At 64.7% G+C, this 56,177-nt stretch carries 54 protein-coding genes, 1 other RNA gene and 1 riboswitch (2 of these 56 only partly in view); of the genes, 19 read left to right on the top strand and 36 right to left on the bottom strand.

Annotated elements, in window-relative coordinates; genetic code table 11:
* The 4 genes from BVH73_RS13750 to ppx form a co-directional block, all read right to left on the bottom strand.
* Positions 1 to 402 carry the start of a class I SAM-dependent methyltransferase gene (locus BVH73_RS13750; RefSeq protein ID WP_079419561.1) on the bottom strand. It extends 945 nt beyond the left edge of the window, so the window shows 402 of its 1,347 coding nt (coding positions 1–402); it begins with the start codon at positions 400 to 402; its stop codon lies off the left edge, out of view.
* Positions 403 to 626: 224 nt separating this feature from the next.
* Positions 627 to 701, bottom strand: a riboswitch (Fluoride riboswitch).
* 88 nt (positions 702 to 789) lie between these two features.
* On the bottom strand, positions 790 to 1,170 hold the full coding sequence (locus tag BVH73_RS13745; RefSeq protein ID WP_079419559.1) for an HIT family protein: 381 nt from the start codon (positions 1,168 to 1,170) through the stop codon (positions 790 to 792).
* Positions 1,167 to 1,784: a histidine phosphatase family protein gene (locus BVH73_RS13740; RefSeq protein ID WP_079419557.1), complete on the bottom strand. Its 618-nt coding sequence runs from the start codon at positions 1,782 to 1,784 to the stop codon at positions 1,167 to 1,169. Before BVH73_RS13740 ends, BVH73_RS13745 begins: the two co-directional genes overlap by 4 nt.
* A gap of 73 nt (positions 1,785 to 1,857) precedes the next feature.
* The gene (ppx, locus tag BVH73_RS13735) at positions 1,858 to 3,393 is read right to left on the bottom strand and encodes an exopolyphosphatase (RefSeq protein ID WP_079419555.1); all 1,536 of its coding nucleotides are present in this window, start codon (positions 3,391 to 3,393) and stop codon (positions 1,858 to 1,860) included.
* A 131-nt stretch (positions 3,394 to 3,524) separates the two neighbouring features.
* Here ppx and ppk1 point away from each other — a divergent pair, with 131 nt between their 5' ends.
* Positions 3,525 to 5,615 carry a polyphosphate kinase 1 gene (ppk1, locus tag BVH73_RS13730; RefSeq protein ID WP_079419553.1) on the top strand — a complete coding sequence of 697 codons (2,091 nt, stop codon included), beginning with the start codon at positions 3,525 to 3,527 and terminating at the stop codon, positions 5,613 to 5,615.
* A 41-nt stretch (positions 5,616 to 5,656) separates the two neighbouring features.
* Here ppk1 and phoR read toward each other — a convergent pair whose 3' ends face one another.
* From phoR to BVH73_RS13660, 14 genes are all read right to left on the bottom strand, one after another.
* Positions 5,657 to 7,018: a phosphate regulon sensor histidine kinase PhoR gene (gene phoR / locus BVH73_RS13725; RefSeq protein ID WP_079419551.1), complete on the bottom strand. Its 1,362-nt coding sequence runs from the start codon at positions 7,016 to 7,018 to the stop codon at positions 5,657 to 5,659.
* Positions 7,019 to 7,173: 155 nt separating this feature from the next.
* The gene (phoB, locus tag BVH73_RS13720; RefSeq protein WP_079419549.1) at positions 7,174 to 7,908 is read right to left on the bottom strand and encodes a phosphate regulon transcriptional regulator PhoB; all 735 of its coding nucleotides are present in this window, start codon (positions 7,906 to 7,908) and stop codon (positions 7,174 to 7,176) included.
* A gap of 33 nt (positions 7,909 to 7,941) precedes the next feature.
* A complete protein-coding gene (gene phoU / locus BVH73_RS13715; protein WP_079419547.1) occupies positions 7,942 to 8,646 on the bottom strand; it encodes a phosphate signaling complex protein PhoU in 705 nt (234 codons plus the stop codon).
* Between the two features lie 12 nt (positions 8,647 to 8,658).
* A complete protein-coding gene (pstB, locus tag BVH73_RS13710) occupies positions 8,659 to 9,441 on the bottom strand; it encodes a phosphate ABC transporter ATP-binding protein PstB (protein ID WP_079419545.1) in 783 nt (260 codons plus the stop codon).
* Positions 9,442 to 9,450: 9 nt separating this feature from the next.
* Positions 9,451 to 10,329, bottom strand: a complete 879-nt coding sequence (pstA, locus tag BVH73_RS13705; protein WP_079419543.1) for a phosphate ABC transporter permease PstA — start codon at positions 10,327 to 10,329, stop codon at positions 9,451 to 9,453.
* Positions 10,326 to 11,243, bottom strand: coding sequence for a phosphate ABC transporter permease subunit PstC (gene pstC, locus BVH73_RS13700; RefSeq protein WP_245800500.1), 918 nt, complete (start codon positions 11,241 to 11,243; stop codon positions 10,326 to 10,328). The genes pstA (BVH73_RS13705) and pstC (BVH73_RS13700) overlap by 4 nt, the downstream gene beginning before the upstream one ends.
* 215 nt (positions 11,244 to 11,458) lie before the next feature.
* Entirely contained in the window at positions 11,459 to 12,490 is a 1,032-nt protein-coding gene (gene pstS, locus BVH73_RS13695) for a phosphate ABC transporter substrate-binding protein PstS (protein WP_079419539.1), read from the bottom strand.
* Positions 12,491 to 12,623: 133 nt separating this feature from the next.
* Complete coding sequence (pstA, locus tag BVH73_RS13690) at positions 12,624 to 13,439, bottom strand: phosphate ABC transporter permease PstA (RefSeq protein WP_218919032.1); 816 nt, start codon at positions 13,437 to 13,439, stop codon at positions 12,624 to 12,626.
* Positions 13,440 to 13,470: 31 nt separating this feature from the next.
* The gene (gene pstC, locus BVH73_RS13685; RefSeq protein ID WP_079419535.1) at positions 13,471 to 14,427 is read right to left on the bottom strand and encodes a phosphate ABC transporter permease subunit PstC; all 957 of its coding nucleotides are present in this window, start codon (positions 14,425 to 14,427) and stop codon (positions 13,471 to 13,473) included.
* 77 nt (positions 14,428 to 14,504) lie between these two features.
* On the bottom strand, positions 14,505 to 15,581 hold the full coding sequence (gene pstS, locus BVH73_RS13680; RefSeq protein WP_218919031.1) for a phosphate ABC transporter substrate-binding protein PstS: 1,077 nt from the start codon (positions 15,579 to 15,581) through the stop codon (positions 14,505 to 14,507).
* A 168-nt stretch (positions 15,582 to 15,749) separates the two neighbouring features.
* A complete protein-coding gene (glmM, locus tag BVH73_RS13675; protein WP_079419531.1) occupies positions 15,750 to 17,069 on the bottom strand; it encodes a phosphoglucosamine mutase in 1,320 nt (439 codons plus the stop codon).
* A 44-nt stretch (positions 17,070 to 17,113) separates the two neighbouring features.
* Complete coding sequence (gene folP / locus BVH73_RS13670; protein WP_079419529.1) at positions 17,114 to 17,941, bottom strand: dihydropteroate synthase; 828 nt, start codon at positions 17,939 to 17,941, stop codon at positions 17,114 to 17,116.
* A gap of 87 nt (positions 17,942 to 18,028) precedes the next feature.
* Positions 18,029 to 19,936 (bottom strand): ATP-dependent zinc metalloprotease FtsH, encoded by a 1,908-nt coding sequence (gene ftsH, locus BVH73_RS13665; RefSeq protein ID WP_079419527.1) that lies wholly within the window; start codon positions 19,934 to 19,936, stop codon positions 18,029 to 18,031.
* A gap of 183 nt (positions 19,937 to 20,119) precedes the next feature.
* Positions 20,120 to 20,770, bottom strand: coding sequence for an RlmE family RNA methyltransferase (locus BVH73_RS13660; RefSeq protein ID WP_079419525.1), 651 nt, complete (start codon positions 20,768 to 20,770; stop codon positions 20,120 to 20,122).
* 72 nt (positions 20,771 to 20,842) lie between these two features.
* Here BVH73_RS13660 and BVH73_RS13655 point away from each other — a divergent pair, with 72 nt between their 5' ends.
* Positions 20,843 to 21,334: a YhbY family RNA-binding protein gene (locus tag BVH73_RS13655; RefSeq protein ID WP_079420661.1), complete on the top strand. Its 492-nt coding sequence runs from the start codon at positions 20,843 to 20,845 to the stop codon at positions 21,332 to 21,334.
* Between the two features lie 7 nt (positions 21,335 to 21,341).
* Here the strand turns inward: BVH73_RS13655 and BVH73_RS13650 are convergent, their stop codons facing one another.
* From BVH73_RS13650 to carA, 5 genes are all read right to left on the bottom strand, one after another.
* The gene (locus BVH73_RS13650) at positions 21,342 to 21,767 is read right to left on the bottom strand and encodes a DUF4149 domain-containing protein (RefSeq protein WP_079420659.1); all 426 of its coding nucleotides are present in this window, start codon (positions 21,765 to 21,767) and stop codon (positions 21,342 to 21,344) included.
* A gap of 79 nt (positions 21,768 to 21,846) precedes the next feature.
* Positions 21,847 to 22,320: a transcription elongation factor GreA gene (gene greA, locus BVH73_RS13645; protein ID WP_079419523.1), complete on the bottom strand. Its 474-nt coding sequence runs from the start codon at positions 22,318 to 22,320 to the stop codon at positions 21,847 to 21,849.
* 91 nt (positions 22,321 to 22,411) lie between these two features.
* Entirely contained in the window at positions 22,412 to 25,636 is a 3,225-nt protein-coding gene (gene carB / locus BVH73_RS13640; protein WP_079419521.1) for a carbamoyl-phosphate synthase large subunit, read from the bottom strand.
* Between the two features lie 49 nt (positions 25,637 to 25,685).
* The gene (gene leuE / locus BVH73_RS13635; protein WP_079419519.1) at positions 25,686 to 26,369 is read right to left on the bottom strand and encodes a leucine efflux protein LeuE; all 684 of its coding nucleotides are present in this window, start codon (positions 26,367 to 26,369) and stop codon (positions 25,686 to 25,688) included.
* A 15-nt stretch (positions 26,370 to 26,384) separates the two neighbouring features.
* Complete coding sequence (gene carA / locus BVH73_RS13630) at positions 26,385 to 27,536, bottom strand: glutamine-hydrolyzing carbamoyl-phosphate synthase small subunit (protein WP_079419517.1); 1,152 nt, start codon at positions 27,534 to 27,536, stop codon at positions 26,385 to 26,387.
* A gap of 190 nt (positions 27,537 to 27,726) precedes the next feature.
* Here carA and BVH73_RS13625 point away from each other — a divergent pair, with 190 nt between their 5' ends.
* Entirely contained in the window at positions 27,727 to 28,524 is a 798-nt protein-coding gene (locus BVH73_RS13625; RefSeq protein WP_079419515.1) for an energy transducer TonB, read from the top strand.
* On the opposite strand, the gene BVH73_RS13620 is transcribed toward BVH73_RS13625, so the two are convergent.
* A complete protein-coding gene (locus tag BVH73_RS13620; RefSeq protein WP_079419513.1) occupies positions 28,517 to 30,148 on the bottom strand; it encodes an isovaleryl-CoA dehydrogenase in 1,632 nt (543 codons plus the stop codon). The genes BVH73_RS13625 and BVH73_RS13620 overlap by 8 nt on opposite strands.
* Positions 30,149 to 30,306: 158 nt before the next feature.
* Here BVH73_RS13620 and BVH73_RS13615 point away from each other — a divergent pair, with 158 nt between their 5' ends.
* The 13 genes from BVH73_RS13615 (at position 30,307) to BVH73_RS13555 (ending at position 43,219) form a co-directional block, all read left to right on the top strand.
* Positions 30,307 to 32,118 (top strand): glycosyltransferase family 39 protein, encoded by a 1,812-nt coding sequence (locus BVH73_RS13615; protein WP_079419511.1) that lies wholly within the window; start codon positions 30,307 to 30,309, stop codon positions 32,116 to 32,118.
* Entirely contained in the window at positions 32,115 to 32,486 is a 372-nt protein-coding gene (locus tag BVH73_RS13610; protein ID WP_079419509.1) for an SMR family transporter, read from the top strand. Before BVH73_RS13615 ends, BVH73_RS13610 begins: the two co-directional genes overlap by 4 nt.
* 10 nt (positions 32,487 to 32,496) lie before the next feature.
* Positions 32,497 to 33,633, top strand: a complete 1,137-nt coding sequence (locus tag BVH73_RS13605) for a DegT/DnrJ/EryC1/StrS family aminotransferase (protein WP_079419507.1) — start codon at positions 32,497 to 32,499, stop codon at positions 33,631 to 33,633.
* On the top strand, positions 33,630 to 34,652 hold the full coding sequence (locus BVH73_RS13600) for a glycosyltransferase (RefSeq protein WP_079419505.1): 1,023 nt from the start codon (positions 33,630 to 33,632) through the stop codon (positions 34,650 to 34,652). The genes BVH73_RS13605 and BVH73_RS13600 overlap by 4 nt, the downstream gene beginning before the upstream one ends.
* The gene (locus BVH73_RS13595; RefSeq protein WP_079419503.1) at positions 34,649 to 35,578 is read left to right on the top strand and encodes a formyltransferase; all 930 of its coding nucleotides are present in this window, start codon (positions 34,649 to 34,651) and stop codon (positions 35,576 to 35,578) included. Before BVH73_RS13600 ends, BVH73_RS13595 begins: the two co-directional genes overlap by 4 nt.
* Positions 35,575 to 36,630 (top strand): bifunctional UDP-4-keto-pentose/UDP-xylose synthase, encoded by a 1,056-nt coding sequence (locus BVH73_RS13590; protein ID WP_079419501.1) that lies wholly within the window; start codon positions 35,575 to 35,577, stop codon positions 36,628 to 36,630. Before BVH73_RS13595 ends, BVH73_RS13590 begins: the two co-directional genes overlap by 4 nt.
* 27 nt (positions 36,631 to 36,657) lie before the next feature.
* A complete protein-coding gene (locus tag BVH73_RS13585; protein ID WP_079419499.1) occupies positions 36,658 to 37,578 on the top strand; it encodes a DMT family transporter in 921 nt (306 codons plus the stop codon).
* Positions 37,579 to 37,645: 67 nt separating this feature from the next.
* Positions 37,646 to 37,744: signal recognition particle sRNA small type (ffs, locus tag BVH73_RS13580), an RNA gene on the top strand.
* A 162-nt stretch (positions 37,745 to 37,906) separates the two neighbouring features.
* The gene (gene trxA / locus BVH73_RS13575; protein WP_079419497.1) at positions 37,907 to 38,236 is read left to right on the top strand and encodes a thioredoxin TrxA; all 330 of its coding nucleotides are present in this window, start codon (positions 37,907 to 37,909) and stop codon (positions 38,234 to 38,236) included.
* A 199-nt stretch (positions 38,237 to 38,435) separates the two neighbouring features.
* Entirely contained in the window at positions 38,436 to 39,698 is a 1,263-nt protein-coding gene (rho, locus tag BVH73_RS13570) for a transcription termination factor Rho (protein WP_079419495.1), read from the top strand.
* Between the two features lie 97 nt (positions 39,699 to 39,795).
* Positions 39,796 to 40,056, top strand: coding sequence for a type B 50S ribosomal protein L31 (locus BVH73_RS13565; protein WP_079419493.1), 261 nt, complete (start codon positions 39,796 to 39,798; stop codon positions 40,054 to 40,056).
* A 104-nt stretch (positions 40,057 to 40,160) separates the two neighbouring features.
* On the top strand, positions 40,161 to 41,852 hold the full coding sequence (locus BVH73_RS13560; RefSeq protein ID WP_079419491.1) for a hypothetical protein: 1,692 nt from the start codon (positions 40,161 to 40,163) through the stop codon (positions 41,850 to 41,852).
* 17 nt (positions 41,853 to 41,869) lie between these two features.
* A complete protein-coding gene (locus tag BVH73_RS13555) occupies positions 41,870 to 43,219 on the top strand; it encodes an MATE family efflux transporter (protein ID WP_079419489.1) in 1,350 nt (449 codons plus the stop codon).
* Between the two features lie 60 nt (positions 43,220 to 43,279).
* Here the strand turns inward: BVH73_RS13555 and BVH73_RS13550 are convergent, their stop codons facing one another.
* The 7 genes from BVH73_RS13550 to dapC all read right to left on the bottom strand — a co-directional run bounded on the left by BVH73_RS13550 (position 43,280) and on the right by dapC (position 51,102).
* A complete protein-coding gene (locus BVH73_RS13550; RefSeq protein ID WP_079419487.1) occupies positions 43,280 to 43,672 on the bottom strand; it encodes a DUF6858 family protein in 393 nt (130 codons plus the stop codon).
* 151 nt (positions 43,673 to 43,823) lie between these two features.
* Positions 43,824 to 45,770, bottom strand: coding sequence for an ABC-F family ATP-binding cassette domain-containing protein (locus tag BVH73_RS13545; protein WP_079419485.1), 1,947 nt, complete (start codon positions 45,768 to 45,770; stop codon positions 43,824 to 43,826).
* Positions 45,767 to 46,669, bottom strand: a complete 903-nt coding sequence (prmB, locus tag BVH73_RS13540) for a 50S ribosomal protein L3 N(5)-glutamine methyltransferase (RefSeq protein WP_245800349.1) — start codon at positions 46,667 to 46,669, stop codon at positions 45,767 to 45,769. The genes BVH73_RS13545 and prmB overlap by 4 nt, the downstream gene beginning before the upstream one ends.
* A 26-nt stretch (positions 46,670 to 46,695) precedes the next feature.
* Positions 46,696 to 47,844 (bottom strand): succinyl-diaminopimelate desuccinylase, encoded by a 1,149-nt coding sequence (dapE, locus tag BVH73_RS13535; RefSeq protein WP_079419481.1) that lies wholly within the window; start codon positions 47,842 to 47,844, stop codon positions 46,696 to 46,698.
* A 30-nt stretch (positions 47,845 to 47,874) separates the two neighbouring features.
* Positions 47,875 to 49,026 (bottom strand): PilT/PilU family type 4a pilus ATPase, encoded by a 1,152-nt coding sequence (locus BVH73_RS13530; protein ID WP_079419479.1) that lies wholly within the window; start codon positions 49,024 to 49,026, stop codon positions 47,875 to 47,877.
* A gap of 46 nt (positions 49,027 to 49,072) precedes the next feature.
* Positions 49,073 to 49,894 carry a 2,3,4,5-tetrahydropyridine-2,6-dicarboxylate N-succinyltransferase gene (dapD, locus tag BVH73_RS13525; protein WP_079419477.1) on the bottom strand — a complete coding sequence of 274 codons (822 nt, stop codon included), beginning with the start codon at positions 49,892 to 49,894 and terminating at the stop codon, positions 49,073 to 49,075.
* A complete protein-coding gene (gene dapC / locus BVH73_RS13520) occupies positions 49,891 to 51,102 on the bottom strand; it encodes a succinyldiaminopimelate transaminase (RefSeq protein ID WP_079419475.1) in 1,212 nt (403 codons plus the stop codon). Before dapC ends, dapD begins: the two co-directional genes overlap by 4 nt.
* Before the next feature lie 192 nt (positions 51,103 to 51,294).
* On the opposite strand from dapC, the gene BVH73_RS13515 reads away from it, so the two are divergent.
* The 3 genes from BVH73_RS13515 (at position 51,295) to BVH73_RS15935 (ending at position 52,601) form a co-directional block, all read left to right on the top strand.
* Positions 51,295 to 51,888 carry an RNA polymerase sigma factor gene (locus BVH73_RS13515; RefSeq protein WP_079419473.1) on the top strand — a complete coding sequence of 198 codons (594 nt, stop codon included), beginning with the start codon at positions 51,295 to 51,297 and terminating at the stop codon, positions 51,886 to 51,888.
* 22 nt (positions 51,889 to 51,910) lie between these two features.
* Complete coding sequence (locus BVH73_RS13510; RefSeq protein WP_079419471.1) at positions 51,911 to 52,351, top strand: anti-sigma factor family protein; 441 nt, start codon at positions 51,911 to 51,913, stop codon at positions 52,349 to 52,351.
* Between the two features lie 76 nt (positions 52,352 to 52,427).
* Complete coding sequence (locus BVH73_RS15935) at positions 52,428 to 52,601, top strand: DUF3106 domain-containing protein (RefSeq protein ID WP_169836776.1); 174 nt, start codon at positions 52,428 to 52,430, stop codon at positions 52,599 to 52,601.
* A gap of 41 nt (positions 52,602 to 52,642) precedes the next feature.
* On the opposite strand, the gene BVH73_RS13505 is transcribed toward BVH73_RS15935, so the two are convergent.
* The 5 genes in view from BVH73_RS13505 to guaB are tightly spaced (at most 42 nt apart) and all read right to left on the bottom strand, a layout consistent with a single transcriptional unit that may run on beyond the window.
* Complete coding sequence (locus BVH73_RS13505; protein WP_079419469.1) at positions 52,643 to 53,593, bottom strand: LD-carboxypeptidase; 951 nt, start codon at positions 53,591 to 53,593, stop codon at positions 52,643 to 52,645.
* 32 nt (positions 53,594 to 53,625) lie between these two features.
* Positions 53,626 to 54,204 (bottom strand): tRNA adenosine(34) deaminase TadA, encoded by a 579-nt coding sequence (gene tadA / locus BVH73_RS13500; RefSeq protein WP_079419467.1) that lies wholly within the window; start codon positions 54,202 to 54,204, stop codon positions 53,626 to 53,628.
* Complete coding sequence (locus BVH73_RS13495; RefSeq protein ID WP_079419465.1) at positions 54,201 to 54,419, bottom strand: hypothetical protein; 219 nt, start codon at positions 54,417 to 54,419, stop codon at positions 54,201 to 54,203. Before BVH73_RS13495 ends, tadA begins: the two co-directional genes overlap by 4 nt.
* A 6-nt stretch (positions 54,420 to 54,425) precedes the next feature.
* Positions 54,426 to 56,024 carry a glutamine-hydrolyzing GMP synthase gene (gene guaA, locus BVH73_RS13490; RefSeq protein WP_079419463.1) on the bottom strand — a complete coding sequence of 533 codons (1,599 nt, stop codon included), beginning with the start codon at positions 56,022 to 56,024 and terminating at the stop codon, positions 54,426 to 54,428.
* A 42-nt stretch (positions 56,025 to 56,066) separates the two neighbouring features.
* Positions 56,067 to 56,177, bottom strand: the end of a protein-coding gene (guaB, locus tag BVH73_RS13485; RefSeq protein ID WP_079419461.1) for an IMP dehydrogenase. It continues 1,365 nt past the right edge of the window; 111 of the gene's 1,476 nt are visible here — the last part of the coding sequence; its start codon lies off the right edge, out of view; the stop codon is at positions 56,067 to 56,069.

Genomic DNA, 56,177 nt, shown 5'->3' with positions numbered 1-56,177 from the left:
GTCATCGGACACGTCGTAATGGCTCTGGATCTGCGCGGCATCTCTTTCGCGGGAGTGGTGGCTGTGCTCCCACAGGGTGCGGCGCAACTGGTGCCAGATGCGCGCGGTGGCGGCCGACGGCTCCTTGCGCGGATCGTCGTCGAGCAGCACAGGCGCGATGCGCATGAGATCGCGCAGGCTGCCGAAGATGTCCACCAGACCCTCCACGTAGTCTTCGGCGAGCTTGCCGATCTGCCCCGTGGTGATGTGCCACAGCGCCCGCTTGTCGCGCAGCCGCATTTCAATCTGCGCATTGCTCGGTCCGACACGCTGGCCGCCCGGCAGTACCACACTGCACGGCAGAGGAAGGTGCGAGAGCCGCGCGTCAACCTGGCCAAGAAGAGAGGAAGGGATCGAGGGCATTCTGAACTCCTTTCAAAGTTGGGCGGGCATGAGCGCTTCCCCCTGCGCAGAGCGCAGGCGCTTCGAACAAGCGTGTGGGTGCAGAGGGGGGTGAATGAGCGCCACCCGCGAGGCGGGCGCTGCGTCTTGCGGGCACGGCAAGACACGACGAATCGATGGGTCTGATGACATCCGGGTTCCTCCCTGTGGACGCTGCCCGCTTGCAAAGGCAAGGGCCAGCACGAAGACGGGTAGGAGTCATCAGCCTGGGGCAAGGCCCTATGGGCATTTGAACGGCGAACTCCATCGCCGCTTGATGCATTCCAATTTAGGCCACGAAAGCCGCAGGGTCAATGAAAGACAGCGGTCCAGTTGCATCGAAATGCAAGCGGCCGGGTTCAGCCAGGATCAATATTTCTGCCGTGCCGGAATGACGCCGCGCACCCCGCCCAGCGGGTCGGCCATATCGCCGTCGTAGCGCGGAATCAGGTGCAGATGCACATGAAAGATGCTTTGCCCGGCGGCGCGTCCGCAGTTCACGCCAAGGTTGAAGCCGTCCGGCCGTCGCTCGCGCTGCAGAAGGCCGCGTCCGGCTGCGGCCAGCGCGAGCAGTGCCTGCTGCTCCAGCGCGGTGCAGTCGAACCAATCGGCCACATGACGAAAGGGAATCAGCAGCAGATGCCCGGGATTGACCGGGGTGCGGTCATACACCGCAAAGGCCAGATCGTTGTGCAGCACCCGGGGCATGTCCTGGCAGAACGGGCATGACGGATCGGCGCGAGTGCTCATGAAAATTCGCGCAGATGCGCCGTGTCATTGACACGCAGCAGTGTCACCTTGCCATGCCTATCGACCTCGAACACGTTGAGGCAGCAAGGCTGCTGCGTGATGCGCCAGTAGGCCGACAGCGGCAGATCGAGCACCTGCAAGAGCATGGCGCGGTTGACGCTGTCATGCCCGACCAGCACCACGGTGTGCTCCGCATGGCGCTGCATCAGGGCACGCAGCCCATCGGCGGTGCGCAACGCCAGATCCTGCAGCGATTCGCCCCCCGGAAAGCGAACCCATTGCGGCGCCGCCTTCCACAGGGCATAGGCCTGCGGGTGTGCCGACTTCACCTCGTCGTGGGTCTTCCACTGCCATTGGCCGTAGTCGAGATCGTTCACGCCGTCGAGCACCTGTGCGCTCAGGCCGCAGGCCGAAGCGATCTCGGCCCCGGTATCGCGGCAGCGCCCCATCGGGCTGGTGTAGACGGCTTGCGGCGCGAACTCGGCCGCAATGCGATGCGCCACGGCCTTGGCCTGCTGGCGTCCGAGCGCGGTGAGTTCGAGTTCCATGCGCCCGCGAAAACGCTCGGGGTGAATGCCCTCGACTTCGCCGTGCCGCGTCAGAATGATCTGCATCGTGGGCTCCTCGGATGGTGCTGTGCAGCATGTGCGGCCTCAGCACAAACCATAGGCTGCGAGGCTGGGGCGATCAAGCAAGACTGTGTAACGCGACGTTCCAGTTCAGCCGCGCCCATTCGGCCGCCTCTTGGCGCAGGCTGTATTCGGTGAGCGGATTGGCCTTGAGCCACGGCTCTGGCGCCACGATGTCCAGCGGCGGGCGAACCCCCGACAGGCTCACACCCGTGGGGTGGTAGCGAAGTTGCAGGCCGTCGAGATCGACGGCGGTACGGTTGCGCGCCAGGATGACGGCCAGGCGCAACGCCATGACGGCGTCGAGATCGAGGCTTTCCAGATCGGTGGCGCTGAGTTTTTTGAGCTTGCCGGTATGCGCCAGCACCAGTTGCGCCAGCGCGGCCTGCTCGCCACGCGAGAACCCGGGCATGTCGGCGTTGGCCGCGATGTAGGCCGAGTGCTTGTGATAGGCGCTGTGCGAAATGGACAGGCCGATTTCGTGCAGTTGCCCGGCCCAGCGCAGCAGGCGCTGCTCCGGGTCGGCGGCGTCGGGGTGCAGTTGCGCGTACAGCCGCAGCGCCAGCTCGGTCACGCGCTGCGCCTGTTGCGGGTCGGCGCCGTAGCGCTGGATGAACTGCAGCGCCGTGACTTCGCGCATGTCTTGAGCCTGCTCGCGCCCGAGCAGGTCGTAGAGCACGCCCAGGCGCAGCGCGGCATCGGTGACTTCCATCTGCTGAATGCCCAGCTCCTCGAAAACGCCCAGCATGATGGCCAGTCCGCCAGCGGCCACCGGCACACGGTCGGGCTTGAGCCCCTCCATGCGCAACTTGTTGAGATTGCCCGCCCGCACGAACGCCCGGCGCAGTTCGCGCAAGCCCTGCAGGGTGATGTCGCCCGGCTGGTCGGGCGGGTTGAAACCGCTGCCGCCGATCATGTCGGCCAGCGCGCGCGCCGTACCGCTCGACCCCACGGCGTGGTTCCAGCCGTTGCGCTTGAAGTCGGCGGCGATGATCTGGATCTCCTTGCGCGCCGCGATCTCGGCCGCGCGCATGGTGGTCTCGTCGACCTGATTGCCCGGAAAGAAGCGCTGACTCATCGACACGCAGCCGATGTAGAGCGACTCCATCATCCCCGGCTCATAGCCCTGGCCAATGATGAACTCGGTCGAACCCCCGCCGATGTCGACCACCAGACGCTTGCCCTGCACCACCGACACCGAATGCGCCGCGCCGATATAGACCAGCCGCGCCTCCTCCCGCCCGGCGATGACCTCGATCGGAAAGCCCAGCGCCGCCTGGGCTCGCTGCAGGAACTGGGGCGCATTCTTGGCCACGCGCACGGTATTGGTGGCCACGGCGCGAACGCGGTCGGGGTGAAACTGGCGCAGGCGCTCGCCGAAGCGCTGCAGGGTTTGCAGCGCGATCTGCTGCGCCGCCTCGGAGAGGTATTTCTTGTCGTCCAGCCCCGCGGCCAGGCGCACCGGCTCGCGCAGCGAATCGATGGCGTAGATCTGCACCCCCGCCGCGCTGTCCTGAGCCCTGCCGATGAGCAAGCGGAAACTGTTCGACCCGAGATCGACCGCGGCGAGATGCTGATTCATCAAAGTGGGCATAGGCGGATTGAACGTCAGTTTGATGACGGCTCGTTGAAATCTGTCATCAAGAATTCATCGGATGGTGTCATTCTCGCTCTGTTTTCTTCTGGCACTGGCAAAATGCCGATAGCCTCTCTGCTCCCACCTTCATGTCCCCTACCGACATCGCACCCCGCCTGCTCAACCGTGAGCTGGGCACTCTCGAATTCAATCGCCGCGTGTTGTTCCAGGCGCTGGACGACACCAACCCCCTGCTCGAACGCCTGCGTTTTCTCAGCATCGTGTCGAGCAATATGGACGAGTTCTTCGAGACCCGCGTCGCCACCCTGCAAGACATGCTGGAGGCCGACCCCGGCTCGCACACGCCCGACGGCATGCGGGTCAGCGACGCGCTGGCCGAAATATCCAGGCGGGCCCATACCCTGATCGCCGACCAGTACCGCGTGCTGCAGCAGGCCGTGCTGCCCGCGCTCGACAAACAGGGCATCCGCCTCTACCGCCTGCCCGACTGGACCGAGGCGCAGCACGCCTGGGCGCAGCACTATTTCGAGACCGAGGTTTCGCCCCTGCTCACGCCCATCGGGCTCGACCCGGCGCACCCCTTCCCCCGCGTCATCAACAAGAACCTGGTGTTCGCCGTGCAGCTCGAAGGCACCGACGCCTTCGGCCGCAACATCGAGCTGGGCGTGGTGCAGACCCCGCGCACGCTGCCGCGCATCGTGCCCATGCCGCCTGAGCTGTGCAATGCGCGCTATGGCTTCATGCTGCTGTCCTCGTGCATGCAGGCGTTCGCCGGGCAGTTGTTTCCGGGGCTGGAGGTTCGGGGCGTGCATCAGTTCCGCGTCACCCGCAACAGCGAACTGTTCATCGACGACGACGACATCACCAATCTGCGCGCCGCCCTGCAGGGCGAGCTGCGCGCCCGCCATTTCGGCGATGCGGTGCGGCTCGAGGTCGCCGCCGACTGTCCGCACGAGGTCATCGAGCGCCTGCTGCGCGAAAACAACATCCTGCCGCAGGACTGCTACCGCGTGGATGGCCCGGTGAATCTGGTGCGGCTGCAGGAGATCCTCGATCACGTCAACGAACCGCAGCTGCTGTTCAGCCCCTACCTGCCCGCCCTGCCCCCGGACTGGCCGGGCGTCGACGCCGAGATCTTCGACCGCATCCGTGCCCGCGATCTGCTGCTGCACCACCCCTACGATGCCTTCGCCCCTGTGGTCGATCTGGTGAAGACGGCCGCGCGCGACCCTTCGGTGGTCGCCATCAAGCAGACCATCTACCGCACCGGCGGCAACTCCGAGCTGATGGACGCCCTGATCGAGGCCGCGCGCAATGGCAAGGAAGTCACCGTGGTCCTGGAGCTGATGGCCCGGCTGGACGAGGAGACCAATATCAACTGGTCCTCGCGGCTGGAGGCCGCGGGCGCGCATGTCGTCTTCGGCGTGGTCGGCTTCAAGTGCCATGCCAAGATGCTGCTCATCGTCCGCCGCGAAGCCGCCGAGGGCACGGGCCGCAAGGTGCTGCGCATGTACGCGCACCTGGGCACCGGCAACTATCACGCCCGCACCGCGCGGCTCTATACCGACTTCGGCCTGATGACGGCCAACCCGGAGATCTGCGAGGACGCGCGGCGCGTGTTCCTGCAGATCACCGGGTCGAGCCAGGTGCAGGAGCTCAGGCGGCTGTGGCAATCGCCCTTCACCCTGCACGCCAATGTGCTGGCCGCCATCGCCCGCGAGGCCGACCATGCCCGCAGCGGCAAGCCGGCGCGCGTCTGGGCGCGGGTCAACGCGCTGCTCGAACCCACGGTGATCGAGGCGCTGTACGCCGCCTCGCAGGCCGGGGTGGAGGTGCGCCTGCTGGTGCGTGGCGCCTGCATGCTGCGCCCGGGGGTCGAGGGACTTTCCGACAACATCCGGGTGCGCTCGACCATAGGCCGCTTCCTCGAACATTCGCGGGTGTTCTACTTCCACAACGGCGGCGAGGCCGAGGTCTACATTTCCTCGGCCGACTGGATGGAGCGCAATCTGCTGCGCCGGGTCGAGATCGCCGTGCCGCTGCTCGACAACAAGATCAAGGCGCAAGTCATCCGCGAAGGTCTGCGCATGCAGTGGCAGCATCCGGGCAATGCCTGGGAGATGGATAGCGACGGCAACTACCACCGCCCGCGCGGCTCGCGCAGCCGCCTGAGCTGCCATCAGGTGTTGATGCACTCGCGGCTGGCGCGCAAGCAATAGGCCTGTTGGCTTCGGGCGGGCGGGCTGAACGCCGCGCCCGATCAGGCCGCTTCGAGCTCGTCCTCTGCGGCACGCCCGGAAGCCAGTGCATCGGCCGAGACCAGACGCGCGCCCGGAAAGCGCACCACGAAGCGGCTGCCCTTGCCCGGCGTGCTGTGAACCAGCAGTTCGGCCTGGTGACGCAGCAGCACATGCTTGACGATGGCCAGCCCCAGCCCGGTTCCGCCCGACTCGCGAGAACGTCCTCGATCCACACGGTAGAAGCGCTCGGTCAGGCGCGGGATATGCTCGGCCGCGATGCCGATTCCGGTATCGCTCACGCTGAACTCGGCGTGACGCGGCTGGCCGTTGACGAAAACGGCATCCCATTCCAGAGTGACGCAGCCTCCGTCAGGCGTGTATCGCACGGCGTTGCTCACCAGATTGGACAGCGCCGAATGCAGCTCCTGCGGACTGCCGCGCACCCACAGATCGGTTCGCACCTCCACCTTGACCTGGTGCCGGCCGTTGGACAGCGCCTGCGCCTCGCTCAGGTATTGCGTCATCATCGACTTCATATCGATGGCGACTTCGGTGGGCGGATAGGGGTCGCCCTCCAGCCTGGCCAGTACCAGCAGATCGTCCACCAGATGCCGCATGCGGTCGGACTGGGTCTGCATCATGCCCAGCACCTTCAGCCGCTGGGGCTCGTCCATCGGCATGTCGCGCAGCGTTTCGACAAAGCCGCCCAGCACGGTCAGCGGCGTCTTGATTTCATGCGAAACATTGGCCACGAAGTCGCGCCGCATCGCCTCGGTGCGTTCGAACTGGGTGATGTCCTGCGAGAGCAGCAGCTTCTGCTGGTCGCCATAGGGAAAGACCTGCACGCTGAGCGTGAACTGGGCGCGCGAACCGGCCCGGTGCATGTGCAGCGGTTCGTGAAAGTGCGCCGTCTGCAGATAGGCGACGAACTCCGGATTGCGGATCAGGTGCACGGCGTGCTGGCGCAAATCGCGCTGGGCATCGAGGCCGAAGTGCTGGGCCGCGGTGGCGTTGCACCAGTCGATCTGGTTGTTCTCATCGAGCAGGATCACCCCGTTGGGCGAGACCTGCAGCGCCTCGATGAAACGATGCAGCTTCGATTCCTCGTAGCTCAGGCGGCCCGTCCACAGGCGCAACTGCCGCGAGGCACGATAGAAAGCCTCGGCCCACGCGCCGGAGCCCACGGGCACCGGCGAGGTCTCGGGCGACTTGAGCCAGCGGATGAGCCGCGACAGCGCCAGCGAATCACGCGCCACCACGCCCATGAGCATGAGCAACGCTGCCACCATGGCGCCGACATGCCCGCTGAGCAATGCCCCCATCCCCGCCGCCAGCAGAACGAAGAGCAAGATGATGGTGATGCGCCAGGCAACTGAGATCATGGGTACCGCGCAGAAAACGGCGCTCGGAAAACGTCGGCCCGGTCGGAGTGGCGGTGCCAGGCGAGCGAGCCGGGCGCCGGGGCCATGCAGACTCACACTTTAGAACAGCTCGCGAGGCAACCCCGAACAGGGCCAGACGAGAGTCGCAGACGGCCTCAAGCCGCAGAAACCTGCGGGGCGCGCGCCTGCGCGGTGAAGCGATAGCCGGCGCCACGCACGGTTTCCACCATGTCGGCACACTGCACGGGAGCCAAGGCTTCACGCAGACGCTTGATATGCACGTCCACGGTGCGCTCTTCGATGAAGACATGATCGCCCCAGACCTTGTCGAGCAAGGCGCCCCGGCTGTGCACCCGCTCGGGATGGGCCATGAGGTAGTGAAGCAGCTTGAATTCGGTGGGGCCCAGGCGGATTTCGAGCGGATCGCCGTCCGCCTTCTTGTACATCGCACGGCGGCTGGACGGGTCGACCGACAGCCCGCCGATCTGCACCTGTTCATCGGTGAGCTGGGGTGCGCGACGGCGCAACACCGAGCGAATGCGAGCCAGCAGCTCCTTGGGCGAGAAGGGCTTGGTGATGTAGTCGTCGGCCCCAGCGTCCAGCCCTTGCACCTTGTCGCTTTCCTCGCTGCGGGCGGTGAGCAGAATGATGGGAATGGCCTTGGTGCGCGCATCCGCGCGCAGCGCCCGGGCCAGCGCCACGCCCGACATGCCGGGCAGCATCCAGTCGATCAGCAGCACATCGGGCAGCACGTCGCGAATGACGCGCAAAGCCTCTTCCGCACTGCCGGCGCGGATCGGGCAATGCCCGGCGTGCTGCAGATTCATCGCCAGCAATTCGGCAATCGCGGGCTCGTCTTCGACGATGAGAATGTTGCTCGATAGGCTCATGGTTCGGCGCTCTTCAGAACAGGACGCAAGTGATCACAGCGAGCCCGCCACTTCGCGGAAGGCTTCCTTGTTGTGGCGCACATCGGTGCCACGCACGATGTAGATCACGAACTCGGCGATGTTTTTCGCGTGGTCGCCGATGCGCTCGATGGCCTTGGCCACGAACATCAGGTCGAGCATGGTCGAGATGGCGCGCGGATCTTCCATCACATAGGTGATGACCTTACGGGTGAAACCGTCGAATTCGTCGTCAATACGGCTGTCGCTCTCGACGATGTCGACGGCGGCTTTCTCATCCAGGCGCGCGAAGGCATCGAGCGATTTGCGCAGCTGATCAATGGCCAGATCGGCGGCATGCTGCAGGTCGCCGATGCCGATGGACATGGGCGTGCCCGACTCCACGATGTCGCGGGCCATGCGAGCGATGCGCGAGGCCTCGTCGCCCGCGCGCTCGAGATTGGCGATGGTCTTGGAGATGGCCACCAGCAGACGCAGATCTCGTGCCGTGGGCTGGCGCTTGGCGATGATCTGGGTGATGTCGGCGTCGATCTCGACTTCCATCTGATTCACGCGCTTTTCCACTTGAAGCACGGTGCGCGCCGCCTCGATGTCGAGGTGGCGCAGGGCGTAGATGGCCTGCGCGAGCTGCGATTCGACCTGCCCGCCCATTTCCAGCACGCGGGTGGAGACGGCGTTGATCTCTGTATCAAACTGGGTTGAAAGATGCGGCTTGTCCATGGTGTGCTCCGATCAGCCAAAGCGGCCGGTGATGTAGTCCTCGGTTTCCTGCTTTTTAGGCTTCAGGAAAATTTGATTGGTCTCGCCGAACTCGATGAGTTCACCCAGATACATATAGGCCGTGTAGTCGGACACGCGCGCTGCCTGCTGCATATTGTGGGTCACGATGGCCACGGTGTAGTCGCGCTTGAGCTCGATCACCAGCTCTTCCACTTTGGCGGTGGAAATGGGGTCGAGTGCGGAGGTCGGCTCGTCGAGCAGCAGCACTTCCGGCTTGATCGCCACGCCGCGCGCGATGCACAGCCGCTGCTGCTGTCCACCCGACAGGCTCATGCCGCTTTGCTGCAACTTGTCCTTGACCTCGCCCCACAGCGCCGTCTTGGTCAGCGCCCATTCCACGCGGTCGTCGAGTTCCGACTTGGGCAGCTTCTCGTACAGCTTGATGCCGAAGGCGATGTTGTCGTAGATCGACATCGGAAACGGCGTGGGCTTCTGGAACACCATGCCGATCTTGGCGCGCACCAGGGCCACGTCTTCCTTCGTCGTCAGGATGTTCTGGCCATCGAGCAGGATCTCGCCCTCGGCGCGCTGCTCGGGGTAGAGCTCGAACATGCGGTTGAACACACGCAGCAGCGTGGATTTGCCGCAACCGGACGGGCCGATGAAGGCCGTGACCTTGTTTTTGGCAATCTCCATGTTGACGTTCTTGATCGCCTTGAATTTTCCGTAATAGAAATCCAGGTTCTTGACCGTCATGCAAGCCGGGGGCGGCAAGGTTTCAGCAACAGCGCTCATGGTGGGCTTTCAATGTTTTTGACGAATCAGGACGCGCGCGGTCACGTTGATGACGAGCACGCCGAAGGTGATGATCAGCACGCCGGCCCAGGCCAGGCTCTGCCAGTTGCTGTAGGGGCTCATCGCATAGTTGTAGATGGTGACCGGCAGATTGGCCATTGGCTGCGACAGACCCGCGTTGAAGAACTGATTGTTCAGCGCGGTGAACAGCAACGGGGCCGTTTCACCGGCAATGCGGGCCACGGCGAGCATGATGCCGGTCAGCACCCCGGCGCGTGCCGATCGCAGGATGACGGCGGAGATCACCTTCCACTTCGGCGTGCCCAGCGCATAGGCCGCCTCGCGCAGCGAACCCGGCACCAGCCGCAGCATGTCTTCGGTGGTACGCACCACCACGGGCACCACCAACAGGGCCAGCGCGATCGAACCCGCCCATCCCGAGAAGGTCTTGGTGTTGGCCACGACCAAGGCATAGACGAACAGTCCGATGATGATGGACGGTGCCGCCAGCAGAATGTCGTTGATGAAGCGCGTGACCCTCGCCAGCCAGCCCCGTCCGCCATATTCCGACAGATAGACCCCCGCCATGATGCCCAGGGGCGTGCCCAGCAAGGTGCCGACGAAGGTCATCGCCACCGAGCCGTAGATGGCGTTGAGCAGACCGCCATCGGTCATGGGCGGCGGCGTCATCTCGGTAAAGGTCGCCAGATTCAGGCCGCCGATGCCCAGTTTCAGCACCGAAAACAAGATCCAGATCAGCCAGACCATGCCGAACGCCATGGCCGCCAGCGACAGCGTCAGCACGCCGATATTGGTGGCCTTGCGTCGGGAAAAGTAGCGCTGGCGAAAATCGCCCGTGTGGCTTCGCGTCGCAGCGGTGGCGCTCATGAGCGGGTTCCTTCGCCTTTGGCCAGTTGTGCGAGCAGCAGCTTGGACAGCGCCAACACAACGAAGGTGATGAAAAACAGCACCAGGCCCAGATAGAACAGGGCCGACTGATGCAAGGGACCGGCCTCTGCGAATTCGTTGGCCAGCACCGAGGTGATGGTGTTGGCCGGGGCGAACAGCGAGGAGCTGAACGCGCTGGTATTGCCCACGATGAAGGTCACGGCCATGGTCTCGCCCAGGGCGCGCCCCAGTCCGAGCATGATGCCGCCGATGACGCCGGCCTTGGTATAGGGCAGCACCACATTGCGCACGACTTCCCAGGTGGTGCAGCCGATGCCGTAGGCGGATTCCTTGAGCATGGGCGGCGTGATCTCGAACACGTCCTTCATCACCGACGCAATGAAGGGAATGATCATGATGGCCAGGATCACCCCGGCCGACAAGAGCCCGATGCCGACCGGCGCGCCCTGGAACAGGAAGCCCAAGCCGGGCACTTCCCCGAACACGTTCTGCAGCGGCGTCTGCACATACTGCGCCAGCAGCGGTGCGAAGACCAGCAAGCCCCACATGCCGTAGACGATGGAGGGAATGGCGGCGAGCAGTTCGATGGCGGTGGCCAGGGGGCGGCGCAGCCAGATGGGGGAAAGTTCAGTGAGGAACAGCGCGATGCCGAAGCTCACGGGCACCGCAATCAGCAAGGCGATGATGGAGGTGATCAGGGTGCCGTAGATCATGGAGAACCCGCCGAACTGATCGTCCGTCGGGTTCCAGTTGGAACTGGTGAAAAAACCGAAACCGGTGGCCTTGATCGCCGGCCAGGCACCGATGAACAAGGACACGATGATGCCCGCCAGCGTGGCCAGCGTGACAATGGCCGCCAGACGCGCCATGCCGGAAAACACCACATCGCCCATCGGGCTGTGCTTGCGCTTCTGACCCTCGCCAGGCTCGCCGAGGGTTGCTTTGGACGTTGCGTTCATGGAAGTTGTGGGATAGCTCGCAGCCATGACTGTAAATCCTTCAATCAAACCGGCGCGGGCAGAACACTCCGCCCGGGCCTGTGGCATCCCGCCATGATCGGCAGCACATGCCGGGCGATCATGGCGAGGGATTTACCGCTCAAGCTGAATCACTTCCAGACGGCTTGGCCGCTGGCCGATTTCACCGTGCCCCACTCCTTGTAGATCGCGGCCTTCACCGGCTCGGGCATGGGAATGTAGTCCAGGCTCTCGGCGGACTTGTCGCCATCCTTGTAGGCCCACTGGAAGAACTTGAACACGTCGGCAGTCTTCTCCGGCTTGTCCGCGGTCTTGTGCACCAGAATGTAGGTGGCGTTGGTGATCGGCCAGGAGGCATCGCCCGGCTGGTCGGTCAGCACCTGATAGAAGGTCTTGGACCAGTCGGCCCCAGCGGCCGCGGCCTTGAAGCCGTCGATCGACGGCTTGACCACCTTGCCTGCCTTGTTCACCAGGTCAACCACGTCGAGCTTGGGGTTCTGCTTGGCGTAGGCGTATTCCACATAGCCGATGGAGTTGGGCAGCTGGGTAACGAAACCCGCCACGCCCGGGTTGCCCTTGCCGCCCGTACCGACCGGCCAGTTGACGGTGGTGCCGAACTTGTACTTCTCGGCCCACTCGGGGTTGGCCTTGGACAGGTAGTTGGAGAAGATGAAGGTGGTGCCCGAGGCGTCGGCACGGCGCACGACGGCGATCTGCGCGTCGGGCAGCTTCACGCCGGGGTTGAGCTTGGCGATGGCCGGATCGTTCCACTTGATGATCTTGCCCATGTAGATGTCGGCCAGCAGGGTGCCGTTGAGCTTCATCTCGTTGGACTTCAGGCCGGCGATGTTGACCACGGGCACCACGCCGCCCATCACGGTCGGGAACTGGATCAGGCCGCCCTTGGCCAGCTCTTCATCGGTCAGCGGCATGTCGGACGCGCCGAAATCGACGGTCTTGGCGTTGATCTGCTTGATGCCGGCGCCCGAGCCCACGCCCTGGTAGTTCACCTTGCCCATGCCGGCCTTGTTGAACTCGTAAGCCCACTTTTCATAGACGGGCTGGGGAAACGTGGCGCCTGCGCCCGAAATTTCCAGCGCGTTCGCGCTGTAGGTGGCAGCCAGAAGGGCTGAGGCCAGAAGGCTTTTGACGATAATTTTCATTGAATGAGCTCCCTGAGGTGATGCAAAAGTGATCTACGCAACACGCCTGTTCGGCGGCTGAAGACACTCTAGGACACGAATATGACAATTTCGTGTCAGTCACGCAACCGAGGGCCCCGGACGAGGCCGGTCTTCAGAAGGCACGCCTCGACGTCAAGAAGGCCCTGGCCACCAGATTGATGGCCAACACCATCGCCACGACCAGAAAGGCCGCCGCATAGGCCAGCGCATGCGCCGAGGCGAAGGGCTGATTGATGAAACTCCAGATCACATAGGTGAGGTAACCGATCGGCTCCTGCGTGAGACGCCCGTTCCACAGATAGTTCGACCAGCCCGCCGTGTAGATCAGCGGCGCGGTCTCGCCCACGGAGATGGCCAGCGCGAACAGCACCCCCGTGATCACCCCCGACCGCGCGGCGGGCAGCAGTACCCGCAGGACGACCTGATGCTCCTTGCACCCCAGGGCGTAAGCCGCCTCGCGAAGGCTGGACGGGTTCTGACGCATCGCCAGCTCCGTGAACCGTGCGATATAGGGCATGACCATGATGGCCAGGGTGATGGCGCCGGCCAGCGCCGAGAACTGCCAGCCCAGGCCGACCACCAGTGTGACGTAGGCGAAGTAGCCCAACACGATGGAAGGCACGCCCGTGAGCACATCCGCCAGAAACCGCACCACACCGCCCCAGCGCCCATGGCCGTACTCGCTCAGGTACACGCCCGACAGCACGCCGATGGGAGCTGCGAACAAGAGCGCTCCACCACTGAGCACCAAAGTCCCCTCGATGGCATTGAGCAGCCCGCCGCTGATGCCGTTGGTCACCTGGGTGAACAAGGTCGGCGTGACCGCCGCCCCGCCCTTGACCAAGGTCATCCAGAGAATGTCGGCCAGCGGCACAACCACGATGGCGAACGCGGCCACGCAAAGAAGCGCGAAAAACCCGTTGAACACGCGGCGTCGGCGTTGCAGCCCAAGCGCGCGCTCAGAGACGGTGGATGCTGACGCGACGGGTGAGGAGACGAGCGATGACATTGACGATGACCGCGATGATGAGCAGCACCAGGGCAATTTCCGCCAGCGAGCGCACGGCCATGCCGCTGGGGTCCTGCAAGGCACTGTCGAGTTGAGAAGCGATGAAGGCCGCCATGCTGGTGATGGGGCTGTAGATCGTGTCGGGCAGGTAGTTGAGCGCGCCGCCACTCACCATGAGCACGGCCATCGTCTCGCCCAGCGCACGGCCGAGCGCCAGAATCACCGCGCCGATCAGCGGCACCCGAACGGCGGGCAGCAAAATCTTCAGCAGCACTTCCGCCCGGGTCGCACCCAGGCCGAAGCTCGCCTCACGCAGTTCGTTGGGCACGCGCTTGAGCGCCTCGACCAGGGTGCTGGTGATGACCGGCAGCACCATGATGGCGAGCACCAGACCGGCGGTGAGCAGCCCATAGCCGCTGGTGGCCGCTCCCGAGAAAAAGGGGATGAAGGCCAGGACATGCTGCAGCAGCGGCGCGATGTGCGTCATCACCAGCGGAGCGAGCACCTCCAGCCCCCACAAGCCATAGACCACGCTGGGCACCATGGCGAGCAGTTCCACGACCTGGGCAAACGCGCCACGCAGGCGGCGCGGCGCGTAGTCATTCAGAAACAGCGCCACGCCGATGCCGACGGGCACGGCCAGCAGCAGCGCGATAGCCGAGCTGGCCAGGGTGCCCACGATGAACACCCAGATGCCATAGGTCGCCCCGATGGGCATCTCGAAACCATCACGCTTGACCGGATTGGAGTACAGATTGCCCAGATTCCAGGTCTCGGTGGTGAGAAAGTGCAGACCGTTGAACTGGATCGCGGGCCAGGAATAGGTGGTGAGAAACACCATCACCGCCAGCAGGGCCAACGGGATCAGGGTCGAGACGGCAAGCAGTCCGGGACGGAAAACGCGCATGGCAGGTCGATTCGCGACGATACGGAAGCGGCACCGCCTTCCCGCTCAGGAAAGGCGGTGCCTCGAAACATCGGCGCTTATTGAATCTTCTCGATCTGCGCCTTGCTCAGCTGCTGAATCCGGGCAGGCAGGGCGATGAAGCGAACCTGCTCCAGATATTTCTCAGCGTTGCCGCCCTGGGTGTCCACCGCCCAGCCGAGAAACTCGCGGATGGCCTTGGCGGTTTCCGGGTTGGCTTGCTTGGCATTCACGATGGCGTACTCGTAGTTGATGATGGGATAGGAATCAGCACCTTCGGAGAACACCAGGCTCAGCCGCTCGTCAGCCGGGGTCTTGGCAATCAGGCCGGAGGCCGCAGCGCTCACCGTCTTGGCGGTAGGCAGCAGGAAGTGCCCAGCCTTGTTCTTGATCATCGCCGTGCCCAGACCGGCCTTGGCGATTTCCTTGTGGAAGCTCACGCCGATGTAGGCGACGGAGTAAGGCGTCTGCTGGCAGGCCTGCACCATGCCGGGGTTGCCGTTGGCGCCCACCCCACCCTGCACCGCAGGCCAGGAGATCGAGGTACCGAAGCCGACGCTGTCATTCCACTTGGGCGTGGAGAACGAGAGGTACTGGCTGAAGATGAAGGTGTCGCCGCTGCCGTCGGTGCGGTGGATGGGCACGATGGCGTGGTTGGGCAGGGCCACACCGGGGTTCAGCGCCTTGATGGCCGCGTCGTCCCAGTTCTTGATGCTGCCGCTGTAGATGCCGGCCAGCACGGGTCCGTCGAGCTTGAGGTGCTTGCCGTTGAGGCCGGGCACGTTGTAGTTGATGGTCTGCGCCGAAATCGCCAGCGGAATGTTGACGATGCTGGGGTTCTGCTTGATCTGCGCATCGGCCATGTAGGCGTCGGAAGCCCCGATCTGCGCCACGCCCGAGATGGCCTCGGCGATGCCGGTGCCGCTGCCCGTGCCCTGGGTCGTGATCTTCACGTCGGAATGGGCCTTGGTGTAGTCGGGCACCCAGAGGTTGAACAGCGGGTACAGCAGGGTCGAGCCGGTTTCCAGCAGGGTGATCTGCGCGGCCTGGGCGGGCAGCGCGAACAGGCCAGAGGCAAGGGTCAGACCAGCGACGGCCAGACCGGCCTTGAGCTGGGTGCGACGAGACAGATTCATGGACATTGTTCTCTCCGAAGTGACAATCCCCGCGCTGACGGCAGGGGCTGGACAGCATTTCAGACGTCCAATATGACAACTCCGTGATAGGTATGTCTTGTTACGACTCTCACAACTGGACCCAGCAGAATCAATGCCTTAGGCCAGATGCGAGAGTCGCTCGCCACCCTATTCGAGCAAGGCGGCTTTGAGGGCGGAGGCCACGCGCGCGCCCTGTTCCTGCTCGGCGTGCTCGACCATGATGCGCAGAACCGGCTCGGTGCCAGAGGGTCGGATCAGCACCCGACCGCTTCCATTGATCTGCGCCTCGGCCTCGGCGCGAGCCTGGGCAAACCCGGCATGGCTTTTCCAATCGAGCCCTGGCGGCAGTTTGACGTTGAGCAGGGTCTGCGAAAACAGCTGCACCGCCTGCAATTGCTCGCTCAGGCTGCGGCCGGTGCGCACCACGAGCTCGAGCATTTGCAGGGCGGCGACGATGCCATCGCCGGTCGTGTGCCGGTCGAGCAGCAGCATGTGACCCGAGCCCTCGCCCCCGAGCTGCCAGCCGCGGGTCAGCAGTTCTTCGAGCACATAGCGATCACCGACAGCGGCGCGAACGAAGGTCATGCCTTGCTGCTGCAACGCCTTCTCCACGGCGAGATTGGTCATCAGCGTGCCCACCACGCCTGCGGGCTTGCGATCCATGGCCAGGAGATAGAGCAGTTCATCTCCGTTGAACAGGCGGCCGTGACGATCGACGAGTTGCAGCCGGTCGGCATCGCCGTCGAGGGCGATGCCGTAATCGGCATGGTTGGCCCGCACCGCGCGGATCAAGGCGTCGGGCGCCGTCGCGCCCACGTCCTTGTTGATGTTGAACCCGTCGGGCTGCGCCCCAATGGAGATGACTTCGGCCCCCAGTTCGTGGAACACCGAAGGCGCGATGTGATAGGCCGCGCCATGGGCGCAGTCCACCACGAGGCGCAGACCCTTGAGGGTGAGGTGATTCGGAAAGGTGCTCTTGCAGAATTCGATGTAGCGTCCCGCGGCATCGTCGAGGCGTCTGGCCTTACCCAGTTGCTCTGAAGGCACACAGCCCTCGGCCTCCGCAAGGGTGGCTTCGACTTCGAGCTCCCAGACATCGGGCAGCTTGCTGCCTCCGGCCGAGAAAAACTTGATGCCGTTGTCGGCGAACGGGTTGTGCGAGGCGCTGATCACCACGCCAAGATCGAGTCGCAGCGCCCGCGTGAGGTAGGCAACACCCGGCGTAGGCAGCGGGCCCACGAGCATCACATCGCAGCCCGCCGCGGTGAAGCCGCATTCCAGCGCAGCTTCGAGCATGTAACCCGAGATGCGAGTGTCCTTGCCAATCAGCACCGTGGGCCGCTGTACGCCCTGGTTGCGCAACACCTTGCCCGCAGCATGCCCCAGACGCAAGCCGAACTCCGGCACGATCGGGCTCTTGCCCACATGGCCACGAACCCCGTCGGTCCCGAAATACTGTCTGCTCATTCTTTCTCCGTCCAAGTTGTATTAGTCATCGGCGGCGCGCGGAATCAACGGGCCATGGCATGCCACACTTTAATCGCGTCCACGGTCGGCCCGACATCATGTACGCGTACGATTTGCGCGCCCGCTGCGACGCACGCCAGCGCAGCCGCCAGGCTCCCCGGCAAACGGGCCGCCACCTCGCGCCCCGTGAGGGCGCCGACCATGGATTTTCGCGAAACCCCGACCAACAGCGCATAGCCGGATTGTGCGAGCTCGGGCAGGCGTTTCGCCAAGGCGAGATTGTGCTCAAGCGTCTTGCCAAATCCAAACCCGGGATCAAGGACAATGCTCTTCTGCGCAATGCCCGCCGACTCCACCACGCGGGCGCGCGTGAGCAAAAAATCGCGCACATCGACAAACACCTCCGTGTAATGCGGCGACTGCTGCATGGACTCCGGATCGCCCTGCATGTGCATGAGGCAGATCCCTGCGGTCATGCCGGCGACGGCCTCCAGGGCGCCAGGCCGCTGCAGGGCATGAATGTCGTTGATGATGTCCACGCCCAGGTCCAGCGCGCGCCGCATGGTCTCGGGCTGATAGGTATCGACCGACACCGGGACATTCCACCGCACCACCTCTTCGAGCACCGGGCCGATCCGCGCCCATTCCTGCGCGTGCGTCAGGCGTGGAGAACCAGGGCGAGACGACTCACCCCCAATATCCAGAATGTCGGCACCTTCCTCGATCAATACCTGCGCATGCCGCAGGGCACGAAGCTCATCCGCATGCTGGCCTCCGTCCGAAAAGGAATCGGGCGTGACGTTGACGATGCCCATGACCAGGGGCCGCTGCAGCGGCAGAATGAATCGACCGGCATGCCAATGAGCTGCCATGGAAATGCACCCCAAAAAAAAGCCCGGTCAAGGACCGGGCCGTGATTGAACTCGCCGTTGCGATCAGGCGATGCGAGACCCCACCACTCAGGCCGCTGTGGCCGACGGGGCGTCCGTCGTGGCGCCCGTCGCAGGAGCGGAAGGTGTGCGAGGCGCCGAAGTCGGGCCACTGCTGGGAGGCAGCTTGGGCGGCCTGGGCTCGCGTCCGGCCATGATGTCGGCCAATTGCTCGGAGTCGATGGTTTCCCATTCGAGCAAGGCGGCCGCCATCGCATGCATCTTGTCCTTGTTCTCCTCGATCAGTCGACGCGCCAGGGCGTACTGTTCGTCGATGATGCGACGGATTTCCGAATCCACCTTCTGCATGGTCTGCTCCGACACATGCGTGGTCTTGGTGATGGATCGGCCCAGGAACACCTCACCCTCGTTCTCCGCGTAAACCATGGGGCCGAGCGACTCGGTCATGCCGTAGCGCGTGACCATGTCACGCGCCAGCTGCGTGGCACGCTCGAAATCGTTCGAGGCCCCGGTCGTCATCTGGTTCATGAACACTTCCTCGGCGATGCGGCCGCCGAAAAGAACGGAGACCATGTTGAGCATGCGGTCACGATCCATGCTGTAGCGATCGGTCTCGGGCAACTGCATGGTGACGCCGAGTGCGCGGCCACGCGGGATGATGGTGACCTTGTGCACCGGATCGGTCTTGGGCAGCAGCATGGCCACAAGCGCATGGCCCGATTCGTGATAGGCGGTGTTGCGACGCTCTTCCTCGGGCATGACCATGCCCTTGCGCTCCGCGCCCATCATGATTTTGTCCTTGGCACGCTCGAAGTCTTCCATTTCGACCACACGCGCGCTGCGGCGGGCCGCGAACAGCGCGGCTTCGTTGACCAGATTGGCCAGATCAGCGCCGGAGAAGCCGGGCGTGCCACGAGCCAGAATGTCAGCGCGGATGTCGGTGCCTACCGGAATCTTGCGCATGTGCACTTGCAGGATCTGCTCACGGCCACGGATATCGGGCAGCGTGACGTAGACCTGCCGGTCGAAACGACCGGGACGCAGCAAGGCCGGGTCGAGGATGTCGGGGCGGTTGGTCGCGGCGATCACGATCACACCCAGATTGGTCTCGAAGCCGTCCATCTCCACCAGCATCTGATTGAGCGTCTGCTCGCGCTCGTCGTTGCCGCCCCCGAGGCCGGCACCGCGATGGCGGCCCACGGCGTCGATTTCATCGACGAAGATGATGCAGGGCGCGTGCTTCTTCGCGTTCTCGAACATGTCGCGCACGCGGGCTGCACCCACGCCGACGAACATCTCGACAAAGTCGGAGCCCGAAATGGTGAAGAACGGCACCTTCGCTTCGCCGGCGATGCTCTTGGCCAGCAGCGTCTTGCCGGTGCCGGGCGGGCCGACCAGCAGCACGCCACGCGGAATGCGTCCGCCGAGTTTCTGGAATTTCTGCGGATCCTTGAGGAAATCCACCAGCTCCTTGACGTCTTCCTTGGCCTCGTCGCATCCGGCGACGTCGGCAAAGGTCACGTTGTTGCTCGATTCATCCAGCAAACGGGCCTTGGACTTGCCGAAACTGAACGCGCCTCCGCGTCCGCCACCCTGCATCTGGCGCATGAAGTAGACCCAGACGCCGATCAGCAGCAGCATGGGGAACCAGGAGATGAAGATTTGCGTCAGGAACGATTGCTCCTGGCGGGGGGCGCCAACGACTTCGACGCCGTCCTTCACCAGATCGCCGACCATCCACAGATCGCCTGGCGAGGTGAGATTGAAACGACGCCCTTCCGTGGTCGTGATGTCCAGAACGCCGCTCTGGTGCACGATGACTTTCTTGATGCGCCCGGCCTTCGCATCCTGCATGAACTGGGTGTAGCTCACGGCATCTGCGGACTGCTGGGGACGATCGAACTGCTTGAAGACCGTGAACAGGACGAGACCGATCACAAGCCAGATCGCAATTTTGGAAAACCATTGATTATTCAAAACCAACCTCCAGAAGCAGAGCAAGCGCAGATGCAGGACATGAAGACCATTTTAGGCATTTCAAGAGTCAGGGCGCGGTGTTTGTGGAAAACCGATCCGACAAAATGGGCTATTGATTTGAACAATCTGATCGAATTTGACAAAAAACAACTCTGCCGCAGGACACGTCTGCGCCAGGGCACCTCATTCGGCCGCTCTTTTCAGTGTGCGGGCCAGAAGAAAGGTTTCCGCCGACTTGTCCCGCGAGGCCTGCGGTTTGACGGCCTTCACCTGCTGGAATACGAGTTTGAACGCCTTCACGATCTGGCTGTAATAGCTGCCGTGAAAGGTCTTGATCACCATGGCGCCCTGGGGTTGCAGCCACCGCTGGGCGAAATCCAGCGCCAGTTCGCTCAGATGTTCGATTCTGGCCGCATCGGCCGAAGGGATGCCGGTGAGGTTGGGCGCCATATCGGACAACACCACATCGACCTTGCGGCCTTCGAGAAGCGCCTCGAGCTGGCTGACCACGGCCTCCTCCCGAAAGTCGCCCTGAAGAAAGTGCACCTCGGGCACGGGCTCCATGGGCAACAGATCCAGCGCGAGAATGGTGCCCTGCACCGCGCCGCCGCGCATCAGCCTGTTTCGCGCATACTGCGACCATGAACCCGGCGTGCTGCCCAGATCGACCACGATCTGCCCCGGACGGAGCAGCCCCTCGGCCTCGTCGATCTCCTTGAGCTTGTAGGCGGCGCGGGCGCGATAGCCTTCTCGCTGCGCCAACTTCACATAGGGATCGTTGAGGTGATCCTGCAGCCAGGCTTTGCTGAATTTGTTTTTCTTCGCACTCGACATGGGTTCTTCAAGGACAATAGCGGATTAAGACTACGCACCGCGCGCATGGATGTTGCGACGCGCTTGGCCATCATGACTACATTGGAACTCACTCCGCCTTTCCGAAGCAGCCTGCGCGCTCAAGCGCACGGGCTCAAACCCGTCGTGCTGATCGGCGAGCAAGGACTCAATCCGGCCAATCTGGCGGAAATCGACGTGGCACTCAAGGCCCACGAACTCATCAAGGTGCGCGTTTTCGGCGACGACTCTGCGGCACGCCTGGCCATGCAGCACACCATTTGCGACACCCTGGGGGCTGCCCCCGTGCAGGCGATCGGCAAACTGCTGGTGCTCTACCGGCCACGCCCGAAAGCGCCCAAACAGACCTCGGACGAAGAGTTTCAGGGCGCCAAGCGCGGCAGGTCGCCACGCACCGTCAAGGTGGTCGTACCGTCGAGCAGCCCGACACACCGGGCCAAGGTCAAGCGCGTCACCCTGCTGGGCAATCAGCGTCTGACGGCCACGGGCAAAGTCAAACGCGCCAAACCCCGCCTGACCAGCGCGAAGAAATCGTCACGCGGCTAGGGCCTGTTCAGGCCGTGGCGCGGCGCGCAGGCAGTCGCCAGACATAGGCCGCGACGCACAGGGCCTGCAGGGCGAACACCAGACTGGCGATGCCGTGCCACATGCCGGCCTGCGGCGAATGGCTGTAGGCAGCCTGCAGCAGCCGAGGCACGACGCCGAATTCGCCCAGCACGGCAAAGAACACGCCTCCCAGCGGCAACAACTGATCCGCCGACATCGCCTTCTTGTCGGCAAACCGTTCGAGCACGGCAATCAGCACGCCGAAAACGATGGCGGCCAGCGCCATGATGTAGAACATGCGACTGGCCACGGCGGCGGCGATCATCTTCTCGGGCACCGTGGCGAACGCCGTGGGTGCCCCGATGAGGCCGACGGCCGCCATACCGCCCAGCCAGAGCGCGGCGAGAAACCAGCGGGTACGCAGACTGCTCATGACAACCTCGCCGGCACGCATCCGAAAGGGTTCGCCACCGGCGGAGGGAACCGCACGAAGCGATGGTTTCCGGGATGGTTCATTTGTAATGGACGGCCAGAATTTCATACCGGCGCACGCCCCCTGGCGCGGCGACCTGGGCCATGTCGCCCGATTCCTTGCCGATCAGCGCCCGCGCGATGGGGGAGTTGATGGAGATGCGTCCCTGCTTCAGGTCGGCTTCATCGTCGCCCACGATCTGATAGGTGATTTCGTCTCCGCTGGATTCGTCGCTCAACTCGACCGTGGCCCCGAAGACCACGCGGCCGTCGGCCTGCAGTTCGCTCGGATCGATGATCTGCGCGGTGCCGAGCTTGCCTTCGATGTCGGCGATCCGCCCTTCGATGAAGCCCTGTTTGTCGCGTGCTGCGTCATATTCGGCATTCTCGGAAAGATCGCCTTGCGCGCGCGCCTCGGCGATCGCCTGGATCACCGCGGGTCGTTCGAGGGTCTTGAGACGATGCAGTTCTTGCTTGAGTTGTTCCGCGCCTTTGCGCGTCATGGGGGTCGCCATGATTGGGCCTCCGTAAAACCGTGAAAAAAACGAGCACCGCAGCTTCTGGCGTTGAATCGCTCGTGCTGCGGTGCCCGGATGAGCCGGAATTTTACGCCGTCGCAAACGATTGAAGAGAATAGACCGCGATTTTCTGCAGTTGTTTCATCCCTTCGACCGCAGCAAGGGCGCCCGAAATCGTGGTGTAGGTCGTGACCCGCGCGGCCAGTGCCGACGTACGGATGGCGCGGGAATCGGTGATGGCGTTGCGGCGCTCCTCCACTGTGTTGATCACCAACACGATTTCGTCGTTCTTGAGCATGTCCACGATGTTCGGACGCCCTTCGGTGACTTTGTTGATCACCTGAACCTCGACCCCCGCCGCCGCAATGGCGGCCGCGGTGCCGCGCGTGGCCACCACGCCGAAGCCCATGGCCACCAGCTGGCGCGCCACCTCAACGGCGTCAGGCTTGTCGCTTTGTTTGACCGACAGGAAGACCTTGCCTCCCGCCTGGGGATCGGGAAGACGCGTGCCCGCTGCGAGCTGCGACTTGACGAAGGCCTCGCCAAAGGTCTGTCCCACGCCCATGACTTCCCCGGTGGACTTCATCTCGGGGCCGAGAATGGGATCGACGCCAGGAAACTTGCTGAACGGAAACACGGCCTCTTTCACGCAGTAGTACGGCGGGGTGACTTCCTTGTCGATACCTTGCTGCGCCAGCGTCTGACCGGCCATGCAGCGCGCGGCGATCTTGGCAAGCTGCAGGCCCGTGGCCTTGGAGACGTAGGGCACGGTGCGCGAAGCGCGCGGATTCACTTCCAGCAAGAAGATGCGATCCTCCCCGTCGAGCTGCTGGATGGCGAACTGCACATTCATCAGACCGACGACCTGCAGACCATGCGCGAGCTTGACCGTCTGCTCCTTGATGCGCGCCACCGTGGCGGCCGAGAGCGAGTATGGCGGCAGCGAGCAGGCCGAGTCGCCGCTGTGCACGCCGGCCTGCTCGATGTGCTCCATCACGCCGCCGATGAATACCTGGGTGCCATCGCAGATGGCGTCGACATCGCACTCGATGGCGTCATTCAAAAAGCGGTCGAGCAGCACCGGCGAATCGTGGCTCACCTTCACCGCCTCGCGCATGTAGCGCTCGAGGTCGCGCTGTTCGTGCACGATCTCCATGGCGCGGCCGCCCAGCACGTAGCTGGGACGCACGACCAGCGGGTAGCCGATCTCCTCGGCCCGCGAGAGCGCCTCGGCTTCCGAGCGCGCGGTGCGGTTGGGCGGCTGCAGCAGGCCGAGTTGCTCGACCAGATGCTGGAATCGCTCGCGGTCTTCGGCCATGTCGATCATGTCCGGGCTGGTGCCGATGATGGGCACGCCGTTGGCCTCGAGATCGAGCGCGAGCTTGAGCGGCGTCTGCCCCCCATACTGCACGATCACACCGACGGGCTGCTCCTTGTCGACGATCTCCAGCACGTCTTCAAGGGTGAGCGGCTCGAAATACAGGCGGTCGGACGTGTCGTAGTCGGTGGACACGGTCTCCGGGTTGCAGTTGACCATGATGGTTTCAAAGCCATCGGCCCGCATGGCCAGCGCAGCGTGCACACAGCAATAATCGAACTCGATGCCCTGCCCGATCCGGTTCGGCCCGCCGCCGAGCACCATGATCTTCTTGCGCCGGGTGGGCAGCGCCTCGCACTCCTCGTCGTAGGTGGAGTAGAGGTAGGCGGTTTCGGTGCTGAACTCGGCGGCGCAGGTGTCCACGCGCTTGAAGACCGGACGCACCTGCAGCGCACGGCGACGGTCGCGCACGGCGGTCTCGGTGGCGTGCAGCAACTTGGCGAGGCGCCGATCCGAAAACCCTTTCTGCTTGAGCGCGTAAAGACGGTCGCGGTCGAGCTTTTCCAGGGTGTGATGACGCTCCAGCTCCAGCTCGGTCTGCACGATGTCCTGGATCTGCGCCAGGAACCACGGGTCGATGCGGGTGAGCTGGTGGACTTCGTCCAGGCTCATGCCCTGCGCGAAGGCATCGCCGACATACCAGATGCGCTCGGGGCCGGGCTCGCCCAGCTCCTTCTCAAGCACCTCGCGGTCCTGGGTCTTCTCGTTCATGCCATCGACGCCGACTTCGAGCCCACGCAGCGCCTTCTGGAAACTCTCCTGGAAGGTCCGGCCCATGGCCATGACCTCACCCACCGACTTCATCTGCGTGGTCAGACGCGAGTCGGCCTGGGGAAACTTCTCGAAGGCGAAGCGCGGCACCTTGGTGACCACGTAGTCGATGGTCGGCTCGAACGAGGCCGGCGTGACGCCGCCGGTGATGTCGTTGCGCAGTTCGTCGAGGGTGTAGCCCACGGCCAGCTTGGCCGCGATCTTGGCGATCGGAAACCCGGTGGCCTTCGACGCCAGCGCCGAAGAACGGCTCACCCGCGGGTTCATCTCGATGACGATCAGCCGCCCGTCCTTCGGATTCACCGCGAACTGCACATTCGAGCCGCCGGTATCGACCCCGATCTCGCGCAGCACCGCGATGCTGGCGTTGCGCATGATTTGATACTCCTTGTCGGTCAGGGTCTGCGCGGGGGCGACGGTGATCGAGTCGCCGGTGTGCACGCCCATCGGATCGAGGTTTTCGATGGAACAGACGATGATGCAGTTGTCGGCGCTGTCGCGCACCACTTCCATCTCGAACTCTTTCCAGCCGATCAGCGATTCCTCGATCAGCAGTTCGCTGGTGGGCGAGGCCTCGATGCCGCGCTTGCAGATGACCTCGAACTCTTCCGGGTTGTAGGCGATGCCGCCGCCGGTGCCGCCCAGCGTGAAACTGGGACGGATGATGACCGGAAAGCCGATGGATTTCTGCACGCCCCAGGCTTCTTCGAGGGTATGCGCAATGCCCGAGCGCGCCGAGCCCAGGCCGATGCGCGTCATGGCCTGCTTGAATTTCTGGCGGTCTTCGGCCATGTCGATGGCCGCGGGCTTGGCGCCGATCAGCTCCACGCCGTACTTGCCCAGCACGCCGTTGTGGTGCAGATCGAGCGCGCAGTTCAACGCGGTCTGCCCGCCCATGGTCGGCAGGATGGCGTCGGGCCTTTCCTTCTCGATGATGGTCTCGACCACCTGCCAGGTGATGGGCTCGATATAGGTGACATCGGCCGTTTCCGGGTCGGTCATGATGGTCGCCGGATTGCTGTTGACCAGGATGACCTTGTAGCCCTCTTCACGCAGGGCCTTGCAGGCCTGGGCGCCGGAGTAGTCGAACTCGCAGGCCTGGCCGATGACGATGGGGCCGGCTCCGATGATCAGAATGCTTTTTATGTCGCTGCGCTTGGGCATGGGCGAGTCTCTTTATGCAGATGAAATCGAGAAAAAACAGCGAGAAAAATCAGTGCGTTCTTGCCGTGGCCGCCAGCGCCAGCTTCACGCCGAAGCCGAAAAAGCCCGCGCCGGTCGCACCCATCGTCAGCGCGGACAACCGCCGTCTGCGGCGGAACGCGTCGGCAACCCGAACCCCACCGAAGATCAGCACCGACAAGTAGAGCGCGCTGAAGAACTGCGTGATCACGCCCAGCAACAGGAAGGACAGCGCCGGATGGGCGTAGTGCGGATCGACGAACTGGATGAAGAACGAAACGAAGAAAAGGATGGCCTTGGGATTGAGCAGACTGATGAACAGCGCTTTGCGAAACGGGCTCTCCAGCCGCCTGCCGCTCTGTTGCTGCGGCGTGTGCGGATGGGTGGCCTGCACATGCAGACCCGTATCCGCGGTACGCCAGCGCTTCCAGGCCGCGCGCAGCATATTGATGCCCAGCCACCCCAGATACAGCGCGCCTGCGGCCTGCACCAGGTGGTAGAGGGCCAGATTGGTCTCGAGCAGCGAGGCGGCGCCGGCGGCGGCCAGCACCATCAGCACCGTGTCGCCCAGAAACACGCCCATCGCCCCCAGATAGCCCTGGCGCACGCCGCGCTGCGCGGCCACGCTGAGCACATAGAGCGAATTCGGTCCGGGCAGCAGGACGATGAAAATCACCCCGAGCACATAGGTCCACAGATTGACGACGCCGAACATCCGAATGCTCCCGTTTCAGGCACGATCCATCAGACCGACGAACCGATCGAACAGATAGCCGATGTCGTGAGGCCCGGGGCTGGCTTCCGGGTGCCCCTGGAAACAGAAGGCCGGCCTGTCCTTCCAGGCCAGACCCTGCAGCGTGCCATCGAACAGGGAGACGTGCGTGGTGCGCACGCTGTCGGGCAGACTGGCCGCGTCCACGGCGAAGCCGTGGTTCTGGCTGGTGATCGACACCCGGCCACTGTCCAGATCCTTGACCGGATGGTTGGCGCCGTGATGGCCGAATTTCATCTTGAAGGTCTTGGCACCCGCCGCCAGCCCCATGATCTGATGCCCCAGGCAGATGCCGAAGGTCGGCACGCCGGCCGCGATGATCTGCTGGGTTGCGGCAATGGCGTAGTCACAGGGCTCCGGATCGCCCGGGCCGTTCGAGAGAAACACCCCGTTCGGCTGCAGCGCCAGCACCTCGGCCGCGGACGTCTGCGCCGGCACGACCGTCACCCGGCAACCCCGCGCCGCCAGCAGGCGAAGGATGTTGTATTTCACGCCGAAGTCGTAAGCCACCACATGCCGCAGAGGGCGGTCCATCTCGCCGTATCCGTGCTGCAGCGACCAGTCGGTCTGTGTCCACTCGTAGGCCTTCGCGGTGGACACCACGCGGGCCAGGTCCATGCCGGCCAGGCCGGCGAAGCCGCGGGCGGCACCCTGCGCCGTCTGGATCAACGCATCGGTGATGTCTTCGCCCGCCGCCAGGCCGATGACGCAACCGTTCTGCGCGCCGTTGGTGCGCAGGTGCCGCGTCAGGCGGCGGGTGTCGATCCCGGCGATGGCCACCGTACCCTGCTCGCGCAGATAGGCATCCAGCGCCTGTTCGCTGCGATAGTTGGCGTGCAGCGCCGGGAGGTCTTTGATGATGAGCCCGGCGGCATGCACCTTGGCGGCCTCCACGTCGTCCTTGTTGGTGCCGACGTTGCCGATATGCGGATAGGTCAGCGTGACGATCTGGCGGCAGTAGCTCGGATCGGTCAGGATTTCCTGGTAGCCGGTGATGGCCGTGTTGAACACGACTTCGCCGACCGTCTGCCCGCTCGCGCCTATGGAGAGTCCGCGAAAGATCGAGCCGTCGGCGAGGACCAGGACGGCTTTGGGCAGCAACGACAGCATGAGAATTCTCCGGTGAGCGCCCGGATATTGGAATGGATCGGCGGCCTGGCCGGTCGATCTGGGGCGTTGTCCGTGGCAAGGGCCTTGGCAGCCCCATTGCCCGTCCTTCGCGCCCCTTGGGGGTCACCGCAATGCGGAGACGCTTCAGGCGCACAAAATTTGTCAGATTATATTCACGCCGTTTGCTGTGATGAACACGATTTCCGCCCCCCCACTCTCCGCCCGGCCGTTTCCCCTGCTTGCGCTTGCGCTGGGGGTTCTGCTTGCCCACGCCCTGTTGCTGGCCTGGCTGCTGTTCACGCCCGCTCAGCCACCGGACAAGCCAGAGCAACGCCTGGAGTGGGTGACCTTGCAGAAGCCGCCACCCAGCATCGAGCCCACGCAGGCGCCTCACGAACCGGCGCCCAAGCCGCCGCCCCCTCCCTCCCGGCCGGCGCCCCGCCCGCATACGGCACCAGCCCGGCCCGAGCCGCAGCGACAGCCCGCGCATCAGACCGAACCCGCCCGCGCCAAGGCGCCTCCACCCGTGGAGACCCACGCCGCCGTCGCCCCGACGGCGAGGCCAGCGCCCCCCCTGCCCACCACGCCGAATCCTGCCCCTGCCGAGCCGAGAACGACGCCGCCAGCGCCAACCGAAGCCGTGCACACCCGCGCGCGCCCCGAGACCCTTGCATCCGCGCCGACCGCAGCCCCCCCCGTGGTGGAAACCGCGGCGTCCTATCAGGCCAACTATCTGGACAACCCGCCGCCGACCTATCCACAGTTGTCGCGCCAGTTGGGAGAAGAAGGGACCGCCCTGCTCAAAGTCCAGGTCGGCCCCGACGGACGGCCTCTGCAGATCCGGCTCATGTCGTCCACCGGCTTCCCCAGGCTGGATGAGTCCGCCGAGGCGACGGTGGCGAAATGGCGTTTTGTCGCCGCCACCCGCAACGGGCAGTCCATCACCTCCTGGGTTTTGGTGCCGATCAAGTTCCGCATTCTCAACTGAGGACCAGCGCCCGGCCCAACAGGGCATCCCCATCGACCGTGGGCGACAGCGTGCCGAAACCCCCGCCCCATGCGCCACCCAGGCGCGAGGCGCAAAACGCCTGCGCAACCGGCTCTGGCGCGTGCCGCAGCAGCAGCGCGGCCTGCACCGCGAGAACGAGGTCATGAGTGAACACCCGAGCCTGCCCGGGCGGCGTCTGGCCCTCACGCAGCGCGGCGGAGAGTCGACGCAGGTGCGCATCGAAAGACGCGTTGCGCCCCTGCGCGGGCTCAAGCTCGGCCATCAGCGCCTGGGCGGTTCGCTGGTTCTTGCCCAGGGCGCGCAACACGTCCAGGCACATCACATTGCCCGATCCCTCCCAGATGGAGTTCACCGGCATCTCCCGGTAGATGCGCGCCTGCACATCGTCTTCCACATAGCCGTTGCCGCCCAGCACTTCCATGGCCTCGGCCGCCAGTTCGGCCCCGCGCTTGCAGACGCGGAATTTCGCGGCGGGCGTGAGCAGCCGACGCAGCAGCGACTCGGCCTCGTCGTGCTGCGCGTCGAAAGCCTGGGCCAGCCGCATCGCCAGGGCGATGGCCGCCTCCACGTCCAGCGCCATGTCGGCCAGAACATTGCGCATCATCGGCTGATCGATCAGCGCCGCGCCAAACGCCCGGCGATGCCGCGCATAGTGCACCGCCTGACTGAGCGCCTGACGCATCAGCCCCGTCGTGCCCAGCACGCAATCGAGCCGGGTATAGGTGCCCATTTCCAGAATGGTGGGAATCCCCCGCCCCTCCTCGCCGAGCAGATGTCCCCAGGCGCCCTGAAACTCCACTTCGGACGAGGCGTTGGAGCGGTTGCCCAGCTTGTCCTTGAGCCGCTGGATCAGCACCGGATTCCTGCTGCCGTCAGGGGCCCAGCGCGGCACGAAGAAGCAGCTCAATCCGCCCGGTGCCTGGGCCAGCACCAGATGGGCGTCGCACTGCGGCGCGGAGAAAAACCACTTGTGGCCGGTCAGGCGGTAGCCGCCGATGGCATCGGGTTCAGCGCGGGTGGCGTTGCTGCGCAAGTCCGAGCCACCCTGCTTTTCGGTCATGCCCATGCCGATCAGTCCCCCACGCTTCTGCGTCAGCGGCAGGTCGCGCGGATCGTATTCGGGGCTCAGCAGGACGGGCAGCGCCTCGCGCATCAGCCCCGCATCACGCGCCAGGGCCGGAATCGCCCCGTAGGTCATGGTGGTCGGGCACATCGACCCCGCTTCGATCTGGGTCTGCAGGATGAAGCCGGCGGCGCGCGCCGCATGCGCTCCCGGCCGCGGCTGCGCCCACGGCCCCGTGTGCAGACCGCGCCGGGCGATGTCGGCCATCAAGGCATGCCAGGCCGGATGAAAGTCGATCTCGTCGAGGCGATGGCCGCGCGCGTCAAAGCCGCGCAGCCGCGGCGGGTACTGGTTCGCCAGATGCCCTTGCGCAAAGCTGGCCGCTGTACCGAGATCTTCGCCCTGGCGCACGAGGCCTGCCGCGGCCCAGGCGGCGTCCGCCCGTTCCAGCGCCTCACGCAAAGCCGGATCGGCAGTGAACAGGTTGTAATCCTGCAAGGGTGGGGCCTGATTGGTCACGGTATGGGTGGGCCAGGTCATGTCGTCTCCAGACTGTCGTGCGTTCGTGTGCGTCCCTGTGCGGCGCATTGCACTCTTTCCCTCAGTGGTCCGCAAGGTCTGCCCCGTTACCATGGTCGGCTACCACCACACGCTTGTCGCCACACCCCGGCCCCGGGTCGCACCCTGGCCCCCCGTTCATGTCGCATTCCTCGCAAGACTTCACTTCCCCGAATTCCGGCCCTGGCCGCGGCCTGACGCGCTGGCTGTTTGTCGGACTGGTCATCCTCTGGCTGGGCACACTGGGCTGGCGCGACCTGGTACCCACCGATGAAGGGCGCTACGCCGAGATTCCGCGGGAAATGGTGGTGTCGGGAGACTGGGTCACGCCGCGGCTCGATGGCTTCAAATATTTCGAGAAGCCGCCCCTGCAGTACTGGGCGACGGCCGTGAGCTACGAACTGTTCGGCTTCGGCGAATGGCAGGCCCGGCTGTGGACCGGACTGACCGGGCTGCTCTCCATCGTGTTCGTCGGCTGGGCGGGCAGCCGCCTGTTCAACCGGCGTGCCGGGCTGTTCGCCGCCGGCGTGCTGGCCAGCCAGTTCTACTGGAACGCGATGAGCCACATCAACACGCTGGACATGGGCACCGCGGCGACGATGTCTGCCAGTCTGATGGCCTTCCTGCTGGCGCAGCGGCCCGATGCGAGTCGCGCGCAGACGCGCAACTGGATGTGGGCCTGCTGGGCCTTCATGGCCCTGGCCATGCTGTCCAAGGGCTTGATCGGCATCATGCTGCCGGGTGCCGCGCTGGTGCTCTACACCCTGATCTACCGCGACTGGAAGCTGTGGACCCGGCTCTATCTCATCAGCGGCCTGCTGATCTTTCTGGCCATCGCCGCGCCCTGGTTCATCTGGGTACAGGTGCGCAATCCCGAGTTCTTCGACTATTTCTTCATCTACCAGCAGTTCACCCGCTTCCTCACCGACGAGTTGCACCGGCCTGGGCCCTGGTGGTATTTCCTGCCCATCCTGATTCTGGGCATCCTGCCCTGGCTGGGCAGTCTCGTCCCGGCCCTGATCGGCGGGGCGACGCAACCGGCGCAGCGCGGCGCGGCGTTCGGCAGCGCGCAGGGGCGCACGCTGCACGCCCAGGGCATGCTGGTGATCTGGGCGGTGTTCATCTTCGTGTTCTTCAGCATTTCCAAATCGAAGCTGCCGTCCTACATCCTGCCCATCTTCCCTGCCCTGGCGCTGCTGCTCGGCGACTACCTCGACCGGGCACGCCGTGGCGCCCTGCGCTGGCAGTTCGCCTTGCTCGCGCTCATCGGGCTGGCGGCAATGATCGGCCTCACGCAATTGCACCGGCTGGGCAACGCCACCACGCCGGGGGCGCTCTATCAGCAGTTCGGCTGGTGGCTGGAAGGCACGGCCGTGCTGGCGCTGGTCAGCGGGCTCATTGCGTGGCGCTGGGAATCGCAGGGTCGGCGCTGTGCGGCGGTGATGGTGGTCAGCGTGGCGACGACGCTGGGGTTCTCGCTGGGCATCCAGCAATTCCAGATTCTGGGCAGCACGGCCTCGACCAAGAACGTGGTGAGCGCCATCCAGCCCTGGATTCATGCCGGGCAGCCGTTCTACGCGGTCGGCACCTATGACCAGACGCTGCCCTTCTACCTCGACCGCACGGTGACCCTCGTGGAGTATCAGGGCGAGCTGCATTTCGGCATCGCGCAGCAGCCCGGGCTGTGGGTGCCCACTTACGCCGATTTCGCCCGACGCTGGCATGAAGACAAACAGCCGCTGGCGCTGATGTCGCCATCCGCGCTGCCCGCACTGCAGGCCCTGCATCTGCCCATGACGGTGATCTATCGCGCGCCGCGTTTCGTCGTGATCGCCAAACCGGGACAGGACTATGGCGCGGCCGCCGGCGCAGCGGCCGCACGATTGCCCGCGGGCTGGAACGCAGGACCGTCGCTCGTGCCACCCGTTCCAGACAACGGAGCGCAACGATGAGCGCGGTGGCCTTTGCCCTCGTGCTCACCGGCGTGCTGCTCAATGCCGCGGCCCAGCTGCTCATCAAATCGGGCGCGGAAACGGTGGGGCGCTTCAGCTTCACCGCGGGCAACATCTGGCACGCCGGGCTGCATTTCGCGCTGCAATGGCAGATTCTGCTGGGGCTGACGTTCTACGCCGTCTCGGTCGGGGTGTGGATCCTGGCGCTCACCCGGGTGCAGGTCTCCATCGCCTATCCCATGCTGTCGCTCGGCTATGTGGTGACCGCCTTTGCGGCGTGGTGGCTGTTCGGCGAAGCGCTCACGGCCCAGAAGCTCCTGGGCATTGCCGTCATCATCGTGGGCGTCGTCATCGTCGCCCGAGCCTGATCGCACCCCCATGAACCCTCAAGACATTCTTCCCTTCACCCGCCCCGACATCGACGAAGAGACCATCGCCGGCGTCGTTGAAGTGCTGCGTTCGGGATGGATCACCACCGGGCCCTGGTGCGCGCGCTTCGAGCAGGCGCTGTCCGAGCACTTCGGTGGTCGCCCGGTGCTCGCCTATGCCTCAGGCACCGTCACCATGGAGGTCGCGCTCAGGCTGCTGGGCATCGGCCCGGGCGATGAAGTCATCACCACGCCGCTGTCCTGGGTGGCGACGAGCAATGTGATTCTGGCGGTCGGTGCCACGCCGGTGTTCGTCGACATCGATCCGGTCACCCGCAATATCGATGCGAGCCGCATCGAAGCCTCCATCACCCCGCGCACGCGGGCGATCCTGCCCGTCCATCTGGCCGGCTTGCCCGCCGACCTGGATGCGATCTACGCCATCGCCGAGCGCCACCGTCTTCGCGTCATCGAAGACGCGGCCCAGGCCATTGGCAGCCTGTGGAGGGGGCAGCGCATCGGCAGCTTCGGCGACTTCGCCTCGTTCAGCTTCCATCCGAACAAGAACATCACGTCCATCGAAGGCGGATGTCTGGTGCTGCCGGCCGATGCCGACATCGATCTGGCCCGCAGATTGCGTCTGCAGGGCGTGCAGCGCAGCGGGCTCGACGGCATGGAGGTCGATGTCGTCGGCGGCAAGTCCAACCTCACCGACGTAGCCGCGCGCGTGGGCTGGGGGCAGCTGCAGCGTGTGGAGGCCTTCAACGCCCGCCGCCGCGATCTGGCGCAGCAGTACTTCGCCGCGTTCGACGCCCTGGGCATCGAGGCGCGGGGCATTCAGCTGCCGCCGCGCGATTTCGCGCAAAGCAACTGGCATATGTTCCAGATCGTGCCACCGCCGCAGGTGCGGCGCGCCGCGCTGATGCAGGCGCTGAAAGACCGCGGCATCACGACGGGCGTGCACTACCAGCCCATCCACTTGTTCAGCCTCTACCGCGCCCGCGGCCTGCGCCCCGGCGACTTCCCCGAGGCAGAACGCATCGGGGCGTCCATCCTCACCCTGCCGCTCTTCCCCGCCATGCGCGACAGCGACGTGGCCCGGGTGACGTCCGCACTCGACGCGGTGCTGCGACAATTCGGCCTATGACCCTGCATCCTCACCCTGCCGTTTCGGTGGTTGTCCCCGTCTACAACGAAGAGGCCGGACTCGCCGCCCTGTTCGCCCGTCTCTACCCCGCGCTCGATGCCCTGAACGAACCCTACGAGATCCTGTTCGTCAACGACGGCAGCCGCGACCGTTCCGCCGCCTTGCTGGCCGCGCAGCAGAGACTGCGCCCTGACGTCACCCGCGTCGTGCTGTTCAATGGCAATTACGGCCAGCACATGGCCATCCTGGCCGGCTTCGAACACACGCGCGCGCCCATCGTCGCCACCCTCGACGCCGACCTGCAGAACCCGCCCGAGGAAATCCGCCATCTCGTGGCCAAGATGCGCGAGGGCTACGACTACGTCGGCACGATACGCCGCATGCGCCAGGACAGTTGGTTCCGCCGCAACGCCAGCCGCCTGATGAACTGGACGCGCGAGAAGATCACCAGCGTGCGCATGACCGACCAGGGCTGCATGCTGCGCGCCTATGGCCGCGACGTGGTGGACACCGTGAATCGCTGCACCGAGGCCAACACCTTCGTTCCCGCACTGGCCTACACCTTCGCGCTCAAGCCCACCGAGATCGAGGTGGCGCACGAGGAGCGGCTGGCGGGCGAATCCAAATACTCGCTGTTCAAGCTCATCCGGTTGAATTTCGACCTGGTGACCGGCTTCTCGCTGGTGCCGCTGCAGATCATGTCGTATGTCGGCATCCTGCTGGCGCTGGCCTCGGGCGCTTTGTTCGTGCTGCTGATGATCGACCGCATTCTGTTCGGCTCGCAGGTCCAGGGCGTCTTCACTCTGTTCGCCATCACCTTCTTCCTGCTGGGCGTCGTGCTGTTCAGCATCGGGATTCTGGGGGAATACATCGGTCGCATCTACGAGCAGGTGCGCGGCCGTCCGCGCTATCTCGTCCAGGGCGTGCTTCAGGACCTGCCGCCGGAGCCAGGTGTGTTCGTCCCCCACCCGTCTGCTTCGGCCCGCGCCGAACAACCCTCTCCCGTCACGCTGCCGTGAAAGCCGTCGTCTTCGCCTATCACAATGTCGGTGTGCGCTGCCTCAAGACGCTGCTGGCGCGGGGCGTGCAAGTGCAACTCGTCGTCACCCACCCGGACAGCCCGACCGAAACCCTCTGGTTCGATCGCGTGGCCGATGTCGCCGCCGAGGCGGGCATTCCCGTGGCCCTGGTCGATGAGGCGGTGGAGGAAGCGATCATCGACCGCGTCGTTGCGCTCGCCCCAGACTATCTGTTTTCCTTCTATTTCCGCCGCATGCTGCCCGCGCGGCTTCTGGCCGCAGCGCGGATCGCCGCGCTGAACATGCACGGCTCGCTGTTGCCCAAATACCGGGGCCGTGTGCCCGTGAACTGGGCGGTCCTGCACGGCGAGACGCAAACGGGCGCCACGCTGCACGTCATGGAGGCCAAGCCCGACGCGGGCGACATCGTGGCGCAGCAGGCCGTGCCCATCCTGCCCGACGACACCGCCCGGGACGTGTTCGACAAACTGACCGTCGCGGCCGAGATCGCGCTGTGGGAGGTGCTGCCGCAACTCCTGCGCGGCGACGTCCCGCGCCAGCCCAACGATCTGGCAGCCGGGAGCTACTTCGGTGGCCGCAAGCCAGAAGACGGCCGCATCGACTGGGCCCGTACGGCCGAATCGGTCTACAACCTCATCCGGGCGGTCGCCCCGCCCTATCCCGGCGCCTTTTTCGAGGCAGGAGGCCACCGCTTCATCGTCGCCAGCGCCCGCCGTGCCGCGCCCGCGCTGGCCGCGCAGATCGCGAAGGACGCGGCTCCGGGGCCGCACGTCGTCGGCGCTCACATCCTGGCCAAGACCGGGGATGGCGGCGTGCTTCACCTCGTCGAACTCTGGGCGGCCGATCGCCCTGGCGTCCCGCTCGACTCAGCCCCTTTTTCGGAACTCGCAAGACTGCAATCATGAAAAAAATCCTCATCCTCGGCGTCAATGGCTTCATCGGCCACCATCTGTCCAAGCGCATCCTCGCCACCACGGACTGGCAGGTCTACGGCATGGACATGAACACCGACCGCATCGATGACCTGCTGCCGAATCCGCGCTTCAAGTTCTTCGAGGGCGACATCACCATCAATAAAGAGTGGATCGAATACCACGTGCGCAAATGCGACGTGATCCTGCCGCTGGTGGCCATCGCCACGCCGGCCACTTACGTGAAGGCGCCGCTTCGGGTGTTCGAACTCGACTTCGAAGCCAACCTGCCCATCGTGCGCGCGGCGGTGAAGCACAAGAAACATCTGGTGTTCCCGTCCACCTCCGAGGTGTACGGCATGTGCACCGACGCCGAGTTCGATCCTGAGAACTCCCAGCTGATCTACGGCCCGATCAACAAGCCGCGCTGGATCTACGCCTGCTCCAAGCAACTGATGGATCGCGTGATCGCCGGTTACGGCCAGCAGGACGGGCTGAACTACACCCTGTTCCGCCCCTTCAACTGGATCGGCGCCGGACTGGACACCATCTTCTCCGCCAAGGAAGGCAGCTCCCGCGTGGTGACCCAGTTCCTCGGTCACATCGTGCGCGGCGAGACCATCAGCCTGGTCGACGGTGGCCACCAGAAACGCGCCTTCACCGACATCGACGACGGCATCGACGCGCTGATGAAAATCATCGACAACAAGAACGGCGTGGCCAGCGGCCAGATCTACAACATCGGCAACCCGGCCAACAACCATTCGGTGCGGGAACTGGCCGACATGATGCTGCGCCTGGCTGGCGACATGCCCGAGTACGCCGAATCCGCCAAGGCCGTCAAACTGGTGGAAACCAGTTCGGGCGCCTACTACGGCAGTGGCTACCAGGACGTACAGAATCGCGTGCCCAAGATCGCCAACACCATGCACGATCTCGACTGGGCGCCCAAGGCTGACATGCAGACCGCCCTGCGCAAGATCTTCAATGCCTACCGCGGCCAGATTGCCCAGGCCCGGGCGCTGATGGAAGAAGCCGGAAACTGAAGCGCCGCGAGCGCCTCACGTCCTCGCTTGGAAACGCGCAAGCCCCTCGATCCTCTGGCCATCGGCCTCATGCTTCTGCTCTGTCTCGTCTGGAGCCTGCAGCAGATTGAGCTCAAGGCCACCGCGCAGGACATCTCGCCCATGCTGCAGATCGCCCTGCGCTCCGGCGGGGCAGCCTTGCTGGTAGGTCTGTTGATGCGCGCGCGCGGTCAAGCCGTGCTTCCCACGGGCCCGTGGCGGCAAGGCTTGATCGTTGGCGCCCTCTTTGCCAGCGAGTTTCTCTTCGTGAGCGAAAGCCTGCGCTACACCTCGGCAGCCCACCTCGTGGTCTTTCTCTACACCGCGCCGGTCTTCGCTGCGCTGGGACTGCACTGGAAGCTCCCCTCCGAGCGACTGGCTGCGCTGCAGTGGGTGGGCATCGTCCTGGCCTTCTGCGGTATCGCCGTGGCCTTTCTCAGCGGCGAGCACCGTGCGGCGAATGCCCACGCTTCGGCGCTGATCGGTGATGCGCTGGCCCTTCTGGCCGGCATCGCATGGGGTGCCACCACAGTCATCGTGCGCACCACCCGTCTCTCAACCCTGCCTGCCGCGCAGACGCTGCTTTATCAACTCCTCGGCGCCTTTGTGCTGCTGCTGCCCGCTGCTTTCCTGTTTGGTCAAACCACGTTTCATCCCACGCCTCTTACCCTGGCAGGCCTGTTCTTCCAGACCGTGATCGTGTCCTTCGCGAGCTTTCTGGCCTGGTTCTGGCTGCTGCGCCATTACCTGGCCTCGCGCCTGGGCGTGCTGTCCTTCATGACACCGCTGTTCGGCGTCATGCTCGGCGCGTGGCTGTTGCAGGAGACCATCCAGCCCGGCTTTCTGACCGGTACCTTGTTGATCCTGCCCGGCATCGTTCTGGTGAGCGGCTATGGCTGGTTCAAGCAACTGCTTCCGTTACGACGCTGAAGTCGCGCTGCGCGCCGCCCTCCCTGTCGCGACGACGGACTGCTCGATTCGATCTAGAATGCGCGCTGACGGGCCGCCTCGCATCGCGGCGCGGTGAACTTGGTCAGGCCGGGAACGGAGCAGCCACAGCCGTTTACCGTGAGTGCCGGGGGAACGGCTCGTCACCCTCACATCTCCTGATTGCCCACCTGCTGCGTCACAGCTTGGTTGATCATCGGCAATCTCCAGGTTCTTGCCCCGACTCTGATGCTGGATCCATTGGGTACGGTCAGCGCCACAGTGGCAACTTGTGTCAAAATCCCCATCAAATCTTTCTATCGAGGTGACCATGGCTAGCGAACTGATCAAACACACCAATGACGCCAATTTCGAGCAGGATGTGCTGAAGTCCGGCGTTCCCGTTCTGGTGGATTTCTGGGCCGAGTGGTGTGGCCCGTGCCGCATGATCGCGCCCACGCTGGACGAGATGGCCAGCGAGTACCAAGGCAAGCTGGCGATCATGAAAGTGAACGTCGACGAGAACCGCTCCATTCCCGCCAAGTTCGGCATTCGCGGCATTCCGACGCTGCTGCTGTTCAAGAACGGCGAGCTCGCAGGCAACAAGGTTGGCGCCGCCTCCAAATCCCAATTGACGGCCTTCGTCGACGCGCATCTATAATTTCCGGTATTGCGTGGTCACCACACCGCGCAATACTTTTTGACTGAACAGCCGTTCCAGGCCGTATCAGCCGCCGTGATACCCAGTCCACGGCCCCGTCCCACCTTCACGGTTCCATTGGCCGCAACTTCGTGCCCAACTGAGGCACGCACCGTCTGACGACGATGTCCGGCGCAGCCTCCCCTCCCGAGTTTTCACCATGCATCTGTCCGAACTCAAAGCGACGCACGTCTCCAAACTGCTCGAAATGGCGCAGTCCCTGGAGATCGAGAACGCAAGCCGACTGCGCAAGCAGGAATTGATGTTTGCCATCCTCAAGCGCGTGGCCCGCAATGGCGAGCAGGTCTTCGGCGACGGTTGCATGGAAGTCCTGCCCGACGGTTTCGGCTTTTTGCGCGCGCCCGAATCCAGTTACATGGCATCGCCCGACGACATCTACATTTCGCCGAGTCAGATCCGCCGCTTCAACCTGCATACCGGCGACTCGATCGAAGGCGAAGTACGGGTCCCCAAGGACGGCGAGCGCTACTTCGCGCTGGTCAAGGTGGATCGCGTCAACGGCGTGACCCCTGAGGAGAACAAGAACAAGATCATGTTCGAGAACCTCACGCCGCTGTTCCCCACGGAACATCTGCGTCTGGAACGCGACATCAAGGGCGAGGAAAACATCATCGGCCGGGTAATTGACATCATCGCCCCGATCGGCAAGGGCCAGCGCGGCCTGCTGGTCGCTCCCCCCAAGAGCGGCAAGACCGTGATGCTGCAAGCGCTGGCTCATGCCATCACGTCCAACCACCCTGAAGTGGTGCTCATCGTGCTGCTGATCGACGAGCGTCCGGAAGAGGTGACCGAGATGCAGCGCTCGGTCCGTGGCGAGGTCGTCAGTTCCACCTTTGACGAACCCGCCGTGCGACATGTGCAGGTCGCCGAAATGGTGATCGAGAAGGCCAAGCGTCTGGTCGAACTGAAAAAGGACGTGGTCATCCTGCTCGACTCCATCACCCGCCTGGCTCGGGCCTACAACACCGTCGTGCCGACCTCGGGCAAAATTCTCACGGGCGGTGTGGATGCCAATGCGCTGCAGCGCCCCAAGCGATTTTTCGGCGCTGCGCGCAATATCGAAGAGGGTGGGTCGCTGACCATCATCGGCACCGCGCTGGTCGATACGGGCAGCCGCATGGACGAAGTCATCTACGAAGAGTTCAAAGGCACCGGCAACATGGAAATCCATCTGGATCGCCGCCTGTCGGAGAAGCGCGTGTACCCAGCCATGCTCATCAACCGCTCGGGCACGCGCCGCGAAGAACTGTTGCTCAAGCCGGAAATCCTGCAGAAGTCCTGGATTCTGCGCAAGCTGCTCTATCCGATGGACGAGATTCAGGCCATGGAGTTCTTGCTCGACAAGATGAAACAGACCAAGAACAACGCCGAATTCTTCGATCTGATGCGTCGAGGCGGTTGAGCCCAACGCAAAATCTGCGACAATACCGTGTTTTGCCAAGTACCGACAGCGCACCTTTCAGACCTGTCGGCGGCTAGCGTTTGATCTAGGAACCCCCATGAAATCAGGAATCCACCCCCAATACCGCGAAGTCTGCTTCCTCGACCTGTCGACCGGCTCGAAGATCCTCATCTCGTCCACCGCGCAGACCCGCGAAACCGTCAAGCTCGACGACGGCCGTGAAGTGCCGCTGTACAAGGTTGAAACCAGCGCCGAATCGCACCCCTTCTACACCGGGCAGCAAAAGAGCGTGGATACACTGGGCGGCCGCGTCGAGAAGTTCCGTCAGAAATTCGCCAAGGCGGCAGGCAAGGCCTGAGCGCCTGCCTCGCCAAGGGGTTGTTCGCAACCCCGAAGCCACCTCCAACAACGGGCAGCTAGGCTGCCCGTTGTTGTTTTCATCCTTCCTTGACCTGATACGCCATGAGCTCGCCGTTTTCTCACGGACAGACCCGCAGACCCGCGGCGCGCCCAGCGCTGCAACCGGGCGCCGTAGGAAAACTGCCTCGTCCGCTGCTGCTGCTGCTCTGTGCGGCGTACATCCTGCCCGGATTTCTGGGACGCGACCCCTGGCGCACCGACGGACTGAGCTTTGCGGTGATGTGGCAGATGGCCCAGGGTGCAACGTCCTGGTGGCACCCTGTCCTGTACGGCCACGCGATCAGCGGAGGGTGGCTCGCCCACTGGCTTGGCGCCGGATCGATCCAAACCCTCGGAGGCTGGCTAGGTCCCATCCTCGCCTCGCGGGTGCCGTTCATGCTGGCGCTGGCTGCCAGCATGAGCCTGACGTGGTACGCCGCCTTTCATTTCGCCCGCCACGACGACGCCCAGCCTGTGCGACCCGCATTTGGTTCCCCCATCGACCCGAACGACTATGCACGCGCCATCGCCGATGGCGTGCTGCTCACCTTGCTGGCCACACTGGGCCTGCTGGGACGGGGCCATGAGGCATCGACCCAGGTCGTCCAGCTCGCCGCCGTCAGCGCCGTGTTGTTGGGCGTGTCCTTGCTTCCGCGCAAGCCCTGGAAGGCGGCGGGCTGGATCGCGGCCGGTTTGCTGTGCCTGGCGTTGACGGCAGCAGGCTGGTTTGCTCTGCTTCTGGCCGTCGCACTGGTCATGCTGTTGTGGGAGAGTCTGCTCGTCGGCAGGAGCTGGGCGGTCGCACTGGCGCTGGCCGTGGGCATGATTGCAGGTTTGTGGGCCGAGTCCCGCCTCGGATGGTCCATGCACGGAGCGTGGCCCGATCTGGCAACCCTGGGCGACTTCTTCCGCATCGGACTTTGGTTCACCTGGCCCGCCTGGCCCCTGGCGGCCTGGGCCTTGTGGCGCTGGCGCGAATCCCTGCTGGCCTGGCACCTGCGAACGGCGTGGGCGCTGGCCTTGCTGGCCTTGCTGAGCGCGCTGGCCTTGGGCAACAACGACAAGGTCTTTCTGCTGGCCCTACCCCCGCTGGCCCTTCTTTCCGGGTTTGCCCTGCCGGTCATGCGCCGCGCAGGCCTGGCTGCCATCGACTGGTTCGCGGTGCTGTTCTACAGCCTGCTGGCCCTGGTCGTGTGGGTGATGTGGCTGGCCCTGTTTGTCGGCTGGCCAGCCAAGCCTGCGGCGAATATCGCGCGGCTGGCGCCGGGTTTTCACTTCAGCCTGGACCCCATCGCCCTCTCCCTCTCGCTGGTGGCCACCCTGGCCTGGGGTGCCGTGGTGCTTTGGCGAACCGGGCGTCATCGCCACCCCCTTTGGAAGGGCATGGTGCTCTCGGCAAGCGGCGTCACCCTGGCCTGGGTGCTGGTCGGCAGTCTCTGGATGCCGGTTCTGAACTATGCGAGTACCTACCGCAATGTCGGGCGAGCCTTGGCGCACACCGTCCGCAGCGCCAGCGCCTTGTCCATGCAGGTGGGCAGACCGTGCCTGCAGTCTGTGGGCATCGACCTCACGAGCCAGGCCTTGATCGGCTATTGGAGCGGACTGGATTTCTCGCGCTCGCAGGACGCCGTGTGCCCCTACGCGCTGGGAACACGCGCCCCGCTGGCCGCCTCCGAGTGGCGGCTGATCTGGCAGGGTGGTCGTCCGGGGGACCGTGGCGCGACCTTCTACCTGTATCAACGGCTTTCGCCCTGAGCTGAAGGACGTTTGCCGTGCGTTCCCTGCGCGATCTGTTGCGTCTGGCCGTGAGCGTGCTCATCGGACAGCTTGCGGTCATCGGCTTCGGCGTGGCCGACACGGTGATGCTGGGCCATTACGCCTCGACGTCCAGCCTCGCCACCCTGTCGGTCGGCCAGGCGATCTACATCACCTTGTTCGTGTCGCTTTCGGGGGTCACCCAGTCACTGCTGCCCACCCTTGGACGCGGCTTCGGCGCGGGCCATCCCGATGCCGTGGGCGCCAGCTTCCGCCAGGGACTGTGGCTTGCCGCGGGACTTTGCGCCTTGGGCGTGGCCGTTCTGCTCTGGCCTCAGCCCCTGCTGGCATTGACCGGACAGGCCAGGGATGCCACGGTCGATCGCTACCTGGCCCTTCTCGCGCTGGGATTGCCGGCCGCTCTGGCGTTTCGTGTGCATGCGGCACTCAGCCAGGCGATTTCGCGGCCCCTGCTCACGGCCGCCCTGCAGATCGGCGGACTCGGACTCAAGCTTCTGCTCAACGCGGTGTTCCTGCTGCCCGATCGCTTTGGCCTGCACGGCATGACGCCAATGGGCGCCGAAGGCTGCGCCTTGGCAACCGTGCTCACGCAATATGGCCTGCTGGCCGTCGCAGTGCTGCAGCACCGCTACAGCGCCGCGCTGCGCCCCTATGCCGCGCTCTCGCGCTGGGACTGGCCGGACGGGTCGGCGCAGGCCCATCTGTTGCGGCTGGGCGGCCCCATCGGTCTGAGTCTGCTGGTCGAGGTGTCCGCCTTCACGTTCATGGCGCTGTTCATCGCAAGGCTGGGCGACACGGTGCTGGCGGCCCATCAGATCACCGCCAATTTCGCCACGGTGCTCTACATGCTGCCGCTCTCCATTTCCATCGCCACCGGCTCGGTGGTGGCACAGCACCTCGGCGCCGGTCACACCCGCGCGGCACGACATACGGCCTGGAGCGGCGTGGGCGCCGCGGCGCTGCTCTCCATCGGTCTGGGCCTGACGGTCTGGCTCGAGCGAGGCCGCATCATCTCCTGGTACACCGCCGATGCGCAGGTGCAGGCGGTCGCCCATCACCTGTTCCTGTTCATCGCGCTTTATCAGGTGTTCGACGCGGTGCAGTCCACCAGCGCCTTCATCCTTCGTTCGTATCACGTTGCCGTGCTGCCCAGCGTGCTGTATGCCCTCTCGCTTTGGGGCATCGGGCTGGGGGGAGGCTATGTCATGGGCTTCAACAGCCTGGGCATCACCCCGCCCGCCTTGCAGGGCGCGGCAGGATTCTGGATGGGCAACACCACCGGCCTCGCGGTCGCCGCGAGCTGCTTTGCCTTGCTGCTGTGGCGGGTGGCTCGGCGGCCCTCCTGAGACCGGGCTCACCTGGGAATGCCGCACCTATGGTCGCGGCATGACCTTTCGACGAAAGCCTCAGTCGGCGTTTCGCAGGCCCTTGGTCCAGGCTTCCATGGCCTCGTTTGCCGGGGCCATGGGCGCTTCGAGAAAGGTGATGACGAACTTGTCGCCGAGGTCTGCAATGCCGATGGAGCGGGGACGCACGGCCAGCACCAGAGGGTTGGGCAAGGCGATGCCGAAGCAAAAGATCACCTCGGCGGCCGCCTTGATCTCCGGGGCGATGGTGCCGCCGATCTGCGTCGTGTGCGCGTAGTGATCGAACACGCCGATGAACTTCACCTTGGGGTTGGCGGCGATCTTGTCCTTGAAATAGGCGATCACATCGTCGACCGTGGCGTGACGCGTCTCGGCCTTCGGGATTTCGGCGACATAGACGGGGTACTTTTCCTGCAGCAGGGTTTGTTTCATGAGGGCTCCGGTCGCGCCCGCGCGGGCGGCCGCGCGGAGTGAGTAAGAAGAAGGGAAAGGAAAGTCGAGCAATCTACTCGGATAAACAGATCCACCTATCGGCATGGATCAATTTTTGCGACGTTCCTGCCGGGCAGATGCAGCCGCTTGCTCAGGCGGACTGCAGCGCTTCCAACTGCGCTCCGAGTTCGAGCCAGCGTTCTTCCAGGGGGGCGATGCGCTCGGCCAGCGCATGGTGGCGCCTGGACTGTTCCACCCGATCCGCGGCGGGCGTGTCGGGATGCGCCAGCGCCGCCTCCAGATCGGCGCGCTCCGCTTCGAGCCGATGCAACTCCAGCTCCACGCGCGAGAACTCAGCCTTGATCGGCTTGAGCTGCTGCGCACGCTGCTGCCGCTGCTCCGCCTGCTGGCGGCGCGCTTCCTTGCGATCGACGCTGGCAAGCGGCTCTCCAGGGCCCTCGGGCGATGGCGGCTTGTCCTGCGCCGCGCTCTGGCGCTGCGAGGTGCGCGCCAGCGCCCACTGTTGGTAGTCATCGAGACTGCCGTCGAAGTCTTGGACCTGCCCATCCGCGACCAGCCAGAACGCGTCGCAGGTGGCGCGCAGCAGGGCGCGATCGTGCGAGACCAGCAGCACCGTTCCGGCGAAATCCTGCAAGGCCATGGCGAGCGCTTCGCGGGTGGGCAGGTCGAGGTGGTTGGTGGGTTCGTCCAGCAGCAAGAGATTGGGGCGCCGCCAGATCACCAGGGCCAGGGCCAGACGCGCCTTTTCCCCGCCGGAAAAACTGCCGCAGGCCCGCGTCATCATGTCGCCGTCGAACTGATAGCGGCCGAGCCAGTTGCGCCATTCCTGCTCGGACGTATGGGGCGCGATGTCGCGTGCCAGCCGCTGCATGTGCTGCAGCGGCGTCTCGTCCAGTCGCAGCACGTCCACTTCCTGCTGCGCGAAGTAGCCGATCACCAGCCCCTTGCCTTCCCGGCGCTGCCCCGCACGCAGGGCCAGCACGCCGGCCAGTGTTTTCACCAGCGTGGACTTGCCCTGCCCGTTCGCGCCGAGGATGCCGATGCGCTGCCCGCCGGTGATCTCGCGCGCCACGCCGCGCAGCACGGGAGGCTCGCCGTAGCCGCAATCGGCCTCGCTCAAGGTAAGCAACTGCTGCGGCAAGCTCACGGGCTCGAGCATCTCGATACGCAGCGCGCCGCTCAGATAGACCGGCGCCAGCCGCTCCATGCGCTCCAGGGCCTTCATCCGGCTCTGGGCCTGCCGCGCCTTGGTCGCCTTGGCCCGGAACCGCTCGACAAAGCGCGTCAGCCGCGCAATGTCCTGCTGCTGACGGGAAAACGCGGCCTGCTGCTGCAGAAGTTTCTCGGCCCGCTGCTCTTCGAACAGGGTGTAGTTGCCGCCGTAGCGGGTGAGCTTGCCACCGTCCAGGTGCACGGTCACGCGGCACACCGCATCGAGAAATTCGCGGTCGTGTGAAATGACCAGCAACAGGCCGGGATAGCGCGCCAGCCATTGCTCCAGCCAGACCAGGGCATCCAGGTCGAGGTGATTGGTCGGCTCGTCGAGCAGCAGACAGTCGCTGGGGGCGAACAGCGCCTGGGCCAGCGCCAGTCGCATGCGCCAGCCACCAGAAAAATGCATCACCGGCTTGCGCAGCTCGGCCACGCTGAAACCCAGCCCGAGCAGCAAGGCTTCGGCACGGGAGCGGGCGGTGTAACCGTCCGCCAGCTCGAAGGCATGCTGCGCTTCGGCCAGGGCATGGCCCGCCGCCTCGTCGTGCTCGGGCGCCTGCATCGCGGCCTGCACGGCCTGCTGCGCCGCTTGCAACGCCAGATCGCCGTGCAGCACGAAGTCGACGGCCGTGTCCTCGGAATCGGGCACATCCTGTGCCACGGTGGCCAGACGCCAGTGCGCGGGTTTGTCCAGCCCGCCAGCGTCTTCGTGCAAATCGCCGAGCAAGAGGGCGAACAACGACGACTTCCCGGCTCCGTTCACGCCGACCAGGCCAACCTTGTCACCTGGGTGCAGGGTCAGGCTGGCCTGGTCGAGCACCACCTGGATGCCGCGGCGCAAAACAATATCGGTCAGCCGGATCATGCGACGAACGCTTCGCGCAGGTCGTGCGCCAGCAGCACGCAGACGCCTTCGGCATGCAGTTCGGTCTCCAGCCAGATCGCGGGCAGCGACGGGAATGTCGCCTCGAAGGCCGCACGCTCGTTACCGACTTCCAGCACCACGACGCCATGATCGGACAGATGGGCAGGCGACCTCTGCAGAAAGCGCCGCACCAGATCCATGCCGTCGGCGCCGCCCGCGAGCGCCAGCGACGGCTCGTGCCGGTATTCCTCGGGCAAGGTCTGCATGCTGGCGGTGGGCACATAGGGCGGGTTGCACAGCACCAGGTCGTAGACCTGAGAGGGCGCAAACGCGTCCCAGAGATCGGAGGCGAGGAGGTGCAGGCGCGTCTGCAGCGCGTAGTGCCGCCGGTTGATCTCGGCGACGGCCAAGGCGTCCGGCGAGAGATCGGCCGCGTCGACCTCGGCCTCCTCCCAGGCCAGTGCGGCCAGGATGGCCAGACAACCCGAGCCGCAGCACATATCGAGCACGCGGCGGGGCGGCTCCATCAGCCAGGGGTCGAGCGCGCCCTCGTCGAGCAATTCGGCAATGAAGGAACGCGGGACGATGACGCGCGGGTCGACCGCGAAACGCAGCCCCACCAGCCACGCCTCCCCGAGCACGTAGGCCATGGGCTGCCGAGTCGTCATGCGCTGAACCGTCAGCGCGTGCACCCGCTGCGCCTGCTCCGGGCTCAGCGCCTGCTCGGCGTGCTCGGCAAACGACGGTGCTTCGGTGGCGGCAAGGCCGGCCACATGCAGCACCAGCCAGGCGGCCTCGTCTTCGGCGCTGGCACAGCCATGCCCGTAGTCGAGATTCGCGGCTTTGAGAGCCTGTGCCGACAGCGCCCAGGCTGCGCCCAGGGTTCGAGCAGACGACATCAGCGTTGTCGGTTCCGCGGGCAGCGTCATGCCACCAAGGCCTCGAGGGTGCGGCGGTAGATGTTCTTGAGCGGATCGATCGCGTCCACCTCGACCCATTCGTCGATCTTGTGAATGCTGGCGTTCACCGGGCCGAACTCGACGACCTGAGGGCAGATCTTGGCGATGAACCGGCCATCGGACGTTCCCCCGGTGGTGGACAGCTCGGCCTCCAGACCGGTCTCGGAGCGGATGGCCGTCTGAAGCGCGGAAGAGAGCGCGCCGGGCGCCGTCAGGAAGGGCTCGCCGCCCAAGGTCCAGTCGAGGGTGTAATCAAGCGCATGGCGGTCGAGTGTGGCGTGGACCTCCCGCTTGAGCTGATCGGGCGTGGATTCGGTGGAGAAACGGAAGTTGAAATCCACCACCAGCTCGCCCGGAATGACATTGGTCGCCCCGGTGCCCGCATGGATGTTGGACATTTGCCAGGAAGTCGGCGGGAAGTGGGCATTGCCCTCGTCCCAGCGCAGGGCCGCGAGCTCGGCCAGCGCAGGCGCGGCAAGATGAATGGGGTTGCGGGCCAGATGCGGATAGGCGATGTGTCCTTGCACGCCGCGAACCGTGAGCCGGCCGGAGAGCGAACCACGCCGCCCGTTCTTGATCACATCGCCCAGTGCCGACGTGGAGGTGGGCTCGCCCACGATGCACCAGTCCAGACGCTGGCCGCGCGCAGCCAGCAGCTCGCACACCTTGACCGTGCCATCCCGCGCCGGACCTTCCTCGTCACTGGTGAGCAGAAAGGCGATGGCATGGTTCGGCTGGGGATGCGCGGCCAGAAACTCCTCCACCGCAACCACCATCGCCGCCAGAGAGGTCTTCATGTCCGCGGCGCCGCGGCCGTACAGCCTGCCGTCGCGCACCGTCGGGGTGAACGGCGGGCTCTGCCACTGTTCCAGCGGCCCGGTGGGCACCACGTCGGTGTGACCGGCGAACACGAGTACCTCGGCATCGGGCTGCGAGCCCGGGCGCAGGGCCCAGAGATTGGTCACGCGAAAGTCGGCCGGCCCGCTTTCCACGGTTTCGCAGACGAAGCCCAGCGCGTCCAGGCGGTCGCGCAGCACGCGCTGGCAGCCCCCGTCCAGTGGCGTGATGGAGTGGCGGGAAATCAGGTCGTGGACCAGGGTTTGAGTGGGAGACATGCGTAAAGGGGGAGCGCCTGAACAGCGCCTTCAGCGCGGCGAGTCCAGGTCGAGGGTGATTTCGGTGAATGAGGGCGTATCGTCTTCGATGGCCTCGGCGGGCGCGGCCTGTTTGCGCAGGGTGGCGTCGTTCTCCAGGCGCCAGAGCAGATTGGTCGGCGAATCGGCGTAGGCCAGCGCTTCTTCACGACTGACCACGCCGTCGATCACCATGGTGGCCAGCGCCTGCTCGAAAGTCTGAGAGCCTTCGGCCATGGATTTCTCCATCGCCTCCTTGACGCCAGAGAAGTCGCCCTTCTCGATCAACTCGCGCACGAGCTGGGTGTTGAGCATGATTTCCACCGCAGGCGTCAGCCCGCCGGCGCTCGCGCGCAGCAGCCGCTGCGAGACGATACCCCGAAGACCCGAGGCCATGTCGTTGAACAGCGCGGCCCGTTGATCCATCGGATAGAAACCGACGATGCGGTTGAGCGCCTGATAGCTGTTGTTGGCGTGCAGCGTAGCCAGGCAGAGATGGCCCGACAGGGAATACTGCAGCGCCGCACTCATGGTCGCCTGATCGCGGATCTCACCGATCATGATGCAATCAGGTGCCTGACGCAGCGCGTTCTTCAGTCCGACCGCGAGCGACTCGGTATCGATGCCGACCTCGCGCTGATTGACAATCGACTTGCGGTTGGAGAACAGGTATTCGATGGGTTCTTCCAGCGTAAGAATGTGGCCGGTCTTGTTGGCATTGCGATAGTCGATCATCGCCGCAAGCGTCGTGCTCTTGCCCGCCCCCGTGGAGCCCACCATGAGCAGCAAGCCGTGCTTTTCCATCACCAGATCGGCCAGAACTCCAGGCAGATTCAGCGACTCCAGCGCCGGAATTTCGCCGGGAATGTAGCGCACCACCATCGCCACACTGCCGCGCTGGCGGAACGCGCTGATCCGATAGCTGCCCAGGCCAGGCCGCGGCAGACCGATATTGAGTTCGCCGGTTCGCGTGACTTCGGCCGCCCGCTCATGCCCCACGGCTTCGGCCAGCAGACGGAAGGGTTCATCCGGCGTCAAGACCTGCCGGTTCACGGCCACCGCATGTCCGTTGATGCGGATGAGGATGGGGGCGTGCGGACTGATGTAGATGTCGGAGGCCTTTTTCTCCGCCATCAGTTTGAACAAACGCTCCATTGCCGACATACATCCCCCTTGGTGTTGGTGACCGTAATCTTGGTGCGCAGCGCCGTCAGGCCCGCAGCAGTTCGTTGATGCTGGTCTTGGAGCGCGTCTGGGCGTCCACCCGCTTGACGATCACCGCGCAATACAAGCTGTACTTGCCGTCGCTGCTCGGCAGGTTGCCGCTGACCACCACCGAACCCTCGGGAATGCGGCCATAGCTCACCTCGCCGGTGGCGCGGTCGTAGATCTTGGTGGATTTGCCGATGTAGACCCCCATCGAGATGACGCAGTTGTCTTCGACGATCACGCCTTCCACCACCTCGGAGCGCGCACCGATGAAGCAGTTGTCGCCGATGATGGTCGGGTTGGCCTGGATCGGCTCCAGCACCCCGCCAATGCCCACGCCGCCAGACAGATGCACGTTCTTGCCGATCTGGGCACAAGAGCCCACGGTCGCCCAGGTATCGACCATCGTGCCCTCGTCAACATAGGCGCCGATGTTCACATAGGAGGGCATCAGCACCACATTGGGCGCGATGTAAGACCCATGCCTGGCCACCGCCGGCGGCACCACGCGCACGCCGGTGGCGCGCATCTGGGCTTCGTCGAGGTTGTGAAACTTGGTCTGCACCTTGTCGAAAAAATGCAGATCACCCGCCTGCATGGCCACGTTGTCATGCAGGCGAAAACTCAGCAGCACGGCCTTTTTCAGCCATTGATGAGTCACCCACTCGCCACCGAAGCGCTCGGCCACACGCAGCTTGCCGACGTTGAGCTGGTCGATCACGTGGCCCACGGCCTCGCGCAACTCGGCCGGCGCGTTGGCCGGGCTGTATTCGGTACGGTTTTCCCAGGCCTGGTCGATGAGGGTCTGCAGTTGTTGCGTCATGGTGAGGGTCTTTGTGAGTGGATCAGTTCAGAACAATAGGCGGCGATACGGCGGGCTGCTTCGACGCATTCGTCCAGCGGAGCGACCAGGGCCATGCGGATGCGTCCGCGCCCCGGATTGGCGCCGCCCTGCTCGCGAGCCAGATAGCTGCCGGGCAAGACGGTGACATTGTATTTTTCGAGCAAGCCGCGGGAGAACTGTGCATCGTCGCCCGGCGTGGCCGCCCACAGGTAGAACCCGGCATCGGGCAGGCGCACGTCCATCACCGGCTGCAGCAGGGGCAGCACGGCGGCGAATTTCTCGCGGTACAGCGCACGGTTGTGCTCGACGTGCGCCTCGTCGTTCCAGGCGGCCACACTTGCCGCCTGCACCGCTGGCCCCATGGCGCTGCCGTGGTAGGTGCGATAGCGGGTGAACGCCGCGATCAGCTCCGCGTCCCCGGCGACAAAGCCCGACCGCAGGCCCGGCACATTCGATCGCTTGGACAGCGAGGTGAAGTAAACGAGATTGCGGAAATCCGTCCGCCCCAACTGCCGGGCCGCTTCCAGTCCGCCCAGCGGCGCCTGCGGCCCAAACCAGATTTCCGAATAGCACTCGTCGCTCGCAATGACAAAGCCGTGCCGGTCGGAGAGTTCGAACAGCAACCTCCATTCCTCCAGAGGCATCACCGCCCCGGTCGGGTTCCCCGGCGAGCAGACGTACAGAAGCTGGGTGCGCTGCCAGACTGACTCGGGCACCGCCGCCCAGTCCACCGCGAAGTTGCGCTGCGCGTCCACCGCGGCGAAATAGGGCTGCGCCCCGGCGAGCAGCGCCGCCCCTTCGTAGATTTGATAGAACGGATTCGGGCAAACCACCGTGGCTGCGGCCTTGTCCGCATCCACCACGGTCTGCGCCAGGGCGAACAGCGCCTCCCGCGACCCGTTGACCGGCAGCACCTGGCTCTGCGGGTCCAAATTGACGCCGTATCGGCGCTGCGCCCATTGCGCACAGGCCTTGCGCAACTCCACGCCTCCGATCGTGCTGGGGTACACCGCCAGGCCCTCCAGATGCGCGGCCAGCGCCTCCTGAATGAAAGGCGGGGTGGGATGCTTGGGCTCACCGATGCCCAGGCTGATCGCCGACCACTGCGATGAAGGCGTCACCCCCTGGTGAAGCAGACGCAGTTTTTCGAACGGATAGGGCTGAAGCTGGGCGAGACGAGGGTTCACGAGAGGCGCGGGGGCGGAAAAGGAAGGGCGCCGCCATTCTACGGAGCGCGGTCGCGAGGCAAAGCGCGGAAAGAAACAGAAATTTTCAATCGGCCGGGCGACTGACTGTCATCAAGGCGTCGAGCCCGGCGTTACCCGCAAGAGAACCCTGTTTTTGACCAGAACCGACCCGCCTGAACTGGCCACTATGCTATGGATCATGCTTACGCCCTCCCCCAAGCACTCGTGACCGACGCCACGCCATTCGACTCCGCCGAACTCAACCGTTTTTGCGCCGACGTCCGCGTGAGAGCCACCCGCATGGCACTCATCGAGCTGCGCGATGCGGCGCTGGCTGCCGATGTGGTTCAGGACAGCCTGCTCAAACTGGTGAGCAATTACAGGTTGCGGCCAGCGGAGGAATGGGCGCCGCTTTTCTACAGCATTCTGCGCAATCGCATCACCGACATGCACCGGCGGCGCAAGGTGGAGAAGATTTTCGATTTCTTCTTCTCCAGCGACGAGGACGAGGACCAACCTCCCAGTTGGGAGCAGATTGCCGACGGTGGGCTCGGGCCCGAGCAGCAGACCTCCAACGGGCAGCTTGCTGGGCGCATCGCCGATGCGATTTCAACCCTGAGCCCGCGGCAACGCGAGGCGTTTTTGCTGCGGGAAATGGAGGGTTTGTCCATCGTCGACACCGCCGCAGCGATGAAAGTCAGCGAAGGCAGCGTCAAGACGCACCATATGCGCGCGCTCACCCGCTTGAGGGAATTGCTTGAATCCGACCATCCCGCTAAAGTTTGAACTGCCTGAATCAGGTGCCATCATGACCACCCGCAACCATCTCACTCCCGCTCAGATCGACCACTACCGCAGTGGTCTGGCGTCGGCTGAACAGGCGGCGCAGATCGAAGTTCATCTGAAAGACTGCCCGCAGTGCCAACACGCGTTGCAGTTCGGGCAGCGTCTGAGCACCCTGCTGGCACCCTTGCCACAATTGGCCGCGCGCATGCCCCGCCGCCACTCGCGCGCCGTGCGCTGGCCCCGGGTCTTTGCCGCGGGCATGGCGACCGCCTCGCTGGCCCTGGCGGTGTTCATCAGCGTGCCCCATCTCATGACCACCAACGCGACTTATCCGGGTGGAGTTGGCTCTCAGGCTCTCAGCCCGCAGGTTGCGGATGCCGTGCAGAACATCGAGTTCTACCAGTGGCTTTCCAACCACCCGCAAATGCTGCAACAGGGGCTGCAAAATGGCAATCCGGCCTGAGCGCCACGCTCTCTGGCTTCGCGCGGTGCGAACGACTGCGCTTGCAGTCGCGGTCGCCCTTGTCGGCGCCGTCGGAATGGTCCCCTTGGCCCTGGCCAACCAGCGCGACGGTCAGGGCGCTTATCAGCGATGGGAGCGCATGCCCCAGCAGCAGCGCGAGCGCATTCTTCAAGAGCAGGAACGCTTCAAGCGCCTGCCGCCTGGCGAACAGGAACGGCTTCGCCGCGAGTACGAACAGCGGCGCAAATGACCACCGCCTGAACCCGGCGGGTGGCCGGGCCGCGCGGGGCATCAATGATGCGCGTGCGGAAAGAACAGAAAAACCTCCTGCCCGTCTCGCAGCACCCTGGTGCGAACGCCGTGAGGCAGCGTCAGTTTGGTGCGGACGTGACCAAACGGCAGCCCTGTCAACACCGGCACCCCGTGCGGTTTGAGTTTGGCACGCAGCCACTGCACCGCCGAGTTCAGGTCGTATCCCGCGTCGTGCGCGCTGAGTTTGTACCCGGTGAACTGCCCCAGAAGCACCGCCTTCTGCCGCTGAACAACCCCGGCATGCAGCAGTTGGCTGAACATACGTTCCACGCAGTACGGGTGTTCATTCACGTCTTCCAGGAACAACACGCCTTTGGCGCGGGGTAGGTAGGGCGTGCCGATCAGGCTTGCGACCATAGCCAGATTGCCCCCCCAGAGCACCCCTTCGACATCCAGGCCTCGCGGCGCATCGTCGCAGACAAAACCCACGGCTTCCAGGGTGCCGTCCACCGCATCCAGAAAACTGTCGACCGTGATGTCGTCCGGCTTGTTCTCACCGAAATCGTAAGACGCCATGGGACCGCTGAACGTGACGGCACCGGTCTGGGCCAGCAAGGCGAGTTGCAAAGCAGTGAAGTCACTGTGTCCGACCCACATCTGCCTGCGCTCCTTGATGGCCTGCGCCAGCAAGTTGTAGTCGATCGCTTGCAGCAGACGACTCAAACCATAACCGCCACGCGTCATCATGATCACGTCCGCCCGGCTCCGTGCCGCGTCGTGGATGGCACGAAGCCGCAGGGCATCGGTCCCGGCAAAACGCTGTACGCGCGCCAGCGCCTGGGCCCCCATGTGCACGCGAAAGCCCAAGGTCTGCAGATGCGCTTCGGCCCGTTCCAGGCGAGCAGGCTCCTGTACGGCCCCTGCAGGGGATACGAGGCGGAGCAAACCGCGACTGGGAGTCTGGCCGGAACTGGGGTTGATGTCGGGCATCGGAGGGAACGAGGCTGAAGGATGACGAGGAATCAGGAAACAGGCGGCTCGATATCGAGCTCTGTGACCTCGATGCCCGAGAGACAGGCATCGTGCTCGGGATGGGCAGGCTGTTTCTGCGCCTGGCGCCGGGCACGGAAAAAATCCTGCAGCAAGGCGCTGCAGGCCGACTGCTCGATCTCGGCGGTGACGTCGCAGTGATGATTCAGGCGCGGATCGGCAAACAGATCCACCACGCTGCCCGCCGCGCCCGTCTTGGGGTCTCGCGCCCCGAAAACCACGCGGGAAAAGCGCGCATGCAGCAGGGCCATCGCACACATCGCGCAAGGCTCCAACGTGACATAGAGCGTGCATTCAGGCAGGCGGTAATTGCCCAGCATCAGGGCGGCCTGCCGAAGCGCGACGATCTCGGCATGCGCCGTGGGGTCATGGTCGCCGATGGGCCGGTTGTATCCCGTGGCGATGACCGTTCCGTCCTTGACGATCACAGCCCCCACCGGCACTTCGCCCAATAGCCAGGCGTTCTGCGCCTGATCGAGTGCCAGGCGCATGAACGCGCGGTCGGCATCTGGATCGGGCGCCAACACCGGCCCCGGCGGCGGACGATTCATTCGGGCACGCTGGCGGGACGCGCCTTCAGGGCCTTGTCGAGCGACTGCCTGAACTGCTTCAGTGCGGCCGAAGCGGGTTGCCCCTCGTCACCGTGCGCACCGGCCGCGTTGGACGGCCCGGCGGCCCCCACTTGCCCCGAAAGCTGCGTACGCACCAGCCAGACGATGATCAGCAGGGTCAACAGCAAACCTATCAGTCCGAACAGCATGCGCATGCTGCTTCACTCCCACTCAATGGTCGCAGGGGGTTTGGAACTCACGTCGTAGGTCACGCGGTTGATGCCGCGCACCTCGTTGATGATGCGGCTGCTGACCTTCTTGAGCAGCGCGTACGGCAGCTCGGCCCAGTCGGCGGTCATGAAGTCGCTGGTCTGCACCGCACGCAGCGCCACAACATAGTCGTAGGTGCGGCCGTCGCCCATCACGCCCACGCTCTTGACCGGCAGGAACACGGTGAAGGCCTGGCTGGTCAGGTCGTACCAGCTCTTGCCGCTGACGGGGTCGATGGTCGAGCGCAGTTCTTCGATGAAGATGGCGTCGGCCCGACGCAGCAGGTCGGCGTAGTCCTTCTTCACCTCGCCCAGGATGCGCACGCCAAGGCCCGGCCCGGGAAAGGGGTGGCGGTAGACCATGTCGTGCGGCAGGCCGAGCGCCACGCCCAGCTCGCGCACCTCGTCCTTGAACAGGTCGCGCAGCGGCTCCAGCAGCTTCAGCCCCAGCTGCTCCGGCAGGCCACCCACGTTGTGGTGGCTCTTGATGGTCACGGCCTTCTTGCTCTTGGCGCCACCGGACTCGATCACGTCCGGGTAGATCGTGCCCTGGGCCAGCCACTTCGCACCCTTGGCCCCGTCGCCCTTGAGCTTGGCGGCCTCGGCCTTGAACACGTCGACGAACAGGCCGCCGATGATCTTGCGCTTCTTCTCGGGGTCGGTCACCCCCGCCAGCTGGCCGAGGAACAGCTCGCTGGCGTCGACGCGAATCACCTTGGCGTGCAGCTTGCCGGCAAACATAGCCATCACCATGTCGCCCTCGTGCAGTCGCAGCAGGCCGTGGTCGACGAATACGCAGGTCAGCTGGTCGCCGATGGCGCGGTGGATCAGGGCTGCGGCCACGGAAGAATCCACACCGCCGGACAGACCAAGAATCACTTCCTCATCGCCCACCTGCTCGCGGATTTTCTGTACCGCTTCGGTGATGTAGTCGCCCATGATCCAGTCGCCCTTGCAGCCGGCGATCTCGCGAACGAAACGCGTAAGCATGGCCTTGCCCTGCACCGTGTGGGTGACTTCGGGATGAAACTGCACGGCGTAGTAACCGCGCGCCTCGTCGGCCATGCCGGCGATGGCACAACTGGGCGTGGACGCCATGAGCTTGAACCCTGGCGGCATGTCCGTCACCTTGTCGCCATGACTCATCCACACCTTGAGCATGCCGTGGCCTTCCCCGGTGCGGAAGTCCTCGATGCCGTCGAACAATCGCGTATGACCGCGCGCGCGCACTTCGGCATAGCCGAATTCGCGGTGATCGCTCCACGCCACCTTGCCGCCCAGTTGCGAGGCCATGGTCTGCATGCCGTAGCAGATGCCCAGCACGGGCACGCCCAAATCCCAGACGGCCTGCGGCGCACGCAACTCGTGGTCTTCGTAGGTGCTGCCGTGGCTGCCCGAAAGAATGATGCCCTTGGGCGCGAAGTCACGCACGAAAGCGTCGCTCACGTCGCAGGGATGGATCTCGCAATACACCTGGGCTTCACGCACGCGGCGCGCGATGAGCTGCGTCACCTGGGAGCCGAAGTCGAGAATGAGGATTTTGTCGTGCATGAATGCAAGCGTCGGCTTGACGCCGACGAGGGGAAAAAGAGATCAGTCGACGTGGTAATTGGGCGCTTCTTGCGTGATCTGAACGTCATGGACATGACTTTCACGCATGCCAGCCGCCGTGATCTGCACAAACTCGGCCTGCCCGCGCATCGC

Source organism: Thiomonas intermedia, assembly GCF_002028405.1.
Lineage (GTDB): Bacteria > Pseudomonadota > Gammaproteobacteria > Burkholderiales > Burkholderiaceae_C > Thiomonas > Thiomonas intermedia.
The sequence above is the reverse complement of the archived record's forward strand: the minus strand, read 5'-3'. Positions and strand labels throughout refer to the sequence as shown.

Excerpts from the sequence above, each read along its gene's own strand:
- BVH73_RS13745 (WP_079419559.1), bottom strand. The coding sequence starts at position 1,170 with ATGAGCACTCGCGCCGATCCGTCATGCCCGTTCTGCCAGGACATGCCC.
- BVH73_RS13625 (WP_079419515.1), top strand. The coding sequence starts at position 27,727 with ATGAACACGATTTCCGCCCCCCCACTCTCCGCCCGGCCGTTTCCCCTG.
- BVH73_RS13550 (WP_079419487.1), bottom strand. The coding sequence starts at position 43,672 with ATGAAACAAACCCTGCTGCAGGAAAAGTACCCCGTCTATGTCGCCGAA.
- leuE (WP_079419519.1), bottom strand. The coding sequence starts at position 26,369 with ATGTTCGGCGTCGTCAATCTGTGGACCTATGTGCTCGGGGTGATTTTC.
- BVH73_RS13660 (WP_079419525.1), bottom strand. The coding sequence starts at position 20,770 with ATGTCGAGTGCGAAGAAAAACAAATTCAGCAAAGCCTGGCTGCAGGAT.
- carA (WP_079419517.1), bottom strand. The coding sequence starts at position 27,536 with ATGCTGTCGTTGCTGCCCAAAGCCGTCCTGGTCCTCGCCGACGGCTCG.
- BVH73_RS13515 (WP_079419473.1), top strand. The coding sequence starts at position 51,295 with ATGGATCATGCTTACGCCCTCCCCCAAGCACTCGTGACCGACGCCACG.
- BVH73_RS13590 (WP_079419501.1), top strand. The coding sequence starts at position 35,575 with ATGAAAAAAATCCTCATCCTCGGCGTCAATGGCTTCATCGGCCACCAT.
- dapE (WP_079419481.1), bottom strand. The coding sequence starts at position 47,844 with ATGTCTCCCACTCAAACCCTGGTCCACGACCTGATTTCCCGCCACTCC.
- BVH73_RS13510 (WP_079419471.1), top strand. The coding sequence starts at position 51,911 with ATGACCACCCGCAACCATCTCACTCCCGCTCAGATCGACCACTACCGC.
- BVH73_RS13495 (WP_079419465.1), bottom strand. The coding sequence starts at position 54,419 with ATGCGCATGCTGTTCGGACTGATAGGTTTGCTGTTGACCCTGCTGATC.
- pstS (WP_218919031.1), bottom strand. The coding sequence starts at position 15,581 with ATGAATCTGTCTCGTCGCACCCAGCTCAAGGCCGGTCTGGCCGTCGCT.
- guaA (WP_079419463.1), bottom strand. The coding sequence starts at position 56,024 with ATGCACGACAAAATCCTCATTCTCGACTTCGGCTCCCAGGTGACGCAG.
- prmB (WP_245800349.1), bottom strand. The coding sequence starts at position 46,669 with ATGTCGTCTGCTCGAACCCTGGGCGCAGCCTGGGCGCTGTCGGCACAG.
- BVH73_RS13560 (WP_079419491.1), top strand. The coding sequence starts at position 40,161 with ATGAGCTCGCCGTTTTCTCACGGACAGACCCGCAGACCCGCGGCGCGC.
- BVH73_RS13600 (WP_079419505.1), top strand. The coding sequence starts at position 33,630 with ATGACCCTGCATCCTCACCCTGCCGTTTCGGTGGTTGTCCCCGTCTAC.
- BVH73_RS13650 (WP_079420659.1), bottom strand. The coding sequence starts at position 21,767 with ATGAGCAGTCTGCGTACCCGCTGGTTTCTCGCCGCGCTCTGGCTGGGC.
- folP (WP_079419529.1), bottom strand. The coding sequence starts at position 17,941 with ATGGCAGCTCATTGGCATGCCGGTCGATTCATTCTGCCGCTGCAGCGG.
- BVH73_RS13505 (WP_079419469.1), bottom strand. The coding sequence starts at position 53,593 with ATGCCCGACATCAACCCCAGTTCCGGCCAGACTCCCAGTCGCGGTTTG.
- carB (WP_079419521.1), bottom strand. The coding sequence starts at position 25,636 with ATGCCCAAGCGCAGCGACATAAAAAGCATTCTGATCATCGGAGCCGGC.
- BVH73_RS13740 (WP_079419557.1), bottom strand. The coding sequence starts at position 1,784 with ATGCAGATCATTCTGACGCGGCACGGCGAAGTCGAGGGCATTCACCCC.
- dapD (WP_079419477.1), bottom strand. The coding sequence starts at position 49,894 with ATGACGCAACAACTGCAGACCCTCATCGACCAGGCCTGGGAAAACCGT.
- phoR (WP_079419551.1), bottom strand. The coding sequence starts at position 7,018 with ATGATCTCAGTTGCCTGGCGCATCACCATCATCTTGCTCTTCGTTCTG.
- greA (WP_079419523.1), bottom strand. The coding sequence starts at position 22,320 with ATGGCGACCCCCATGACGCGCAAAGGCGCGGAACAACTCAAGCAAGAA.
- BVH73_RS13610 (WP_079419509.1), top strand. The coding sequence starts at position 32,115 with ATGAGCGCGGTGGCCTTTGCCCTCGTGCTCACCGGCGTGCTGCTCAAT.
- pstC (WP_079419535.1), bottom strand. The coding sequence starts at position 14,427 with ATGCGCGTTTTCCGTCCCGGACTGCTTGCCGTCTCGACCCTGATCCCG.
- pstC (WP_245800500.1), bottom strand. The coding sequence starts at position 11,243 with ATGGGCGATGTGGTGTTTTCCGGCATGGCGCGTCTGGCGGCCATTGTC.
- BVH73_RS13655 (WP_079420661.1), top strand. The coding sequence starts at position 20,843 with ATGACTACATTGGAACTCACTCCGCCTTTCCGAAGCAGCCTGCGCGCT.
- BVH73_RS15935 (WP_169836776.1), top strand. The coding sequence starts at position 52,428 with ATGGTCCCCTTGGCCCTGGCCAACCAGCGCGACGGTCAGGGCGCTTAT.
- BVH73_RS13605 (WP_079419507.1), top strand. The coding sequence starts at position 32,497 with ATGAACCCTCAAGACATTCTTCCCTTCACCCGCCCCGACATCGACGAA.
- tadA (WP_079419467.1), bottom strand. The coding sequence starts at position 54,204 with ATGAATCGTCCGCCGCCGGGGCCGGTGTTGGCGCCCGATCCAGATGCC.
- ppk1 (WP_079419553.1), top strand. The coding sequence starts at position 3,525 with ATGTCCCCTACCGACATCGCACCCCGCCTGCTCAACCGTGAGCTGGGC.
- BVH73_RS13545 (WP_079419485.1), bottom strand. The coding sequence starts at position 45,770 with ATGATCCGGCTGACCGATATTGTTTTGCGCCGCGGCATCCAGGTGGTG.
- BVH73_RS13565 (WP_079419493.1), top strand. The coding sequence starts at position 39,796 with ATGAAATCAGGAATCCACCCCCAATACCGCGAAGTCTGCTTCCTCGAC.
- phoU (WP_079419547.1), bottom strand. The coding sequence starts at position 8,646 with ATGGACAAGCCGCATCTTTCAACCCAGTTTGATACAGAGATCAACGCC.
- pstB (WP_079419545.1), bottom strand. The coding sequence starts at position 9,441 with ATGAGCGCTGTTGCTGAAACCTTGCCGCCCCCGGCTTGCATGACGGTC.
- rho (WP_079419495.1), top strand. The coding sequence starts at position 38,436 with ATGCATCTGTCCGAACTCAAAGCGACGCACGTCTCCAAACTGCTCGAA.
- trxA (WP_079419497.1), top strand. The coding sequence starts at position 37,907 with ATGGCTAGCGAACTGATCAAACACACCAATGACGCCAATTTCGAGCAG.
- BVH73_RS13530 (WP_079419479.1), bottom strand. The coding sequence starts at position 49,026 with ATGTCGGCAATGGAGCGTTTGTTCAAACTGATGGCGGAGAAAAAGGCC.
- phoB (WP_079419549.1), bottom strand. The coding sequence starts at position 7,908 with ATGAGCCTATCGAGCAACATTCTCATCGTCGAAGACGAGCCCGCGATT.
- ppx (WP_079419555.1), bottom strand. The coding sequence starts at position 3,393 with ATGCCCACTTTGATGAATCAGCATCTCGCCGCGGTCGATCTCGGGTCG.
- glmM (WP_079419531.1), bottom strand. The coding sequence starts at position 17,069 with ATGAGCAGACAGTATTTCGGGACCGACGGGGTTCGTGGCCATGTGGGC.
- BVH73_RS13620 (WP_079419513.1), bottom strand. The coding sequence starts at position 30,148 with ATGACCTGGCCCACCCATACCGTGACCAATCAGGCCCCACCCTTGCAG.
- pstS (WP_079419539.1), bottom strand. The coding sequence starts at position 12,490 with ATGAAAATTATCGTCAAAAGCCTTCTGGCCTCAGCCCTTCTGGCTGCC.
- pstA (WP_079419543.1), bottom strand. The coding sequence starts at position 10,329 with ATGAGCGCCACCGCTGCGACGCGAAGCCACACGGGCGATTTTCGCCAG.
- BVH73_RS13615 (WP_079419511.1), top strand. The coding sequence starts at position 30,307 with ATGTCGCATTCCTCGCAAGACTTCACTTCCCCGAATTCCGGCCCTGGC.